Source organism: Bradyrhizobium sp. LB8.2 (genome assembly GCF_040548035.1).
Lineage (GTDB): Bacteria > Pseudomonadota > Alphaproteobacteria > Rhizobiales > Xanthobacteraceae > Bradyrhizobium.
Map to the genome: position 1 here is coordinate 111600 of NZ_JBEPQV010000001.1, position 57091 is coordinate 168690.

Consider the following 57091-nt stretch of genomic DNA (forward strand, 5'->3'; position numbering starts at 1 on the left):
CTCCCCGGGGAGAGCACGGCATAAGCCGTCAAACCACTGCGCAGGGAAGGCCGGACGTTTTGGCTTCACCTGTATGCCGCTGTGCAGATCTTTGACTGCAACCTTCGCACAGTGGACCGCGGGTGCCAGCCGGCGCCCGGTCTTCCCTGCGCCCTTTTCAATCGAGGGCAAGGCGACGAAGCAAAGCTCGGGCGAAATGCGCCGCGAGAGGGCGAAGGTGTGTCTACTGAAGAGAGGTCTCGTGCCCCGGACGCTGCGCAGCACGAAGTGATGCGCTGCAGAGCCGGGGCCCATGCATCAGCGGTTTGCGTGGCCTTCTGGGTCCCGGCTCCGCGCAGCAGCGTAAGGACGCTGCAGCGCGTCCGGGACATGAGAGATGAATTCAGTCACTCGACGGAGGTACCCCAGACATGAGAAAGCGCCCGTGGGGGGCGGGCGCTTTCTGTAGTCGACTTGGGGTTGGGGTCGTCTACATATCCACGTGGCGACTTTGGGGGGCTGATAAAGAGCCGCGTGAATTCCTGAAACTCAAATCTCCTTAGCGAACGAGCGAAACGTTCGAACTGGTGATAGCGACCGGCTTGCCGGCCTTCATGACGCGAGCGGTCTGGGTCAGGCCTTCGTCTGAACTCGTACGCGCCGTGATGCCGAGACCCGCCACCACGATGCCGGCAACGAGCGCGACGACCACGATCTTGAGGTGGGTCGACCGATCTGCGCTGTAAATCGAGTGGTTCATGGAAGGCTCCTGCCGCCATCTACCGGAAGTGGTCGCCTGCTTGTTTGGACAGGTTCATACTCCCGGTGCCGAACAACCTAGTATTGGGCGGATTCGTTCCCAAGAGGCGATCACAAGAGCGTGACAAGACGTGAAGAACCGCGATCAAAAACGGCCCTTGTTCGTGCGATTTCGCAATTATTTCAAAGCGGTAATGTATCTGTCCGGTGCCTTGCCAGCCGTTCGTCGACAAGGCCCCCGAAACTGAAAAACCATTTGCCTGTGGCCAAAAAACACACGGCTTCTTAAGGCAAATCAGATGCTTCCGACTGTTTTCAACCTCGCCCGGGGGTGGATTTCGGCCTGCGACAGCACCGTCGTCTGGGCACGGAACCGCTCGACCAGGGAGCGCACGAAGGGACGAATTGCCGCAGAGGTAACCAGCACCGGGGCCTCGCCTTCGCGCGCGGCCCGCTCGAAGGCCTCGCGCACGCCGGTCATGAACTCCGACAGCTTTGAGGGCTGCATCGCGAGGCTGCGCTCTTCGCCTTGGCCGATAATGGATTCGGCAAAGGCTTGCTCCCAACGGGCCGACAGCGCAATCAGCGGCAGGTAGCCGTTGTAGGAGGTGTTCTGCGCACAGATCTGCCGCGCCAGGCGGGCGCGGACGTGTTCGACCATCGTGGCGGGATTGCGCGAGAAGGCGAGCGAGTCGGCGATGCCTTCGAGGATGGTCGAGAGGTCGCGGATCGAGATGCGCTCGGCGAGCAGCAGCTGCAGCACGCGCTGGATGCCGGAGACCGTGACCTGCCCCGGCACGATATCCTTGACCAGCTCGCCTTGCTCCTTCGGCAGCTCCTTGAGCAGCTTCTGCACCTCGCCATAAGAGAGCAGGTCCGACATGTTGGCTTTGAGCAACTCGGTGAGATGGGTCGAGAGCACGGTCGCGGCGTCGACGACGGTGTAGCCCTTGAGCGAGGCCTCCTCCTTGAGACTGGCATCGACCCAGGTCGCGGGCAGGCCGAAGGTCGGCTCGGTGGTGTGGATGCCGGGCACCTGCACCTGGCTGCCGCCGGGGTCCATGACCATGAACTGGTTCGGCCAGATCTTGCCGGTGCCCGCGTCGACCTCCTTGATCTTGATGATGTAGGTGTTGGCTTCGAGCTGGACGTTGTCGAGGATGCGCACGGCCGGCATCACAAAGCCCATCTCGATCGCGAGCGAGCGGCGCAGCGCCTTGATCTGCTCGGTGAGGCGGTCGGTGCCGTCGGGGCCATTGACCAGCGGCAGCAGGGCGTAGCCGAGCTCGATCTTGAGGTCGTCGATCTTCAACGCCGAGGAGATCGGCTCCTCCGCCGCCGCGGAGCCCGATGCGCCCGGCGTTCCCGGCGCGGGCGCAGTCTTGGCGGCTTCGTCGGCCTTGGCGGTCGCCCGCTTGCGGTTGCGCGCGTTCCAGGCAAGGGCGCCGGCGCCGGCGCCGAGCGCCAGGAAGGGGATGGTCGGAATGCCCGGCAGCGCGGCCAGCACCAGCATGACCGCCGAGGACATCGCGAGCGCCTGCGGATAGCCGGAGAACTGCTTCATCAGCGCCTTGTCGGCGGCGCCGGAAACGCCGGCCTTGGAGACGAGCAGGCCCGCAGCGGTCGAAACGATCAGCGCCGGCACCTGGGTGACGAGGCCGTCACCGACGGTCAGCAGCGTGTAGCTGCGGCCGGCGTCGGCAAAGGAGAGGCCCTGCTGCGCCACGCCGATGATCATGCCGCCGACGACGTTGATGAAGACGATCAAGAGGCCGGCGATGGCATCGCCGCGGACGAACTTGGAGGCGCCATCCATAGCACCGAAGAAGCCGCTCTCGTCCTCCAGTTCCTTGCGCCGCTCCTTGGCGACCTTCTCGTCGATCAGGCCGGCGGAGAGATCGGCGTCGATCGCCATCTGCTTGCCGGGCATGGCGTCAAGGTGGAAGCGGGCCGCGACTTCGGCGATACGGCCCGAACCCTTGGTGATGACGACGAAGTTGACGATGATCAGGATGGCGAACACGATGATGCCGATGACGAAATTGCCGCCCATCACGAAGCTGCCGAAGGCCTCGATGACGTGACCGGCCGCGTCCGTGCCCTCATGCCCGTGCGACAGGATCAGGCGGGTCGAGGCCATGTTGAGCGACAGCCGCAACATGGTCGAGATCAGCAGGACAGTCGGGAAGGCGGAGAATTCCAGCGGCGTCTGGATGAACAGCGACGTCATCAGGATCAGGATCGAAAGCGTGATCGAGATCGCCAGGAACAGGTCCAGCACGATCGCGGGCAGCGGCAGGATCAGCACCACCAGGATGGTGAGGACGCCGAGCGCCAGCGCGATGTCGCCGCGCCTGAGGATGTTGCCGATCTCGGCAAGGGTGGGGAAGCCGGCATTCGTGCTGCCTGCGCCCTGTCCCGCGGTGACATCGACCATGGTAGCTGCCTCTCCGCGCGACTGCCGTCCGCGCGCCCCAAACGTCTGCGCGGCGGCCGAAGGGCCGCCGTTCCGAAAGTGAGGCACCGCACTGGCGTCCACAGGGAACTCCCCGTTCTACGCGGCTGACGACACTCGACTCCACTCGGCAATTCTTGCCGGGTGTATGGTTAGCAAAGTGTTAACAGAGGGTGCGGCAGGAGGCCGGACCGGGGTGTTTCGGCCCTCTCAGGGTGTCATTTCGCTGCAGTGCGGAGCGTCGAGCCCAGAATCTTGACGTCCTGGGGCGGAACTGGCGTCAACGACTATTTGCAGTGCACAGCGCATGCCTAATATCGCGCCATCGTGCTTGACCAAAGGACCGGCAGCGCAGAGTTTGCCTCCGTGCACGCGCCAAATCATCCAGGACAGATACCGGCCTCGTTCACGCCTGATTCGCGTCAGGCTTGGGTGCGCCTCGTCATTGCGTTGCTGATCGGCTCGATCGGCGGCGTCGGCATGTGGGCCATCGTGGTCATGATTCCCGCGGTGCAGACCGAATTCGCCGCCACGCGCGGCGCGGTGTCGCTGGCGTTCACCCTCATGATGTTCGGCTTCGGGCTTGGGGGCGTGATCGCCGGCAAGATCACGGATCGCTTCGGCATCGTGTGGGCGATGGCGATCAGCATCGCTTTCCTCGGCGTCGCCAATGTGCTCGCGGGTCTGTCGACCCAGCTCTGGCAGTTCGTGGCGGCGTATTTCCTGATCGGACTCGGCACCTCCGCAACCTTCGCGCCGCTGATGGCTGAGGCCTCGCACTGGTTCGAGCGCTATCGCGGCCTTGCCGTGACCATCGTTGCGAGCGGCAATTACGTCGCCGGCACGATGTGGCCGCCGATGGTGAATTGGGGCATGCAGACGATCGGCTGGCGCTACACGCATATCGGCATCGGCCTCATCTGCGTGAGCTTGATGACCATCCTGGTGCTGGTCCTGCGCACGCAGATGGGCGACGACAAGGTGCGCAATCATGCCAATGCTCCGCCGCCGCGGGTCGATCTCAAGCTTTCGACCAACACGCTGACGGTGCTGCTCTCGATCGCCAGCATCTCCTGCTGCGTGGCGATGGCGATGCCGCAGGTGCATATCGTCGCCTATTGCGGCGATCTCGGCTACGGCGTGGCACGCGGCGCCGAGATGCTGTCGTTGATGATGGCCTGCGGCATCGTCAGCCGGATCGGCTCGGGCTTCCTTGCCGACAAGATCGGCGGCATCCCCACGTTGCTGATCGGGGCATTGGCGCAAGGCTTTGCGCTGGTGTTCTATTTGTTCTTCGACAGCCTCGCCTCTCTCTACCTGATCTCCGCGATGTTCGGCCTGTTCCAGGGCGGCATCGTACCGAGCTACGCCATCATCGTGCGCGAGGCGATGCCGGCGAGCCAGGCCGCAACGCGCGTCGGCATCGTGATCTTCGCCTCGGTGTTCGGCATGTCCTTCGGCGGCTGGGTGTCCGGGATGATCTTCGATGCCACCGGCTCCTACGCCGCAGCGTTCGCGAACGGCGTGGCGTGGAACGCGCTCAATATCGGCATCGTTCTGACGCTCCTGATCCGGTCGCGAATGAACGCGGTCAGGGCGAGACCGGGTTTCGCAACCTAAACCTCTCGCCCTGCCTTCAGCAGCGAGCAGCCGGTGATCTTGTAGCTGCCGTCGCCCTGCTGTTCGAGCGTGTAGAGCGCCTCCCAGGCTTCCCCATCGGCATCGACGATGTGAACGCGCTGGGAAATCGAATTGCCTTCGCTCTTGCTGTCACCGAATTCAAAACTCTTGTGCCGGTAAACCGGCGCGTAGCCGTTTTGCACCATGGACATGAAGATATCGGGCGCGGGGAATAACTCCCTGACCGCCGGTGCGGCGTAGGAATAGGCGGCTGCCGCATCGCCGCGGCCGAACGCCTGCTCCTGGGCGCGAATCACCCCCTGCGCCGTTGCGACATCGTCGGCGCGTGCCGAGACAGAGCTGAAGACGACAATGAGACAGACGAGCAAGGCGGCGATGCGCATGACAGGCTCCGCGTTGATATCCGGCGGCGCCGATCCTAGCACATCTGCGCAGCTATCGCTTCCGTTTCGCGACCGGCTTCGCCGCTTTGGCGGCGGGCGCCTTGGCTATCGCGACCGGCTGCACGCGCAAGCCGTCGACGAACACGTCGAGCATCCGCAGCACCGAGGATTGCCAGCCGGGCTGGTCGTGCATGTAGCACATGCCGACGAGGGCCCGCAGCAGGTCCTCCGGACTGACGTCGCTGCGCATCTGGCCCGCCGCGACCGCGCGGTCGAGCAGCGAGCCGATTGCCTTGGTCAGACGGTCCATCGAGAAGGCAGCCAGATCCGACGAACTCTGGAACGTCAGCGCCAGCGCGGCCGACATGCCCTTTTTCGTGGCAACGAATTCGACGTTGGAGCGCAGCCAGCGCCGCAGCGCATCGACCGGGTCCTTCGCATTCTTCAACTGCTCGGCAAGCTCGCTGAGGTGTTCGACCTCGCGCCGGTACACCGCCTCGAACAAATCCTCGCGCGTCGGGAAATGGCGATAGAGCGTGCCGATGCCGACGCCGGCGCGTTTTGCGATGGCCTCCAGGCTCGCCTCGGGGCCGCCCGCATTGAACACGGCTTTCGCCGCCTCGAGCACGCGCTCGCGATTGCGCAGGGCATCGGCGCGGGGCTTCCGGGTCTGGGCGGTGTGCTCGTCCATCCACGCAATGTAGATCACGAATTGGTTAGATTGAACCCTTGGCTAGCTGCATCGCGTTGATGCGCACGGGCTTTTGACGAATTCCAAATATTTCCTGCCGGCCCTTGTTAAGCGGAGGCTTCCTCCGTATCTTCGCGGAAGACGTTGGCTCGGATAATGTTCGGGCGGCGCGTATCGACGGCGGCCACGGCGGTGGCGCGCCGCGCGATCACTCATGTCCATCTCTGATCGGAGCCTTGTATGAACCACTCCATCAGCCTCACCGTGAACGGTGCGCGGCGCGAATTCGTCCTGGACGATCCGCGCGTCACGCTGCTCGATCTTCTGCGTGAGCGCCTGCATCTGACCGGAACCAAGAAGGGATGCGACCGCGGCCAATGCGGCGCCTGCACCATTCTCGTCGACGGCAAGCGCATCAACTCCTGCCTCGCGCTCGCCATCAGCCATGACGGCGCCGACATCCTCACCATCGAAGGCGTCGCGCGCGGCGACCAGCTTCATCCCGTGCAGACTGCCTTCATCGCCCATGACGGTTTTCAGTGCGGATTCTGCACGCCCGGCCAGATCATGAGCGCCATCGGCATGATGAGCGAGGCGCAGGCCGGCAACGATCCCGAGCGCATCCGTGAATGCATGAGCGGCAATCTGTGCCGCTGCGGCGCCTATGCCGGCATCGTCGATGCCGTGCTCGACGCCCAGGCCGGCATGGATGAATCCAATCAGAGGCGCTCCGCATGAAGCAATTTGATTATGTCAGGCCTGTCACGGTCGCCGAGGCCGTCGCTGCCGCTGCGCAGCCGGGTGCGACCTACCTCGCTGCCGGCACCAATCTGCTCGATCTGATGAAGGGCGGCGTCAGCCGTCCGGATCGTCTGGTCGACGTTACGCATCTTGAAGGGCTCGATCAGATCGAGCGCCTCGCCGACGGTGGTGTGCGTATCGGCGCATTGGTGGGCAATGCGGATCTTGCGCATGACGCGGACTTTGCAAGGTCCTATCCGGCCGTCGCCGAAGCGCTGCTCTCCGGCGCGTCAGCGCAACTGCGCAATGCGGCGACCGTCGGCGGCAATCTCCTGCAACGGACGCGCTGCGCTTATTTTTACGACACGGCCAGCCGTTGCAATAAGCGCGAGGCCGGCAGCGGCTGCGACGCGCGCGATGGCGAGAATCGCACCCACGCCGTGCTTGGCTGGAGCGAAAACTGCATCGCCACGCATCCGTCCGACTTTTGCGTACCGCTGGTCGCGCTTGATGCCGTCGTCGAGATCGAGGGCAGGAACAGGCGGCGCGAGATCGCGCTCGACGAACTGCACCGCCTGCCGGGTGATACGCCCCAGCGTGAATCCGCACTCGAGCCCGGCGACCTCATCATCGCGGTGCGTTTGCCGCCCGCGGCACGCGGCTTTGCCGCGCATGCACGCTATCTCAAGGTTCGCGATAGAACCTCCTACGCCTTCGCCGTCGTCTCCGCTGCGGCTGCGTTGCAGATCGAGAACGGCAAGATCGTGGAAGCGCGGCTTGCGCTCGGCGGCGTCGCCGCAAAGCCCTGGCGCGCCCGAGCCGCGGAGGACGTGCTCAGGAACGTCGCGCCAACAGCCGACGCTTTCCAGGAGGCCGCATGGCGCGCGCTCGCCGACGCAAAGCCGTCGGGCGACAACGCCTTCAAGATCGAGCTCGCGCGCCGCATCGTCGTGCGCGCGCTGACCCTCGCCGCCGCCGGTACGCCCGCGCGTATCCCCGCGCTGCCGGCCTCTCCTTTTGCGTCGACGTCCGGAGCCATTCATGCCTGAGCTAAATCTCACCAGCGCGCCTGCTCATCTGCGCCACGGCTCGAATATCGGCCGGCCTCTGACCCGCCGCGAAGGGATCCTCAAGGTCGAGGGGCAAGCCACCTACGCCGCAGACAATCATCCGTCCGGCATGCTGTTTGCGGTGATGGCCGTCGCCAGCATCTCGCGCGGCCGTGTGACCTCGCTCGATGTCGCCGCTGCCAAGCGCCATCCCGGCGTCGTCGATGTCATGACATCAGACCACAAGCCTGAGCTCGCGATCGACCCTGAGATCAAGACCAATCCATTCGTATTCCGGATGGAGGTGTTGCAGAGCAATGAGGTCCGCTACGCCAACCAGCCCATCGCCGTCGTGATCGCCGAGACGCTGGAAGCGGCCACGGAAGGCGCGGCGTTGCTGGCGCCGCGCTATGAGACGCTGCCCGCGCTCGTCGGTCTCGATGCAGGCGACAGCTTCGTGCCGCCGGTCGTCGGCGTCGGCAATCCGACCGAAAATCACCGCGGCGATGTCGAGGCCGGCCTTGCCGCGGCCGAGAAGCAGATCGACGCGATTTACGAGACGCCGCCGCAATATCACAACGCGATGGAGCCGCATGCGATCGTGGCAAGCTGGAATGGCGACAGTCTGCAGATCGACATGCCGACCCAGGGTCTCATGCTGTCCCTTGCGCGTGTTGCCGAGTTGTTCGGCATCGCGCACGACAAGATCCACATCCGCAGCCCGTTCCTCGGCGGCGGCTTCGGCTCGAAGGGGCTCATGGCTGGTCCTCCGGTCCTCGGCATCATGGCGGCAAAGCTCGTCGGCAAACCGGTCAAGCTGGTGCTGCGCCGCGAGCAGATGTACGGCCCGGTCGGTCATCGCGCGCCGACGCGGCAGCGGCTGCGCATCGGCGCCGACGGCGAGGGGCGCCTGACCGCGCTCGATCACCATGCGAGGACCGTGTCGAGCACGTTCGACGACTTTTACGAGCCCGCAGCGGATGCCTCGCACACGCTCTATGCCGCGCCTGCAATCCGCACCTCGCACGACGCCGTGCGCGTCAACACCGGCACGCCGCTATTCATGCGCGCGCCCGGCGAGGCGACCGGATCGATCGCGCTGGAGAGCGCGATCGACGAGATGGCTTGGGCCTGCGGCATCGATCCGCTCGCCTTCCGCCTGAAGAATTATGCCGAGGTCGAGCCGATCACCGGCAAGCCGTTCTCGTCCAAGGCGCTGCGCGCCTGTTACGAGCAGGGCGCGGCGCGGTTCGGCTGGGCGAAGCGACCGCTTCAGCCGCGGCAGATGCGCGACGACGATGGCCTTCTGGTCGGCTGGGGCATGGGCACCGCGACGTTCCCGGCGCTGATGTTCCAGGCCGAGGCACGTGCGCTGCTTCGCCGCGACGGCTCCGGTGCCATGGAAATCGGCGCGCATGATATGGGGCAGGGGGCCTGGACGGCGCTTGCGCAAATCGCGGCCGACGAACTCGGGCTTGATATCGACCGCGTCGAGTTCAAGGCGGGTTCATCCGATCTGCCCGATGCCGGCATTGCCGGTGGCTCCGCGCATACGGCGACCGCAGGTGCCGCAATCCATAGCGCGGGCGCGGCCGTGATCGCAAAGCTCGCCGATCTCGCCACCAACGATGAGCGCTCGCCGCTGTTCGGTGCCGGCAATGCCGGCGTGATCGCGCGCGATGGCAGGCTGATCCGACGCGACGACGAAAGCCGCGGCGAGGGCTATTCCGAGATTCTCGCGCGCGCCGGCGTTGCCGAGGTCGAGGCGCGCGGCACCGGCGCGCCGAATCCGGCGGCGATGGAGGAGTATGCGATGCACGCCCATGGCGCCGTGTTCGCGGAGGTAAAGGTCGATCCCGAACTCGGCCAGGTCCGCGTCACCCGCATGGTCGGCGCCTTCGCCGCGGGGCGTATCGTCAATCCGCGCATGGTACAGAGCCAGCTGTTCGGCGGCATGATCTGGGGCATGTCGTTCGCGCTGCACGAGGAGGCCATCACCGACCGCCGCAGCGGCCGGATCATGAATGCCAATCTCGGCGAGTACCACATCCCGGTGAATGCCGACGTGCCGCCGCTCGACGTGGTCATGGTCGAGGAGCACGATCCGCATGTGAACGCGCTCGGCATCAAGGGCGTCGGCGAAATCGGCATCACGGGCAGCGCAGGCGCGGTCGCCAACGCGGTCTGGCATGCGACCGGCGTGCGTGTGCGTCGTTTCCCGATCCGGATCGAGGATCTGTTGACGCAGCTTTGAAGGCCTTCGGCCTGCCGCCGCCTCAAAACGTCGGCGGTGTGCAGGCCGAGATCACTTCGCACGGTTTGCCGCCGACGCAGCGAAAACGATGCGGACGACGGCTCTCGAAATAATAGGCATCGCCGGGGTTGAGGATGCGCCGCTCGTCCTCGACGGTGACTTCGAGCTTTCCGGAGATCACGATGCCGCCTTCCTCGCCGTCATGGACGAGATGGACGCGCCCGGTGTCGCCGCCAGGCTCGTAGCGCTCCTTCAGGATCTGAAGGCTGCGGCCGAACAGATTGTCGCCGATCTGGCGATAAGAGATCGGCTTCTTGCCGACCTCGGTCAGCTCTTCCGAGCGATAGAAAATCTTGCGCCGGCTCTCCGGCTCCAGCGCAAAGAATTCGGCGAGCCCCATCGGAATGCCGTCGAGGATGCGCTTGAGCGCGCCGACCGACGGGTTCATCTGGTTGGACTCGATCAGCGAGATCGTCGAATTGGTGACGCCCGCACGCTTGGCGAGCTCGCGCTGCGACAGCTTCTGGCGCGCCCGGATAAATCGCAGCCGTCCACCGATATCGACGCTCATGTCCTGGTCCTTGCCCTGGTCCCGTGTTGCAGGTGTTGCGGATCGCGCAAATATGGACCAGTAGCCCTAGTAAAATCAATGGGTTGCAAGCCCACAGAAAAGGACTTGTTGCGCATTCAAAGCCGTGGCTCTGGTAGCATGTCAGCAAAGGAGCGTGGCCCCGTGACCCTTCATCAGATTCCGAACACCATCAAGACCGACTCGTTCTGGATGCCGTTCACGGCCAACCGGCAGTTCAAGAAGGCGCCGCGCCTGTTTTCCTCGGCCGAGGGCATGCACTACACCACCGTCGACGGCCGCAAGGTGATCGACGCTTCCGCCGGCCTCTGGTGCGTCAATGCCGGCCATGGCCGCAAGCAGATCGCCGCCGCGGTCGAGCGGCAGCTGATGACGCTGGACTTCGCGCCGTCGTTCCAGATGGGCCACCCGCTGGCGTTCGATTTCGCCGAACGCCTCGCCGAGATCGCGCCCAAGGGCCTCGACCGCATCTTCTTCACCAATTCCGGCTCCGAGTCGGTCGACACCGCGCTGAAGATCGCGCTCGCCTATCACCGGGCTAACGGTCAGGCGAGCCGCACCCGCCTGATCGGACGTGAGCGTGGCTATCACGGCGTCGGCTTCGGCGGCACCTCGGTCGGCGGCATGGTCGCCAACCGCCGCGCCTTCGCCACTCTGCTGCCGGGCGTCGACCACATCCGCCACACCCACGATCTCACCCGCAACGCTTTCGCCAAGGACCAGCCGGAGCACGGCGCCGAGCTCGCCGACGATCTCGAGCGTCTGGTGGCCTTGCACGGCGCCGAGACCATCGCCGCCGTCATCGTCGAGCCGGTGCCGGGTTCGACCGCGGTGCTGCCGCCGCCGAAGGGCTATCTCCAGCGCCTGCGCGAGATCTGCGACAAGCACGGCATCCTCCTGATCTTCGACGAGGTCATCACTGGGTTCGGTCGCCTCGGCACACCGTTCGCAGCCAACTTCTTCGGCGTCACGCCTGATATGATGACGACGGCCAAGGGCATCACCAACGGCACCGTTCCCTGCGGCGCGGTGTTCGCAAGCCGCAAGGTGCATGACGGCCTGATGGTCGGCCCGGAGAACGCGATGGAGCTGTTCCACGGCTACACCTATTCGGCCCATCCGGTTGCCTGCGCCGCGGGCATCGCCACGCTCGACATCTACAAGGACGAAGGCCTGCTCACGCGCGGCGCGTCGATCGCCGAATACTGGCGCGATGCGCTGCATTCGCTGAAGGGCCTGCCCAACGTCGTCGACATCCGCAATTGCGGCCTGATGGGCGCGGTCGAGCTGTCGTCGCGTGACGGCACCGTCGGTGCGCGTGGCTACGATGTCATGGTCGACTGCTTCAATCGCGGGCTGTACTTCCGCATGAGCGGCGACTCCTTTGCGCTGTCGCCGCCGCTGATCGTCGAGAAGAGCCACATCGACGATATCGTCTCGATCCTTGGCGACGCCATCAAGCGGGTGGCCTGATAATTGCTCTCGCCGTTGCGGAGTGTCCTCTTGCAGCGGCGAGCGTAATGCCGCGGGAGTTTGACGAAGCGTGAAAGTTTTGATCCTCGGCAGCGGTGTCATCGGTGTCACCTCTGCCTACTACCTCGCGCGTGCCGGTCATGAGGTGACGGTCGTCGACCGTCAGCCCGAGCCGGCGCTCGAGACCTCCTTTGCCAACGCCGGCGAAGTGTCGCCCGGCTATTCGTCGCCCTGGGCCGGCCCCGGCGTACCGGTGAAGGCAGTCAAATGGCTGCTGATGAAGCACGGCCCGCTGGTGATCCGGCCGAAGCTCGATCCCGTGATGTGGGTCTGGCTGCTCAAAATGCTGCGCAACTGCACCAGCGAGCGCTACGCGATCAACAAGAGCCGGATGATCCCGATCGCGGAGTACAGCCGCGATTGCCTGCGCGACCTGCGCCGCGACATCGGCATCCAGTATGACGAGCGCTCGCAGGGCACGCTGCAGCTGTTCCGCTATCAGGCTCAGCTCGACGGCACTGGCGAGGACATCGCCGTGCTCAAGCAATATGGCGTGCCTTACGAGGTGCTGAGCCGCGAGGGCTGCGTCGCGGTCGAGCCGGCTCTGGCGAGCGTGAAGGAGAAGTTCGCCGGTGGCCTTCGCTTGCCGCAGGACGAGACCGGCGACTGCCACATGTTCGCGCAGGCGCTGGCCAAGCATGCCGAAGCGCTCGGCGTGCGCTTCATGTTCAACACCGGCATCGATCGTATCGTCACCGACGGCGTGCGCGTCAGCGGTGTCGCGACCAGCGCCGGAATGTTGCAGGCAGATAGCTACGTCCTCGCGCTCGGAAGCTGGTCGTCGCGGCTGGTCGCGCCGCTCGGCATTTCGCTGCCGGTCTATCCGGTGAAGGGCTATTCGATCACGGTGCCGATCAAGGACGCCTCCGGCGCACCGGAATCCACCGTGATGGACGAGAGCTACAAAGTGGCCATCACCCGTTTGGGAAATCGCATCCGCGTCGGTGGCACCGCCGAAATCTCCGGCTTCTCGAGCCAGCTCTATGATGCGCGGCGCGCCACGCTCGATCACTCGCTGACCGATCTGTTCCCGCGCGCCGGCGATCTCTCCAAGGCGACGTTCTGGAGCGGTCTGCGGCCGATGACACCGGACGGCCCGCCTGTGATCGGGGCAACGCAATACGCCAACCTCCATCTCAACACGGGCCACGGCACGCTCGGCTGGACCATGTCCTGCGGCTCCGGCCGCGTGCTCGCGGACATGCTGTCGGGCAAGAAGCCGGACGTCGATGTCAGTGCGCTGGCGGTGGACCGATACAAGTATCGGTTCGGCTAGAGCTCTTTCCTCTCGTCATTGCGAGGAGCGAAGCGACGAAGCAATCCAGAGTGTCTCCGCGGTGAGAGTCTGGATTTGCTTCGCTTCGCTCGCAATGACGGCTTGGAGGCTCCGCGTATTCCATCCATCACCGTCACCCTGAGGTGGCCGCTTCTTCAGCGGCCCTCGAAAGGCGACGGCCCGGCTCTATCGGGGCCGTGCATCCTTCGAGGCTCGCTTTGCTCGCACCTCAGGATGACGGGACTGAGATCGTGCTCGCGGAGCGAAAAGAAACTACCCCGCCCCCGTCACGCAATTCACCCACAGCACTACGGCCTTCGCATCTTCAGCCGGATTTGAAAACCGGTGTGGCCGGCGGCTGGCGAATCTAAAACTGTCGCCCGTCTTCAGCGACCACGTCTCGCTGTCCACCGTCAGCATCATCTCGCCTTCGAGCACGAGACCGGCTTCCTCGCCGTCATGGGCGTAGAGCTCATCACCAGTGGAGCCGCCGGGCTCCAGATGCACCAGGAACAGATTGAGCTGGTTGTCGGCACTGGCCGGACTCAGCAATTGCTTCGACACGCCGGTGCGCCAGAGTTTCAGTTCGGGCCGCTGAAGCCCGCGCGTCACGATTCGGTCGGATGCACCGTCGGCGTTCGGGCTCGCGCCGAACAGCGCGGCGATGCCGACGCCGAGCACGTCGGAAAGCGTCGCCAGCACGCGCAGCGACGGCGACGACAAGCCGCGCTCGATCTGGCTGAGGAAGCCGATCGACAGGTCCGTGCGCGAAGCGATCGTCTCGAGCGAGAATTGCCGGATGCGCCTGAGATCGCGAATACGACGCCCGACCGCGACGTCCATCGCCGGCTCGGCCGCTTTGGCGATAGCCTTGGTGTTGGCTTTGGCCTTCACCTTCTTTGCCGGCTTTGCGGCGGCCGGTCTGCGCATTCTTTTGCCACCGCTCACGTCAAACCGCTTCCTTCATGTGCATGAAAACCGCTTGCATCGCTCGTAAAAGTGTGAACAAATTTTCATATTGGTGAAAATAGGCCGAAACGGCTTGGCCCGCAACGTCTGAGATTATGACACGCGCGAGCGCCGCCATCGGCCGGACCCAAAGGGGAATGCGATGAAGCGTTTTGGTCTGGCCGCGGTCGCGGCACTCGCGATTGCAGCAATGTTGCCGGCTTCGGCGCAGCAAGTGCTGAAGGTCGGCTCGACGCCGACTGGAATTCCTTTCACCTTCCTCGACACCAAGACCAATACCATCCAGGGCATCATGGTCGATCTCGTCACTGAAGTGGGCAAGGATGCCGGCTTCAACGTGCAGATCGAGCCGATGCAATTCTCGACGCTGATCCCGTCGCTGACTTCGAGCAAGATCGACATCATTGCTGCCGCGATGTTCATCACGGCGCCGCGCAAGGAAGTCGTGGACTTCTCCGACCCGATCTACACTTATGGCGAAGGCCTCGTGGTGCCGAAGAGCGACACCAAGACCTACGCCACGCAGGATGATCTGAAGGGCGAGACGGTCGGAGCCCAGGTCGGCACCGCCTTCGTCGACGCGCTGAAGAAGTCCGGCCTGTTCGCCGACGTCAAGGCCTACGATACTATCCCCGACATCCTGCGCGACGTGAACACCGGCCGCCTCAAGGCCGGCTACGCCGACTATCCGATCCTCGCCTACAATCTCAAGCAGGGCGGTTTCCCCGAGGTGCGTCTCGTCGACGGCTACAAGCCCGTCACTGTCGGTTCGGTCGGCATCGGTGTGCGCAAGGGCGAGACCGCATTGCTCGGCAAGATCAACGCCTCGCTCGCGAAGCTGAAGGCCAACGGCACCATCGACAAGATCCTCGATAAATGGGGCCTGAAGGCGCAGGGCTGATCGACAGAGCCAATCGATGAAAGCTGATCGATGAAAGGCTTCTGGCACGACGCCGCCGAATTCTTCCCCATTCTGATGAGCGGCGTCGTGCTGACGATCGTCGTCACCATCGGCTCGCTGCTGCTCTCGACGGTGCTTGGCCTCGTTTGGGCGATGATGCGGGTCTCCGGCATCCGCGTCCTGTCGATGCTCAGCGCCAGCCTGATCAATGTGATCCGCGGCATTCCGATCATCGTGCTCTTGTTCTATCTTTACTTCGTGATGCCCGATCTCGGGGTCACGCTATCCGCATTGCAGGCCGCGATTCTCGGGCTCGGCATCGCATACTCGGCCTACCAGGCCGAGAATTTCCGCGCCGGCATCGAGGCCATCGACAAAGGGCAGATCGAGGCGGCGCAGTCGATCGGCATGGGCTGGTGGCTCACCATGCGCCGCGTGGTGCTGCCGCAGGCGGTGCGCATCGTGCTGCCGCCTTACGGCAACGTCATGATCATGATGCTGAAGGATTCGTCGCAGGCCTCGACCATCACGGTCGCCGAGCTCGCGCTGCAAGGCAAGCTGATTGCGTCCTCGACCTTCAAGAACACCAACGTGTTCACCCTTGTTGCGTTGATGTATCTCACCATGAGTATTCCGCTGATCCTGCTGGTCCGTCACTTCGAGAAACGGGCCGGCAAGAAATGATCGAGCTTACCGACGTCCACAAGAGTTTTGGCGAGAACGAGGTGCTCAAGGGCATCACGGCGTCGGTGCAGAAGGGCGAGGTGGTCTGCATCGTCGGTCCGTCCGGCTCCGGCAAGTCCACCATCTTGCGCTGTATCAACGGGCTCGAAAGCTACGACCGCGGCGAGATCAGCGTCGAGGGATTGAAGGTCGACCGCGACGCGCCGTCGATCGTGAAAATCCGCACCCAGGTCTCGATGGTGTTCCAGCGCTTCAATTTGTTTCCGCACCGGACGGTGCTGGAGAACGTCATCGAAGGTCCGCTCTATGTGAAGAAGGAGCCGCGTGCGCAGGCACTCGAGCGCGGCCGTGCCCTGCTGGTGCAAGTGGGCCTTGCCGAGAAAGCCAACGAACATCCCCCGCAGCTCTCCGGCGGCCAGCAGCAACGCGTCGCGATTGCGCGGGCGCTGGCGATGCAGCCCAAGGCCATCCTGTTCGACGAGCCGACCTCGGCGCTCGATCCTGAATTGGTCGGCGACGTTCTCGGCGTGATGCGCAAGCTCGCCGACGACGGCATGACCATGGTCGTCGTCACCCATGAGATGGGCTTTGCCCGCGACGTCGCCGACCGCGTGCTGTTCATCGACGGCGGCGTCATCGTCGAGCAGGGGCCGGCCAAGGTGCTGCTCAATCAACCCCAGCATCCGCGCACGCAGGACTTTTTGCGCCGCGTGCTGCATCCGCTCTGACCGGTCTTCGCCATGAATGCGCGCCTGCCTCTGCCGCCCTCGCTCTATGCCGACACTGCCGTCGCGCCGGTTGCCACGCCGCCGCTCGACGTCGACAAGACGGTCTCGGTCGCCATCATTGGCGGTGGCTACACCGGTCTGTCCACCGCGTTGCATCTGGCGGAGCAGGGTCTCGAGGCACTGGTGCTGGAGGCGCAGGAGCCGGGCTGGGGCGCCTCCGGCAATAACGGTGGCCACACCAATCCCGGTCTGAAGCACGACCCCGATCAGATCGAGGCCGATTTCGGCGTTGAGCTTGGCCGCCGCATGATCGATTTCTCCTACGGCACGACGAATTTCACCCACGATTTGATCCGCCGTTACCAGATCCCGTGCGAGGCGCGGCAGAACGGCACGCTGCGCGCGGCCTATAACGAGGCCAGCGCCGCTGCAATCGAGACAACCGCGCAGCAGTGCATCAGCCGGGGCATGCCGGTGTCGTACCTGAATCGCGAGCAGTTGCGCGAGATGACCGGTACCGATCGCTACATTGGCGCCATGCTGGACACCCGCGGCGGCGATCTGCATCCGCTCAGCTATGCCCGCGGGCTTGCGCGCGCCGCGATCTCGGCTGGCGCGAAGGTCCATGGTGAGACACCGGCGCTGTCGCTGCGCCGTGAGGGCAGCCGCTGGCGTATCGAAACGCCGCATGCGGTGGCGCATGCCGACAAGGTGCTGCTCGCGACCAACGGTTTCACCGACGATCTCTGGCCGGCGCTCCGCCGCACCATCGTGCCGGTGTTTTCCTCGATCGCCGCCACCGCTCCGCTTTCGGATGAGGTCGCGCGTTCGATCATGCCGACGCGTCCCGTCCTCTACGAGAGCGGCCACATCACCGTCTATTACCGCATCGATCAGCAGAATCGGCTGTTGATGGGCGGCCGTGGCCCGATGCGCTGGATCAGCTCGCCCACCGACGTCGCCTATCTCATGCGCTACGCCGAGCGGTTATGGCCGCAGCTCAAGGGCGTGGCCTGGACCCACGGCTGGAACAGCCGGCTCGCCATCACCGGGGATCATTACCCGCATGTGCACGAGCCGGCGGCCAACGTCCTGATCTCGCTCGGCTGCAATGGTCGCGGCGTCGCGCTCTCGACCGCGATGGGCGCGCAGCTCGCGCGCCGCCTGATCGGCGGCGCCAAGGCCGAGATCGACATGCCCGTCACCGGCATCAAGCCGATTCCGATGCACGCGTTCTGGCCTGTGGGCGTGACGACCGCGGTAATCGCGGGCCGGGTGCGCGACCGGCTGGGGATCTAAGCTCAGCCTTCCGCCACTGCATCGGCCCAGGGCTGGAAAATCTCGACCGCGCCAAAATTCGTGTCGCCGTCGCGCATTACCACGCTCGGGCAGGCGAATTTTTGCGGCAATGACTGCAGCCGCGCTTCTTCGTAGTCGAAGCGCGCCGCGAGCGTCTCGCGTATGTCCGCCGGCAGTCTGATATCGCCGATCACGATCGCGCCTTCGCTGGCGTCGATGCGCGGCTGATGGATGGCGGTATCGAGGTCCATGCCAAAATCCATCGCAAAGGACACGAGCTGCATCACCGAGGGCAGAATGCGGCGACCGCCGGAAGCGCCGACCGCGAGCCGCTTGCCGTCTTTGGTCTCGGCGATGACGGGCGTGTAGTTGGTGAGGCAGCGCTTGCCTGATACGAGCGAGTTGGTGGTGCCCGGCGTCGGGTCGAACCACATGATGCCGTTGTTCATGGCGATGCCACTGTGCGGCGTCACGTATTTCGAGCCGAAGGATGACAGCAGCGTCTGCGTCACCGCCGCCATGTTGCCGTGGCGGTCGACCACGGAGAAATGAGTGGTGCAGGCGGGTGCCAGATATTCCGCGCCGAGCGAGCGCTTGCCGTCGGCATCGCCCATGTCCTTGAGCCGCTCGCGATAGGCCGATTGCAGGGCCACGGCATATTCGGCATAGGCGGCCGCATCCGGCGCGCTCGCCGGCTCCAAATTCTGTTGCAACAGGCGCAGCGCATGAGCCATCGTCGGTCCGGCCGTGAGCTCGGGCGTCGCAAACACCTTGCCGCCGCGATAGGGAATCGCCAGCGGCTCGCGCAGATGGGCCCGGAACGCGGCGAGGTCCTCTACCGACAGTGAGCCACCGTCGGCCTTGATGTCGGAAGCGATGCTTTTGGCCAGGCCGCCCTCGTAGAAATCGCGCGGACCGGCGGCTGCGAGATGCGATAACGTCGCCTTCAGCGTGTCCAGCGGCAGTCGCGTCTCGGACTTGATGCCCCACGGCGCGCTCGGTGGCAGGCCGTCCTTCAGAAATGTTGCCGCGCTCGCGGGATAGCGTCGAAGGTCCGCCGCCGATGCCGTGATCATCAGCGTGGTCCACCAATCGACCAGCAGGCCTTCGCCGGCGAGGGCCGCTGCCGGCGCGACCAGATCTTTCCACGGCAGGGTGGCGTGGCGGCGATGCGCCTCCTCCATGCCGGCGACGACGCCGGGCACGGCAATCGCGCCGGGACCATGGATGTTGCGGTCGTCCTTCACCCGCTGCCAAGGGAACAGATCGGAGGCCGCGCCTTCGCCGCTGAGCGGATAGTCGGCGGTGCGCAGGCTTTGCGGCGCGCACATGCCGTAGTCGATCACCTCATAGCGATTTTCCGCGGCGCGGTAGAGCACCATCGCGCCGCCGCCGCCCATGCCGCTGTTCCAGGGCTCCAGCACGTTGAGCGCGAAGGTGGTCGCGACGATCGCGTCCACGCAATCTCCGCCGGCAGCCAGCACTTGTGCCCCCACTTCGGCCGCCCGCCGGGATTGCGAGGCGACGATGCCGCCTTTGGATGTGACGGCGGGCTTGCGGACGGTTTGGGCGCGGCTGAACTGGTGCGGCATGATGATGTCTGTGTGTCTTGGCTTGAATTGTCTGGGCTTCGTTGCGCTGAGCTCCGCAACTGGCGGAGTGCGTGGACAATGACACATCACCCCCAACGAGAACATCGAAAGGGAGGCGCGACATGGCTGGTGTGAAGCAGGCGGGGGAGACGCCAAGACGCGAATGGCCGGGGCATAGGCGAGCGGAAGCGACGCCGTCCTTCGGACGGCTATGCCCGGGCATGACCAATTGAGAGACCGGTCAGTGGGGAGCAGAAGCCGCAGCGCTCAGCGGGCGCGATCCAGCCGGCTGGCCTGATACTTGGCGTGCCATTTCGGGCCGGGCCCGCGCATGTAGTGAAGCTCGGGGCGGTAGGGATTGCCCGCGACCCGGATCAACGTCTGCCATTTGGCGGCGACGAAGTTCAGGGGCTGGCGGAGCAGGCTCAATGACGGGAGCAACATGGCATCACCTCAGTGCGGCTTGCCGAGCATGGCAGTGAAGGGGAGGTCGAAGATCTCCTCGCCGTCGTCGCCGCTGATATGGATCACCCAGTCACGCCAGTCCTCAGTGCCGGGCGTCAGGATCATCGAGCGCATGATCTGAGCGGCACGGTCGCGGGCCTCGTTCAGATTGGCGACGGGGGTGCCGTACCGATCGACCAGCGTGCCTTCGGCATTGGAACAATGGAAATACATCTGAACCATACACGCCTCCTCGGAAAGCGATTGGGACGGCAAAGCAATACCACCCGAAGCATTCGCGAAACATTCGGGCCGAGCCCGGTAAGGGAAACTACGGAGATTGGTCGGGACGAAAACCCCTGCGGGTTTGATCACAAGGGGGTGTTGATCAACTGGACGGCGTTGCCGCGGCATGGAACAACTTTGGACGGAAAGTCCGGGAGGCGCCGTGAACTACCTCACATTCTGGCGTCAACGCCGAAGCCTGCGCGCATGCGCGGCCGCCTTGGTGGTCCTCCTGACCCTCGCCTCGGTAGGCTCATCAGAACCGGTCCGCATGAGCGGCTATGCGATCGGTCCGGAGACCTGCGGCAGCGCCGATCTCGCTTTTCCAAAAATCCAGATCGACATGAAGGCGGGATTTTGCGCCGGTCTCGTCGCCAGCGAGGAGGATCGGCTGAAATTCCCGCGCTCGATTATCCAGGTACCGGGCCGTGACCTGTTCGTGGTCGCCGACATGGCGGGCTGGGGCCACACCGATGGCCGGCTGCTGCTGCTCGACCCGCATGCACCCCAAGGCCAGCGGTTCAGGGAATTGCTGACCGGTGTTGAGTATCCGTTCGGCCTCGTGATCGGCCCGGACAAGAAGCTCTATGCCTCGACCGCCGAGACGATCTTCCGGTTCGATCCGCTCGCGGACAATCCGCGCGACACGGTCGAGACCGTCATCCGTCACATGCCGGGTCGCCGGATCACATTGCCCGACGGCACCAGGCTCGACGAGAGCGCGCATCCGTTCAAGCAGTTTGTGTTCGACAGGAACGGCCGGTTGTTCGTCAATGTCGGCTCGCACAGCGACGACTGCATCACGCTGGCGCCGATCACAAAGCCTTGCGCAGCGGCCGAGGGTGCTTCCGCGATGGCATCGATCTGGCTGTTCACGCCGCCCCCGGGCGGCGTCTTCCCGGCGTTGAAGCCTGGCGATACCGACCCGCCGCACAGCGTCTATGCGCGTGGCCTGCGCAACTCGATGGCGCTGGCACTGCACCCGAACTTTCCCGATGCCGGCTATGCCTTCCTGCAAGCCGAGAACGGCCGCGACCTGCCTGACGTCTTCAAGCCGAACGAGGAGATCAACGCGATCGAGCAGGGCCGGCACTATGGCTGGCCCTATTGCTACGATTTGTCGACGCCGAGCCCCGAGTTCAGGATCGTATTGCAGTCGGGGGTCTACAGATCGCTGTGCACCGCCAACGCTCTCTACAAGGCGCCGTTCTCGCTGCTGCCGCCGCACGGCGCGCCGCTCGCGATGCTCTATTATCACGGCGCGAAATTTCCGGAGCTCGAGGGCAAGCTGCTGGTCGGCCTGCATGGCTATCGTCCGACCGGCAGCCGTGTCCTCGTCTACGATGTTGACGACCACGGCTTCCCGAAGCCCGCCCCGGCGCCGGTGCGTTACCACGTCAGCTGTGCGGCCGATCCGACCCACAGCTTTCAGACCGAGGCCGGCGACGTCGCCGCCGCGCCGTTCGAGGAACTGATCGCCGGCTGGCACCGCGTCAATGGCGCGCGGCCGCAGGGCGCCCCGGTCGGCATGACGGTCGCTGAAGACGGCGCAATCTGGCTGGTCGAGAACACGAACCAGACCGTGATCCGGATCGACCGTGCCGCGGGTGATGCGACGCCGCCGCTGCCCTGCGATATGCGCAGCCAGGCGCTGATCGATCAACTCGCGAACTTCGTTGCCGGGGACGCGCAGAACGGTGTCCGCCTCACGACGTTGCGCAAGGGCCTCGTCGAGAAGCACTGCGTTGGCTGTCACTCGGATTTCGGGCTGAAGCCCGGCCAATCGGACGCACAGAAGGACGCGACGGTGCTTCGCTTCATGCTGTCGCAGGACGGCTGGATCTATCCGGGTGATCCCGATTCCGGCAAGCTGCGCACGCGGCTTCGTGGGTTAGGCGCGGAGAAGCTGATGCCCCCGGGCGGGGAAAAATTGCCGAAGACCGAGCCCGGCTATGCGGGCCTGCGCGACACGGCGGATCTGCTGGTGGCGAAAATGGTTCCGGGCACCCGGATGCGGATCAAGTCCGGCCCGCCGCAGCGCAAGTTCTTTGGGAAAACGAACAAGGAATGCGGCGAAATACCGGCCGCCAAGGTCGTCGTCGTGACACAAAGGAACGTTGTAGACAAACCCGGCTTCAGCCGCTTCTTTCGGCCGGCCGATCCCTATCTGAATGGCGAGTGCAGCGACGACGATGGCTATTACATCCGGCAGGAATTTCTGGTGCCTGTGCAGTAGCGTTGTTCTCGTCCTTGCGACGGCACCGGCCCGGGCGGAAACAAAGCTGTTCGAAAGCGTGCAAGTGACGCCACCGGGCGAATACACCTTCGGCATCGAAGGGCCGGCCGCCGACCTCGACGGCAATCTCTTCGTCGTCAATTTTGGCAAGCCCGGCACCATCGGCAAGCTGCCCGCGGGCGGGGCGACGTCGGAGCCGTTCACGGTGCTGCCCGAGGGCAGCGTCGGCAACGCCATCCGCTTCGCGCGCGACGGCACCATGTTCATCGCCGACTACAAGAAGCACAACATCTTCGCGATCCCGAAGGGATCAACCAACCCCGCGATCTGGTTTCATTCCGACGAGATGAACCAGCCCAACGACATCACGATCGCCCGCGACGGCACGATCTATGCGAGCGATCCGAACTGGAAGGGCAGGGAAGGTCACATCTGGCGTATTGCGAAAGCTGCCGACGGAACGGTGCAGGGACAGGTCATGTCGGCGCCGCGCGCGATGGGCACCACCAACGGCATCGATCTCAGCCCTGATGGCAAGACGCTCTATGTCGGCGAATCCAGCAACGGCCAAATCTGGTCCTACACCATCAGCGGCAACGAGCTGACAGGCGCAAAACTCGTCAAGGCGTTTCAGCCCGACACCGTCGATGGTTTGCGCACCGACATGGCCGGCCGCCTCTATGTCGCGCGTATTCTCAAGGGCACGATCACGTTGATGAAGGCCAACGGCGCGGTCGAGCGGGAGATCGCGTTGAGGGCCAAGGAGCCGACCAACCTCGCCTTCGGCGGCAGCGACGGGAAGACCGTCTTCGTCACCCAGCGTCAGGGCGGCTTCGTCGAGTCCTTCCGCACCGACCAGCAGGGCCGCGAGCACTGTCTTCAGCGCGGGCGCTGCTGAGCATCAGAGGCGATCTGCTTCCGGCGCAGGGCGGTGCGACGGGGGCGGCATTCTTCTTGCTTGCGTCTGGCCGCCGCAGGGATTTAGACCACTGTGGCACCATCAAAGCGACCACGGAGTGTCTGAGTGAAAGCCGTCCATACCGAACTGCATCGCAGCCACGATCCGCAATTCTTCCTGGTCCGCGGTGTCGTCAAGCGCACCACCGAGCAGCCTGAACGTGCCGACCGCCTGCTCAAGGGGCTGAAGGACGGCAAGCACCAGCTGGTCGAACCGACCACATTCGGGCAGGGGCCCCGCGCGCGCATTCACAGCCCGGAATATCTGTCGTTCCTGAGCGAAGCCTGGGAGGCCTGGACCGCGCTCGGCGATTCCGGTCCGGAGATGATCGGCAACATCCATCCGGTGCGCCATGCCGCGACTTATCCCACTCACATCATAGGCCGGCTCGGCTGGCACACCGCCGACACCGCGGCGCCAATCGGGGCGGGCACATGGGCTGCGGCCTGCGCAGCCACCGACGTCGCGGTCACCGCGGCACAGATGGTGCTGGACGGCGAGGATGCGACCTATGCTCTCTGCCGTCCGCCCGGCCATCACGCCTATCGCGACATGGCCGGCGGCTTCTGCTTCCTCAACAACAGCGCGGTCGCGGCGGCGCATCTGCGGCAGAGGCACGAGCGTGTCGTGATCCTCGACGTCGACGTCCATCACGGCAACGGCACGCAAGGCATCTTCTACGCGCGGCCCGATGTCTACACGGTCTCGATCCATGCCGATCCCGTCGCGTATTATCCTTACGTGTGGGGCTACGCCCATGAGCGCGGTGAAGGTCCCGGCCTCGGTACCAACCTCAATATCCCCCTGGCGATCGGCACCGGCGACGACGGTTACATCCAGGCCATGGACGTCGCGCGCAAGGCGATCGAATCCTTTGCGCCCGGCGCCCTCGTCATCGCGCTTGGCCTCGACGCCTCCGAGCACGATCCACTGAAGGGATTGGCCGTCACCACGCCCGGCTTCCGCCGCATCGGCCAGGCCATCGCGAAGATGGGCCTGCCGACCGTGTTCGTGCAGGAGGGCGGCTATCTCTCGGATATTCTGGGCGCCAATCTGACTTCGGTATTGGCGGGATTCGAAGAGGCGCGGTGAGGGGGCAGCCCTCTAATCCCTGAACAAAATCTGCTCCAGCAGATCGATCCGCTTGATCCGGATGCTGCTGCCGTCGATGGCGATGATGCGGCGGTTCTGGAAGCGCTTCAGCATCATCGTGACCCATTGCCGGGTCGAGCCGACCATGGCCGCGATCTGGTCATGGGTGATCTTGCGGTTGATGACGATGCTGTCGCCATCGGCAACGCCATGAAGCTCCGACAAAGTGAGCAGGAACTGCGCCAGCCGTTCGATCACCGAGCGCGTGCCGAGGATCTGCGCCATCGAGGAGTAGCACTTGCCCTTGGCAATCAGGCCGTCGATCAGCGCCAGCGCGAAGCTCGGCATGTCGGTCAACAACTTCTCGAGCGCAGGGCCGGAGAGTGCCGTGATCTCACAGGCCTCGATCGCAATGCCGGACCACATGTGAATGCCGCCGCCAGAAATCTCCGGACCGCCGATGAAATGTCCAGGCGTCCAGTAGGCGAGTGTGATTTCGCGCCCCGACGGCGCTGTATAGTAGACCCGCACCTGACCGCCGCGGATGATGAAGATGCCGTCGTGGCCGTCGCCCTGGCTGAATACCATCCCGCCCTGGGGCACCGTGATCGTGCGGCCGGCCGCGTGAACGCGCGATTGCTCGAGCGGCGACAAACGGCCGAGGAAATGCGCACCAGCATTCAATCCGTCGATTGTCTCGCTCATGAACAGCGCCGAACTCGCCGTCTTCGCACGTGTGCCGCGGACGGCATGCGTCTTCTCGCGGTCGGTCCAGTCGAACTGAACGCCTGGGTGAGGCTGGTCGGTGAAAGCGGCAGGCTCGATCGCGGCAGCTTCCTTGAGTATGGTCATCGCAATCCGTTTAGGTCTCAGAGGTCTTGCGAACAGGTAAGAGCGGCGGTGGTGCGATGTCCATCTCTTTGCGATCGTTCCAAATCACTTAGCAAAGCTTGATACGCGCGACGATCGACCGCGAAACGTTTCCTCTGCCGATGGCTTTGTCTTGAGAAAATCCTTTGCGCCGCTGCATGACGAAATCACGACGTGAGCGGTCTGCGACAGCGATGCAAGTAATTGCTTCAACCCTGGCGCCACGCCTTCGATAGTCCCAGCTCGCGTCGCCGCCGGCATGGGCCGGCCTCCGAGGACAGTTTGATGATCGATTTGAGCTCTGTGAGAATGAGTGCAGCCGTCATGGCCATCACCGTCGCCATGTTGGGTCCGTCGCAGGCCGAGACGATCCGGGTGGCGGTCGGCACGCAGGATACGACCATCAACTGCGCGACCGGCGGGCTGCTCATTCGCGAGCTGAAGCTGCTGGAGAAATTCCTACCCCGTGACGGCAAGTACAAGGATGTGGCCTACGACATCCAGTGGAAGAACTTTACCAGCGGCGCGCCGCTCACCAACGAGATGGTCGCAGGCAAGCTTGATTTCGGCGCGATGGCGGATTTTCCAGGATCGCTGAACGGCGTTGCGTTCCAGAAGGCGGGGCGCCGCAGCCTCTTCATCAGCGTGCTGTCCGGCAGCACCAAGGGCAGCGGCAACGGAATCGTGGTGCCGTTAAATTCGCCGGTGCAGTCGCTCGACGAGCTCAAAGGCAAGACCATCTCCGTACCCTTTGCCTCGACCTCGCACGGCATGTTGCTCCGCGCCATCGAGGCCAAGGGCTGGAATCCCGAGACCGATGTCAACATCATCACGCAGGCGCCCGAAGTTGCAGGGCCGGCCTTGCAGACCGGCAAGATCGAGGCGCATGCCGATTTCGTCCCGTTCGCCGAACTGTTTCCGTGGCGCGGTTTTGCGCGCAAGATTTTTGACGGCGCGCAGGCAAACGCGCCGACGTTCCACGGCGGACTGGTCGACGCCGACTATGCCGAAAAATACCCGGAGATCGTCGTCGCCTATTTACGCGCTGCGCTCGAGGCGGATCGCCTGATCGCGGAGGAACCAGAAAAGTACAGTGAGCTGATCGCGAAGGTGACCGGCATTGACGCCGAGGTCGACTATCTCTTCCACGGCCCGCTCGGTCTTCAGACCCGCGACGTGACCTGGAAGCCGGAATACCGCCAGGCAGTCGCAACCTCGATCAAGACGCTGAAGCTGCTCAAGCGGGCGGATAGCGATCTCGATATTGACCAGTTCGTCACGGACAAGTTCATCCGCGTGGCGGCCGCTCAAGCGGGGCGGGATTACGACTCCGAGCTGAAGAACTATGCGCAGCTTCCGCTTCGGGCCAAGGACGCGGCGACGGGCGCCGAGATCGGCGACATCACCCGCGCTGCGCAGATCTGGGTCAGGGATGAGGCTCATGTGCGCCATTACGCGTCGCCCGAGAACGCACTCAAGGCGCTCGCCGGCCTTGAGAAGGACGGCAAGACCGTCCGCGTCGTCTACGCTCAGGATCGTGAGAGCGGCATCAAGCTGTTCGCACACCAGGCCTGGTTCGTGCGATCGTCCAGCGGCGAGCTGAGCGCGTTCCTGCTCAAGGACGCGGCCGAACGCTGGTCGAAGCAGCATGGCGGCGCGGTGCTCGACTTCACGGCGGCGCGTGAGTCGCTCATTGCGAGCCGGTGAAGCGATGGCCATCGTAATCCAGGCGCGGCCTGCTGGCATCCGATGGGTGATCCGCGGCCTGTCGATCCTTGCCTGCATCGCCCTGTGGCAGGTCGCTTCGACGACCCACCTCAATCTGGGGATCGTCACCTTCCGCAACGTGCCGCCGCCGGTCGAGGTCGTTCAATCCGCCGTCGCCTTGTTTCGGTCGCCAAAACTGACAGCGCATATCTCCAATAGTCTCTGGCGCGTGTTAGCGGGCTACGGTGCGGCGGTGGTGATCGGCGTGATCCTGGGTTTTGCGATTGGCCGGTCGCGCGCCGCGAGCGACCTGTTGCTGCCGCCGCTCGAATTGCTGCGGCCGATACCGGCGGTGGCGTGGATACCGCTCTCGATCCTGATGTTCCCGTCGTCCGAACTGTCGATGATCTACATTACCTTCATCGGTGCCCTGTTTCCGATCGTGCTGAACACGGTCCATGGTGTTGCGAATGTCGACCGCCGGCTGGTCGCCTCCGCCCGGAGCCTCGGTGCAGGCGGTTTTGCGATTCTCACGGAAGTGGTGTTGCCGGACGCCGCGCCGAGCATCGTCACCGGGCTTGCGATCGGTATGGGGACGTCGTGGTTCTGTCTCGTCACCGCGGAGATGATCTCCGGTCAGTTCGGGATCGGCTATTACACCTGGGAGGCTTACACGCTGCAGAATTATGCCGACATCATCGTCGGCATGCTGATCATTGGCCTGCTCGGCATGGGCTCCAGCTGGCTGCTGACGACCGCCGGGCGGCTTCTGATGCCCTGGCGCAGCTCAAGAGTTAGACGATGAAAGGCGCGGCGCGATGAACATTCGGGTCGCGGATGTCGACGCGAAGAGCGTCGGTCGCATCGACATTGCTGATGTCTCGATCTCGCTCGGCGAAGGCAGCGATGCGTTCGAGGCGGTGAGTGGTCTCGACTTTGCCATCGCGCCGGGCGAGCTCGTCTGCATCCTCGGTCCCTCCGGCTGCGGCAAGTCCACGCTGCTCGGCGCACTGGCCGGACATCTGCCGATTACGGCCGGCCGACTCGCGATCGATGGGCAGAAGGTCCAGGGACCGAGTCCGGACCGTGGCATGGTGTTTCAACAGCACACGCTGTTTCCCTGGAAGCGGGTGCGCGACAATGTCGCCTTCGGCCCGAAGATGCGGGGCCTGGCGAGAAGAGAGCGCGACCGCGCCGCCGACACCATCCTGAAGCTGGTCGGCCTTTCCGGCTTCGAGGCGTTCTATCCGGCGCAACTGTCGGGCGGCATGCAGCAGCGCGTCGAAATCGCGCGGGTCCTGATCAACCAGCCGCGGGTGCTGCTGATGGACGAACCTTTCAGTGCGCTGGACGCGCAGACGCGCGCCATGATGCAGGAGGTCCTGCTCGACATCTGGGGCAAGATCCCGACCACCACGGTCTTCGTCACCCATGATATCGACGAGGCATTGTTCCTCGCCGATCGCATCGTTGTGATGAGTGCGAGGCCCGGCCGGGTGATTGAGGATGTCGTGCTGCCTTTCGCGCGGCCACGCAGCCACGATCTTGTGACCGAGCCCGAGTTCGTGCGCCTGAAGCGGCATGTCATGCAGCTTCTACGGCGGCCGGAAGGCAGCGAGCCGTTGGCACGGCTCAGTCCGCTCGGCGTCTGACCTCAAAACATCCCGCTCGCCGCGAGCGCCTTGCAGACGTGCTGCATCTCGGTCTCGTCTGCGACCATGTCGAGCATGATCGTGGTCAGCCCCTTCGCCGCAAACTCCTTCAGCTTCGCGCCGATCTCGGCGTAGCTGCCGACGAGATAGGGGCAATCGGCCTGGAAGGTCAGGAACGGCAGCAGCCAGTAGCCATTGTCCGCGAGCTCGCCGCTCTGGCCCTCGAACAGGCGCCGCTTCCACACGGAATCGCTGTTCGCCACGGTGAGCGCGAGCAACTCACGATCGTCGGGGTTGTCGCGGAAACGCACCTTCGCCGCTTGCCGGGCTTCGTCGCGTCCCTCGCGCGCAAAAATTCCAAAATTCATGCCTGATACATCGAGGCCGCCTTCGAGATCGGGCGGCAGCATCTGCATCTTGATGCAGCCGGTCTCCTTCGCCACGCGCTGTGCCGGCCCGGACTGGCCGGCGACCAGAAATTCCGGCATCAGCTCCGGCGGCAGGCGCGGCCGCAGTTGCAGATTGCTTGCGCGGTAGAACCGGCCCTCGAAAGTCGCTGGCCGCGGGCTTGCCAGCAATTGGCGCATCAGCGCGACGAATTCGCCGAGCCGGACATAGCGGTCGGCATGCGACTGCTCGTCGCCCAGCCCCTGCAGATCGCTGACCGCGGTGCCCGTGATCATGTTGAGATAGACCTTGCGGCCATGGAGTTGCGCAAAGGACGAGACGAATTTCGCCGCCGTGAACGGGTGCATGTAGACCGGATTGACCGCGATCAGCGGCGAAGACCGCGTCGTTTCTGCCATGATGTGCTGGGCCATCGCCCAGGGCTCGACGAACACGTCGTTGCCTTCGAACAGAAGGATGCCTTCAAAGCCGTTGCGGTCGGCAAACTGGGCCACGCGCATCAGCTCGCCGACATATTTCTCGGGATCGCGGTTGCGCGAAATCGCGGGAAAGACGCGCAGCCGCGGCGGCGTCATTCAGCCGCTTCCTGGATCGGCCAGGCATTGCGGGTGATGGGCAGGCCGCCGGTGGCGCGGGAGCCGTCGGCGATCGCGAGGCGATGCGAGGGCGACGGCGAGAATAGCTGGAATCGCCACCCCTGCGGATCGTCGGCGATATCGGGCTTGAAGCTGATCTCGATCGCCTCTCGCGACACCTGCATCGCGAAAGCGTCGAGCGGCAAATTGAGGCCGAAACCCCTGGCCTTCAAATAAGCCTCCTTGAGCGTCCAGTAGTCGAAGAAGCGCTCGATCGCGGCGGGCTCCGGAAGTCCACGCAGGGTTTCGACTTCTTCCGGCGCGAAGAACCGAAGCGCGGTGGACAGCGGCGCGACGCGCCGTGACACGGTCTCGACGTCGACGCCGACGGTCTCATGCCCTGACACGACGCAGGCAACGCAGCCATCGGCATGGGACAGGCTGAAATGCAGCGCGCTCGAGATCTTGGGCGATGCGACAAACGGCCTTCCGTAACGCCCGGCCGCAAATGACCAGTCGGTGGGCGCGACATTCGGCGCGACGTGCGAGAGCGCAAGCCGCAACATCGCGTGCGCGAAAACATACTGCCGCCGGTGCCGTTCGAACTTGAAGCGGTCGGCTCGTACCCGTTCGTCGACCGAGAGCAAACGCCGGCACGTATCGACCGCACCCGGCGCGTCAAAAGTCTCGATCAGTTCGACAAACAGTTCAATCCTGTCGTCTGCCATCAATTGGGCCCATGGCGTCAGGCCGGGGCCAAATCCCCTGCCATGACGGAAGAATCAACTGAGCAAGAATCAACTGAGCGGACCGCTTCTAGCGGTCCACTCGGGCGAATCCTTGTCGATTGCTGGTCGGTTTACGGGCGCAAGCTTGTGCGAGACCCCAACTCGGCAAGCGAGCGGCCCATTTCCGAAACTGAAGCCTGAAGATTTCGAGCGGCGTCCGGGCCGCCGAGCCTTACTTCTTCTTCTTCTTGGCCTTCTTGGAGCTGCCGAGCATCGAAATGCTGGCGTCGACGTCCTTCAGCGCGGACTGCAGCTTCTTCTTCTCGGCGCCGAGCAGCTTCTGCAGGGCCTTGCGGTCCTTGTCGCTCAACGAGGCGCCCTTGGTAAATTTGATGAAACCCATAACTAACGCTCCCGGTTGAAAATAATCGTCCAAATCAAAACGCGAGAATAATCTTGCGCGGTGGCGCCAAATAATCAAGATGCAACTTGGTCATTCACAGCTATGGCGAGTGAACCCGTATTCGCCCGTGCTTTGCGGCCGGTCATGCCGCCCTGCGATTGAGCAATCGGCCGAGCGGCGCGGTGGGTTGAGCGACGGCGGCCCCGAGCAGTGCCACGAGATCCTCCATCCACAGGCCGACCGTAGCGCCATCGAGCAGCTCGCTCTTGTAATTGCATGAACCGGTGATTCCGGTCGGCCGCTCCTTGAGCATCAGCGACAGCCAGGTCTGGTCGATCGGCAGCACCGGCTGGCCTTCGCGCGCGATGTTGCCGATCGACCCCGCCGTGAGATCGGGCAGATCGAGCGGCTGGCGCAGCGGATTTTGCAGCGTGAAATAGACCTGGAGCAGCGAGGCCGGATTGACCCCCTCCTGCTCCAGATGATCGGCCAGGATGTTGAACGGCAGCTCCTGGCGCGCATACGCATCGAGCACACTCTGACGGACCCGGGCCAGGGCCTGCACGAACGACAGCTCCGGCGTGATTTTGGTGCGAACGATCACCGTGTTCTCGAACGGACCGACGATCCGGTCGGTGTCCGGCTGGGCGCGATTGGCCATGGCGGTGGCGATCGAGATGTCGTTGTGGCCGGTCCGCGCCAGCAGCAGGGCTTTCAGGCCGGTCAGCAGGCACATGAACAGTGTGCAATTGTGCTGGCCGGCGAACGCGGTGAGCCGGCCGATCAGCTCACGTTCGAGACTGACCGGACGGTGTCCCGTGGACGCGCCCGGGCTTGATCCCCCGTCGAAAACGGGTGTCGCCCCGCGCAAATTCTCCGTCCATTCGGCCGCCTGACGGCGGGCGGCATCGGTGCCGCACCACCAGTGCTGCCAGCGCACGACGTTCGAAAAGGCCGGCGGCAGTTTCGGCAGCGGCACCGACGGATAGCCGGCCAGCGCCGCATAGCGGTGGGACAATTCCTCGAACAGCACGCCGATCGACCAGCCGTCGACGATTGCGTGGTGCAGCGTCAGCAGCAACACATGATCGCCGTCGTGGAGCCGCAACAGCCGGGCGCGCAGCAGCGGCGCGCGCGTGGTGTCGATCGGGGCATAGGTCTCCTGTTCGATCAGGAGATCGATCTTGCGGAGCTCCAGCGCCTTGCGCCGCTTGTTGTTGTGGGGCTGACCATCGCCGATCGTCTCGACAGTCAGAACGCGGCCGAAGGTGCCGGGCGCGGCGATGCGGCTGACGGGCTCCCCGCCGCTCCAGCCGAAACTGGTTCGCAGCGATTCGTGCCGGTGCACGACATCGTCGATCGCCTGCACCAGGCCGGCCAGATTGAGCGGCCCCTGGAGACGAAAGGCGAAAGGCAGGTTGAACAGCGGCAGTCTGGGAAGATTCTGCTCGATCCGGAGCATCTGGTCCTGCGCGATCGAGAGCGCGGGAGGGCCGCTTTCGGCCAGGCTCGCTCTCGCCAATCTTGCTGCGCTTGCAGCCGGCTTGCGCGGCTTTGCCGCCGCGGCCTCGTCGATCCGCCGGGCAAGCTCTTCGATCGTCGGTGCCTCGAAGATGGTCTTGATCGGCAGCGACACGCCGAGGGCACGGGCGACGCGCGCCATCGCCTGGCCCGCCAGCAGCGAATGGCCGCCGAGGTCGAAGAAATTGTCGGTGACGCCGAGGCTCTCGACCTTCAGCAGGTCGATCCAGATGTCGGACAGCACCTTTTCGGTGAAGCCCCGCGCCGGCACGGCCGCATCAGGTTCGGGCGCTTCCTGCTGCGCCGGCGCCAGCAGCGCGGTCCGGTCGATTTTGCCATGGGCGTTGAGCGGTACCCGATCCAGGAACAGGAAGGCGGACGGGATGGCATGGCCCTGCAGCCGGCTCTTCAGGAATTCGCGCAGCTCGCCGGCGCTGCTCCGGCTGCCGGACCTTGCGACGACATGGGCGATAAGCCTGACATCGCCGCTTGTTTCGCGACGCGGCTCGACGATGCCGGCGCGCACACTCGGATGGTCGGCAAGCGCGTTCTCGATCTCCTTGAGCTCGATACGGTAGCCGCGAACCTTGACCTGATGGTCGGCGCGGCCGAGGCATTCGATCGTGCCGTCGGCGCGGCGGCGGGCTAGGTCGCCGGTCCGGTACAGCCGGCTGCTTGCTTTGCGCGAGAACGGATCGGGCAGGAAGCGCTGCCGGTTCTGTGCGGGGTCGTTGACATAGCCGCGGCCGACACCGGCGCCGCCGATGCAGAGCTCGCCGGTCACGCCGACCGGTTGCGGCTGCAGGCCTGCGTCGAGCACGTAGAGCTGGGTGTTCGGCAGCGGCGCGCCGACCGGGACATTGCCCGTCGTGGTCGCCGGCGGCTTGGTCAGGCGATGCAGCGAGACGTCGTCGGAACATTCCGACGCGCCATAGGCATTGATCAGCGGCACTTTCGGACAGCGCGCGAACCAGGCCTTGCAGAGATCGACCGGCAGCGGCTCGCCGGTCGAGATCAGGAGGCGCAGCCTCGCAAAGGCGCGTCGGATCGGTGCCTCGTCCATGCGATCGAGGATCACGCGCAGCAGCGATGGGACGATCTCGAGCACCGTGATGCCCTCGCGCTCGATCTCCCGCGCGAGCAAAATCGGGTCCCGCACGGTCGCGCTGCCGCAGACATGAACGCGCGCGCCGACCATGGGCCCCGCGAGGAACTGCCACACCGAGATGACAAAGCTCTGCGGCGCGGTCTGCGCGATCACGTCCCGGAACGAGAGGCCGAGCTCGGAGATGAGCGAGGCCAGATGGTTCGAAAGCCCGCGCTGCTCGATCATGATGCCCTTCGGCGCGCCGGAGGATCCGGAAGTATAGATGAGATAGGCGAGGCTGGAAGCCGTGCGCCGCGCCGCGCGGGCTGGCTTGGTCACCCCTGGCGTGATCGCGTCTTCGAGCGCGGCAACCTGGATGCGCTCGACCAGCGGTTCGAGCAGCGCCTCGACCATGGATGACTGCGCGCGTCCGGTCAGCAGCATGCGGGCACAGCTCGATCCGAGGATGGTCGCGAGCCGTGCCGGCGACTGGTCGGGATCAAGATTGAGGAAGGCCGCGCCCACCCGCCGCACGGCGATCATCGCGGCGAGCAGGTCGGGCCCGCGATCCGCAAGCAAGGCGACCACGGCCTCGGCACCGACGCCCTCCCGGGCCAGCCAGCGCGCGGCCGCCTGGCTGCGGCGCGCCAACTCGCGATAACTCAGGGATGTGCTGCCGTCCGACACCGCGATCGCGTTCGGCGTTTTCCTGGCCTGACGGTCGAAGCGTTCGCTTAGGTTGTCGCGCGTGGTGACATTGGCCGGCACGCCGCGGCCTTGCGCCAGCAGCTGCCGGCGTTCCGCCGCGGTCAGGAGTGGCAGGTGCGAGATGCGCTGCTCCGGATTGGCGATGACGGATTTGAGCAGAGTCTTGAACTGAGCGGCCATGCCCTCGATCGTCGCTGCGTCGAACAGATCGGTGGCGTATTCGAAGAATCCGGTGAAACGGCCGGCGGCCTCGACCAGTTCGAGCGTGATGTCGAATCGTGCCACCTTTGGATCGATCTCGATCCGCCGCGTCGACAGGCCGGAGAAACGTGCCGCCTCGATCGATGCGTTCTGGAGGATGAACATGATCCGGAACAGCGGATTGCCGTCGCTCCGGCGCGCGATCTGAAGCGCGCGCAGGACTTCCTCGATCGCAAGGTCCTGGTTGCGGTAGGCATCGAGCGTGACCTGCCGCACCCGTCGCAACATGTCGCCGAAGCTCGGATCGCCGCCAAAATCGTTGCGCAGGATCAGGGTGTTTGCCAACAGCCCGATCAGCCGCTCGCTCTCGATCTGGTTACGGTTGGCGATCAGCGATCCCGTCGCGACATCCTCGTGTCCGGTGTGGCGGAACAGTAGGCACTGGAACACCGCGAGCAGGGTCATGAAGGGCGTGACGCCCTGGTTCTGGCTCAGCGCACGCAGGTCGGCCGACAGAGTCCTGGAGAACTCGAGATAGCGACGGGCACCGTGTCCGCTCCAGACCTCCGGCCTTGGCCGGTCGGTCCGCAGTGGCAGCGTGGTGACGCCGTCGAGCTGCGCCCGCCAGTAATCGAGTTGCTCCTTGGCGGCAGGCGTCTGCGCCCAGCTCTGCTGCCAGAGCGCAAAGTCGCGATACTGGAAGGCGGGCGAAGGCAGTGCCGCCACGTCGTTCTTGCGCGCGGCCGTATAATGGGCGGCGAGTTCTTCCCAGAACAGCCGCTGCGACCAGCCGTCGGTGACGAGGTGATGGACGTTGACCACCAGCGCGTGGCTGCTTTTGTCGAACGACAGCAGCGTGACCTTCAGCGGCGGCTCGCGCGCAAGGTCGAACGGATATTGCGCGAGCTTGAGGGCCTCGCGCCTGATCACAGCGGCTCGCTTGTCGGCGGGGCAGGGCTTGAGCTTGATCCGCTCGAACCGCGGCGCCGATTGCAGCACCAGCTGCGCCGGCTCACCCTCGCGTTCGACGAAGACCGACCGCAGTGCCTCATTGCGCGCAGCGACCGCAGTGAGGGCAGCAGAAAGCGCGGCGACGTCGACCTGGCCCTTGAGGAGCGCGACTTCGACGACGTTATAATTGTAGCGCGTTGGGTCGAGCCGCGAGAGCACGTACATCCGCTGCTGCTGGAACGACAGCGGCGCGTCTGTTTCCGCGGCTTTGCGCCAGGCCGACAGCATCGTCTCGCGATGGGTTGTGGCGGTCTCGACCCGGGCCGCCAGGGCTGAGACCGTGGCGCAATCAAAGATGTCCTCGAACGAGAAATCGACGTTGAAACGTTCGCGCAGGCGCGAGCGCATCTGTGTGGCCGCGAGCGAGTCCGCGCCGAGCGCAAACACGTCCTGATCGACGCCGATCTGCGGCAGCTCCAGCAGCCCGGCCCAAATCCCCGCGAGCTGGGTCTCCAGTTCGGTTCGTGGCAGCCGCGTCTCGTCGCCGCCGTCCACTGTCACGACCAGCTGGGCGAGCGCATTGCGCTTGACCTTGCCACTGGCGCCTTTCGGCAGCGTGGCGACGCTGCGGATCAGGCTCGGCACCTTGTAGGCCGCGAGTCGTTTCCGCGCGAACTGGCGCAACTGATCCGAGGTCGCCTCGGAATTCGGCCGAAGCACCACGACCGCGGCGACATTCTCGCCGAGCTTCTGGTGCGGGACGGCAAACACGCCGGCCTCCAGCACCGCGGGATGACTGAGCAGGACCTCTTCCACCTCCAGCGGCGAGATCTTCTGCCCGCCGCGGTTGATGACGTCCTTGATACGGCCAACGATGAAGAGATAGCCGTCGGCGTCGAGATAGCCGAGATCGCCGGTCCGGAACCAGCCGTTGCGGAAGGCCGCCTGTGTTGCCGCCTCGTCATTATAGTAGCCGCGGCTCATATTCGGTCCGCGAAGCATGATTTCGCCGTGCTCGCCGCTCGCGAGCGTACGGCCAGTCTCATCCATGATCGCGATCTCGGGGCCCGCGGTGCGGCCGACCGATCCGGCCTTGCGCAGTTCGAACGGATTGGCCGCGATCTGCGAGGCCGCCTCCGTCATGCCGTAGGTTTCGAGCACGGGAACGCCGAACGTCGCCTCCAGCCCGTCGAGGATCGCAGGCGCAAGCGAGGCGGAGGCCGAGCGGATCACGCGCAACGACGACGATCGGGCAAGGTCCGGGTTCGCTTCCGCCGCCGTCAGCAGCGCGCGATGGATGGTCGGCACCGCCGTGTACCAGGTGGGTTGCAGCTGCCGCATCGAGCCGAAGAAGGAGGATGCGTCGAAACCGTCGGTGCAGATCACGCTGGAGCCCGCGGCCAACGCCGTCAGCAGACCGGAAATCAGACCATGGGCGTGAAACAGAGGTAGCGCGTTGAGCAGGCGATCGTGCGACGTCAGCGACAGCACGCGGCCGGCGTTGTAAGCGGAGAGGCACACATTGCGGTGCGTCAGCGGCACCATCTTCGGCCGCGCTGCCGTGCCCGATGTCAGCAGGATGAACGCGTCGTCGTCGCCGCGCGAGGTGCCGCTGTTGTTTGCCGGCCCAACCTCCGGTCCGACGAACGTGCAGCCGCCGAGATCGTCTTGCGGCCCCGGCATGAAATCGATCACAGCGATATCGAGCGCTTTCGCGACGTCACGGCTCGCCGAGTTCGTATCAGCCCGTGTGATCAGCGCCGTCAACTTCAATTCGCTGAAATAGCGTTGCAGCTCGTCCGCCGTCAGGTCGGGATTGACAGGAATGCAGGCGCAGCTCGAGGCGACCGCGATCAGGGCCAGTGCGCTGTCGGCGCCACGCGGCAGCGCAACCGCGACCCGGTCGGAAGGGACTATGCCGAGCCCGCGCAGCGTACGGACGAGATCCTGCGTCCGGTCGCGAATCGCGCCGTAGTTGAGGACCGGCCGCCCAGGGGCAAGGAGGGCCGGCGCCGCCGGCGTCTTGCGGGCATGGAAATCGAGAAGGCCGCCGATATCCGCGAATATCTTCGTTTCGGCCGTTGTGCTGGCTGACCCCTGCGGCGCTGGGAGCGTGACGTCCGACAATTCCGTTCCCTTTTGATCCGATTGGGCTATTCTTCCAAGAAGTAAGGGAACGCGTCCAGTCTGAGGTGAAGTTTTGGCCCCAAAATCTGTGGTTGAGGGGCCCTAAGCGCTTCGACGGAGTGATGGTCGGGCAGAAATCACCATGCTGGAGAATGAGCCGGTCACGGGAACGGAAGGCGGGCTGAAGCGCTGGCTCGAAGGCGTCGGTCTCGGCCACTATACCGATCTCTTCGCAGAGCACCGTCTCGATCTCGACGTCATGGAAGATCTGACCGAATCCGATCTGGTCGAGCTCGGATTGCCGCTCGGTGATCGGAAGCGGCTCCAGCGGGCCATGACCGCGTTGTTCCGGGCCGAAACAGCGGAGAAGTCCGACGCGGCGGCTCGCCCTCAACCCCGCACGGAAGTCGGGGCCGAGCGGCGTCAGCTCACCACGATGTTCTGCGACATGGTGGATTCCACTTCGCTGTCGGTGCAGTTCGATCCCGAAGACGTGCGCGACATGATCGCGAGCTTCCGCGAAACCTGTGTCCGCGTGGTGAAGCATTACGAAGGTTTTGCCGCTCGCTTCGTCGGCGACGGTATTTTGGTCTATTTCGGCTATCCGACCGCACATGAGGATGACGCCGAGCGCGCGGTGCGCGCGGGGCTCGAGATCGTGCGGGTGCTATCGACAGCGCGCGCGGTCGAGCCGCGTGGTGCGCTCAGCCACTCACCCGCCGTCCGCATCGGCATCGCGACCGGTCTCGTCGTGGTTGGCGACCTCGTCGGGCAGGGCACCGAAGAGCGCGACTCCGCGGTCGGAGAAACCGTCAATCTCGCCGCGCGCCTCCAAGGTCTGGCGCCGCCCAACGGTGTGGTGATTTCCGCCTCGACCCAGTCGCTGCTGAAGGGGAAGTTCGACTACCGCGATCTCGGCGTCCACGCGCTGAAGGGTATCTCGGACAAGGCGCAGGCTTGGCACGTGATGCGGGCGTCGCGGGTGGAGACCCGCTTCGCCGCTGCCATGGGCACGCGGCTGACCCCGCTCGTCAACCGCGAGGAAGAGATTGCGCTACTGATGGGCCGCTGGCAGCAGGTCAAGGAGGGCGACGGCCAGGTCGTGGTCAAGTTCGGCGAGCCCGGCATCGGCAAGTCGCGCATCATCCAGGAAATCTTCGAGCGGATCGCCGGCGACCGCCATGGACAGGTCTCGTTCCAGTGCTCGCCCTATTACACCTCCACCGCGTTCTATCCGTTCGCCGAGCAGCTCAAATTCTCTCTCGGTCTCGATCGCGAGGATGCGTCCGCGCAGTCGCTCGCGAACCTGGAGATCGCGATCTCCGCCGCTCATGGCGACATCGAGCAGGTTGCGCCGCTGTTGGCCGCGCTGTTGTCCATTCCGATCGGTGACCGCTATCCGCCGCTCGAGCTGTCGCCGCAGCAGCAAAAGGATGCGACCGTCGCCGCGCTGGTCAATCATTTCCTCGGCCTTGCGCGCGAGCAGCCGCTGGTGATCGCATTCGAGGATTTGCACTGGATCGACCCGACTTCCCGTGAGGTGATCGATCTCCTGGTCGACCGGGCACAGAACCGGCCGATCCTGGTGATCATGACCGCGCGCACCGAATTCCAGCCGAGCTGGAGCGCCCATTCGCACATTACGACGCTGGTGCTGAACCGGTTGAGCCGGCAGTTGCGCGCGACGCTGGTCGAGCGCGTGGCGGGACGCGAGCTTCCCAAGGAGGTCGTCGAGGAGATCATCGTCAAGACCGACGGCGTGCCGCTGTTTCTGGAAGAGCTGACCAAGACGGTTCTGGAATCCAACCTCCTGACCGAGCGGCACGGGCGCTACGTGCTGTCGGGCCCGTGGCGGCAGCTCGCGATCCCCGCGACGCTGACGGACTCGCTGATGGCGCGACTGGACCGGATGGGGCCGTTCAAGCGGATCGCGCAGATCGGCGCCACCATCGGCCGCGAATTCTCCTACGAGACGCTGCACGCGGTCGCCAATACGCCCGCCGAACAGATCGAGGCCGCGCTCAATCATCTGGAGGAGGCCGGGCTGATCATGCGCCGCGGCCATCCGCCGGACGCGCTCTACTCCTTCAAGCACGTGATGATCCAGAACGCCGCGCATGCGAGCCTGTTGCACAGCGAGCGGCGCAAGCTGCATTCCCGGATCGCCCAGGTGCTCGCCGAGATGTATCCGGAGAAGACCGAGCGCGAACCGGAGCTGCTCGCCCATCATTTGACCGAATCCGGCCAGAGCGAGGGGGCCGCCAGCTTCTGGCTCAAGGCCGGCAAGCAAGCGGCCAAGAGCGGCGCCAATCTGGAGGCGATCGGCCATCTGCGCCGGGGCTTAAGCGTCGTCCAAGCCAATGCGCGCATGCAGGGCGCCGACGAGATGGAGCTCGAGCTGCGCATCGCGCTCGGCAACGCACTGATCGCCGCCAAGGGCTATGCCGTGCAGGAGGTCGAGGAGAACTACATCCGCGCCCTCGAACTCGGCCAGCAGCTCGACGACGACGAAAAGGCCTTCGCCGCCACGCGCGGGCTCTGGGTCTGTCATTTCATCCGCGCCGATCTCACCCGCGCGCACGATCTCAGTGTCGAGCTGTTGAAATTCGCCAAGCGCGAGCGGCTGAACGAGCGGACGCAGCCGGCGCAGCAGACCGGCTATCTGATCGAGGCGCACCGCTCGATCGCGATGACCATGCTCTATCGCGGGCGCTTTGCCGCGTCCCAGCATCATTTGCACCGTTGCATCAACCTCTACAGCCCCGATCTGCACTCCGACCTGATGGAGCGGCACGGCACTGATCCCGGCGTCGTCTCGCTGTCCTATCTCGGCTATCTCCTGTGGTTCCTCGGCCGGCCCGACGCGGCGCGCCAGCACAGCGAGCAGGCGATCGCAAACGCCGAGAAGATCCGCCACCCCTTCACGCTCGCCTTCGCGCTCGTGTTCGGCGCCTATCTTTGCCAGCACTTGCGCGATGTCGAGGGCACGCGCGACCACGCCAACCGCGCCATGATCATCGCCACCGAGCACAATTTCCTGCACTGGAAGCAGCAGGCGACGATCCTGCGCGGCTGGGCGCTGGCGCAGCTCGGCGAGGCCGACGAAGGCCTCAGCCAGATGCGGTTTGGCCTCGACGAATACGAGGCGATGGATTCCTGGCTCGCCGGCTGCTGGTTCCGCTGCCTGCTCGCGGAGGCCTACGCCAAGGTCGGCATGCGCGATGCCGCCTTACGCGCGCTGGACGGCGCGCTCGCGACCGCAAGACGGACCGGCGATCACTCCTACCTCGCCGAAGTCTACCGCCTGCAAGGCGAGATCACCCTGTCGGACGGCGATCCGGCTTCGGTACAGGAGGCCGAAGAACTGTTCGGCCTGTCGCTGGAGATCGCCCGCAAGCAGGGCGCGCTGTCCTGGGAGCTTCGCACCGCCGTCAGCCTCGCGCGCCTGTCGCACGAAGCCGGCAAGCGCGAGCACGCAAGTCTCCTGCTCGCACCGATCGTCGGCAAGTTCAGCGAGGGCTTTTACACGCCGGACCTGAAACAGGCGATGCAACTGATCAACGAGCTCGGCGCGGACGCGCCTGTTCGTGAACAGGCCGATCCCGTGAGATGAGCGATCTTGCCGCCGCGCGTGCGCGTTACGTGGAGCTGATCGCAAAGCGCGAACGGATCTCCTCACCGCGTCTGCTCGAAGCCCTCGCCGCCGTTCCGCGCGAGGAGTTTTTGGCGAAGGGACCCTGGCGCATCAAGAGCGAGGCGGCGCGCAGCTATCGGCTGACGCCGGATGCCGATCCCGTTCATCTCCAGGACAATGTGCTGGTCGCGATCGATGCGCGCCGCAAGCTCGATACCGGATTGCCGAGCCTGTGGGCGCATTTCATCGATTTGCTCGACGTCGGGGAAAAAGACCGCGTGGTCCAGATCGGCTGCGGGCTCGGCTATTTCTCGGCCGTGCTGTCGAAGATCGTGGGTCCAAAGGGCAGGGTGCAGGCAATCGAATGCGACGAGCGGCTTGCGGCGCGCGCCGCGACCTATCTTCGCGCCTATCGCAACGTCGCGGTCGTCCGTGCTGACGGATGCGAGGACATCGGCGAACCCGCCGACGTGATCATCGTGCATGCCGGTTTCTCGTCTCCGCATCCGCTCTGGCTCCGCTCGCTTCGCCCCCGCGGCCGCCTTCTGGTGCCGCTGACCCAGCGGGACCGCGAAGGCGCGGCCCTCAAGATCACGCGCAAGGGCAAGGGGTTCGAAGCCGAGGCGGTGCAGCAGATCCGGATCTTCCCCGGCCAGGGTCGAGGTGTGACCGCGCTCGACGACCGCGTCGCCGATTGGTGGCAGCGGGCCTCGGCGCTGGCGCCGCTGCGCTTTCGCGGCATCGAGCAGGGGTTGCCGTTGGATGGCTAATGCTTTGTTTCATTTTACCTTGATTGCGAATGTAAGTATCCAATGCGTCTCGACGCCGCTATGACTACGGCCTGATCGCCATACGAGCGCGCGCCATGCATTCCGTTGCCCTGCTGACCGCCAGCTACGCCAAGGATATCGAACGCTTTTCGCTGCTCAGCGAGAGCATCGACACCTGGTTGACGGGCTACACGCGGCATTATGTTCTCGTTAACGATGAGGATTTGCCGCTGTTCGCGCGGTTCGCTTCTGAGAAGCGTGTCATCGTTCCGGCCTCGCGCTATTTGCCGAAATGGCTCTGGGCGCTGCCGCCGGCTCTCCAGTTCATCAGCAAACGGCGCGTCTGGCTCTCGCTGCTGTCGTCACCCGTCCATGGCTGGCACATCCAGCAGATCCTCAAGATCGCCGGCGTCCTCAATGCGCCGGAGCAGCGCGTCTGCATCCTGGATTCGGACAATCTGTTCTTCCGCGAATTCGACGTCGACCAGTACGCCGGCGCTGAGAAGACGCCGCTGTTCGTCACGCCGAAGGCCATCAGCGCCGATGCGCCCCTGCACGGCCTGTGGCTGCGCACGGTCGACCAGCTCCTCGGCGTGAAGGACAGGTCCTTCCCCGCCGACGACTATGTCGGCAACGCGCTGGTCTGGGACAAGGACACCGCGCGCGCGATGACCGACGCGATCAAGTCGGCAACGGGATTGAACTGGGTTCTGGCACTATGCCGGAAGAAGAAGTTCTCGGAATATCTCATGTACGGCCATTTCGTCGCGAACTCGCCCGCGCATCTGGCCGCCCATCGGGTCACCGAAGACAGCATCGCGGTCTCGCATTGGGACGACACGCGCCTCGACCGCCCTGCGATCGAAGCGATGATGCGCGCCGCTTTGCCCGAGCAGGTCGCGCTCTGCATCCAGTCCTATTCGTCGACCTCGATCGACGACATCCGCGATGTGTTCCGGCTGAACTCGCGCGACCGTCGCGGTCCGAGCCTGTCGCCCGATCACATGGGCGATGCGGTTGAATTTGAAGTACCGACCAAGACGCGCTGAAGAACAGCGCGCTTAAGCGTCTCTCGTAAATTTGCTGATCACGTCCATGAATGGCTTCGGCTTGAACTCGCCGTCGAGCGGCAGGGGACGGTTCGGCTGCTTGTCGGCACGGGCGAAGGTGCCGTTGATCCAGCTATAGCGATCCGAGAGTCCCCAGGTCAGGATCGAGCGTACCGGACCGCTGGTCGAGATCGCGGTCAGGAGGTCATTGACGCGCTTGGCGACGACGGCGTCGCGCTCTGCCGGCGTTCCCGTCAGCTTCTGGTCGTCGACATCGAGTTCGGTGACGAGCACCTCAAGGCCCCAGGAGCGCAGCTCGGTGACGAATTCTGCGAGCCCATGGGTGTCGATCTCGAGCTCGGCGTGCAGATGCGATTGCAGCCCCACGGCGTGCAACGGCACGCCTTGGTCGAGCAGGTCCATGATGAGATTGCGGTAGGCCGCGCGCTTCGCAATGAACGAGTCCTTCGCGGACTCGATGTCGTATTCGTTGATCGCGAGCTTGACGAAAGGATCTGCAGCGGCCGCCGTGCGGAACGCCAGCGGAATCCAGCCGTTGCCCAGGTGCTGGGTCCAGAACGTGTCGCGCCGGTCTTTTGGACTGCGGGGATTGTCCGGGATCGGCTCGTTGACGACGTCCCACGACGTCAGCTTGTCTTTATAATAGGAGACGACGGTGCCGATGTGATCGACATAGGCGCGCTCGACGCCTTTGGAATCCTTGATCTGCTTGGTCCAGTCCGGAATGTCGTAATACCAGGCGAGCGCGTGGCCGCGCATCGTCAGATCGTTCTGCCGGGCGAAGTCCAGGATCGCGTCGGCGCGTTCGAAGGCGAAGGTGTGCGCGTCCGGGCGCAGCATCGGCCATTTCAGCTCGAGCACCGGAACCACCTGCGTGCAATAGGTGCTGATGGCTTCGCCGAGCCTCGGATCGGCTTGCAGGTCCCAGAGCGTGGCCGCGGCGCCAAATCCCGGACGACGCTGGGCGAGTTTCGATGCCGGTGCTGCGGACGCCGATGTGCCCGCGGCGAGTGCTGCGGCGCTGCCGAGGAGAAATTCGCGTCTGTCGAGCCTGGTCACGGCATTCCTTATCGAGCCCACGCGCCATCGTACCAAGCGGTGCCTTGCAACGCCGGGGTTTTCCCTCGTTGGGTTAACTTTGCCATCTACGAAACATGGTTCCTTTTGAGGATCGCGCGCTCCCGTTCCGGGAAGGGCAAATTTAACGCTACCGCGCGAAAGCGGCCTCAAAGCCTCATTGGCCGCCCGATCTCCAGACTTATGTGACACTCTTGAGAGATGCTGCGGCGCAGTTCGTTCGCCCCGCCAAGGTCCGATTGATTAACGGCCGTCACACTATCAACATCGTTGCCGGTCCCGTGCTCGCATGCTGAATCGCCATTTCTCGATTTATCTGGTCGCCTACATCCTGCCTGCGGCCGTGGGCTTCTTCGCCGTCACGGCCTACACACGGCTGCTGACGCCGGCGGAGTACGGCGTCTATGTCGTCGGCATCAGCCTGGCCGGCATTCTGGGCGCGATCTTCTTCGCCTGGATCAAGCTCTCGGTGTCGCGCTATCAGGCGATGTCGGCCGAGATCGATTTCCGCGGCACGGCGATGGTTGCGTTCGGGCTCACCGTGGCTGTGCTCTGTGCCACGACCCCGCTGGTCTTCCTGTTCCGCAGCGATCTCAGCGTCGGGCTGCTGCTTGCCAGCATGTTCGTCGCGATCATGGCCAACGCAGTCGATGTCGGCCAGGAGTTCGAGCGCGCCAAATTGCGTCCCTACAGGTTTGCGGCGATCTCGATCGTGCGCAGCGTGTCGAGCGTCGGCTTTGGCCTGCTCGGCGTCTGGCTCGGCTGGGGTGGATTGGGGCTGCTCGCCGCATTCGGCCTGGGTTCGCTCACCGGGATCATCCTCAACCTCGTCGGCGACCGCAGCAGGATCGCGCGGTTCCAGCGCAGCCAGTTCATGCAGCTTGCGCGCTACGGTCTGCCGTTGACGCTGGCCGGATTGTCCGTTGCGGTCTATTCGGCCTGCGACCGGCTCATTGTCGCTTATTTGCTCGGCAAGGACGCCGCCGGCATCTTTGGCGTCGCCGCCGATCTGCCGCGCCAGTTCATGGTCATGATTGCCTCCAGCGTCGCCGCGGCGACCGTGCCACTGGTGTTCCGGTCATTGTCGGAGAAAAACAACGACACGACGCGGGAGCGGCTGAGCGAGAGCCTCGAACTGCTGCTCGTCGTGGTCGCGCCCGTCGCCGTCTGGCTCGCGCTTGCAGCCGATCAGGTCGCCGGCACGCTCGTCGGCGTCGACTTTCGCGCCGGCGTGTCGGCGCTGCTGCCGACCCTGGTGCTCGCGCGCTTTTTCGGCATCGCCAATCAATTCTACGTGCAGATCAGCTTCCAGCTTGCCGAACGGCCGTTCATGCTGGCGGCGCAGTCTTTCCTCACGCTGGTCGTCAGCGTGGCATTGATGTTCGCGCTGGTGGCCGGCTACGGCCTCTACGGCGCGGCGTTGGCGACGCTCGCGACCGAGGCGATCGGCCTCCTTGTTGCCGTCGTCCTGATGCATCGCGCCCACCCGCTCCCGTTCGATCTCCACCGCCTCGCCGGTGTTGCCGCCTCCGCTGCGGCGATGGCGGTTGCCATTCTCGTTGCACGACCGCAGGTCGATGGCTCCGGCTTCGTCCCGCTCGTCGTCGTGAGCCTCGCCGGCGGGCTCGCTTATGCGGCTGGCGCCTGGTTGCTGAATGTCGCAAATGTCCGGACGCTGTCGCTGCGTTTCCTGCGAACGTTCAACCGTAAGGCGCTGGGCGTTTAGCATGCGTCCGTCGGGGCCTCGGCGCCCGGCCTGGGCGCCAGCTGCGTCACCGAACCCCGGACATTCTGCCGCCGCGTTAGACCGCCAGCTTCGGGCCAGCCACGGCTGCACGCCGCCCTTCCGCCTGCGCGAGCCGTCCTATATGAGAGATTTTGTCGCCGGAACGTGCCGAATCTCGCCACAGACGGAACGTAAGGCGGCTGCGATTTCTTAATGTAAAGATCGCAATCTGACACGTGACGGCACAACGGACTGGCATTTCGACCGAGGATGGCATGAAAAACCGACTGACAACGACGCAATCCACCATGACGATGCGGCGTTGGGGGCCTCCCGGAATTGCGACCTTGGCGGCGATTGTCGCATTGGCGTCGGCGTCCCCGGCCATCGCGGCTAAGCAGGCGCGCCAGCCGGCCGAGGCGGTGGCGCCGCGCGCGGCCGGCGAGCCGATCATGGCAATCGTGTCGATCAAGAGCCAGCAGGTCACCTTCTACGACGCCGACGGCTGGATTTTTCGCGCGCCGGTGTCCACGGGCACCACGGGTCGCGAGACGCCCGCCGGCGTGTTCGCCATCGTCGAGAAGGACAAGGACCACCATTCGACGATGTATGACGATGCCTGGATGCCGAACATGCAGCGCATCACCTGGAACGGCATCGCGCTGCATGGCGGGCCGCTGCCCGGCTATGCCGCTTCGCACGGCTGCGTGCGCATGCCCTTTGGCTTCGCGGAAGGCCTGTTCGAAAGGACGAACATCGGGATGCGGGTGATCATCTCGCCGAACGACGCCGCCCCGGTCGATTTCTCCCACCCCTCGCTGTTCGTACCGAAGCGGGAGGCCATCACGGCCGCGCCCGGCCGGATCGACAAGCTCTCCGGCGAGGCCGAGGAGGCCACCCGCGCCGCCGATGATGCCAAGAAGGCCGCCTCGGCCGCCGCGAAAGACGCCGCCTCGCTCCCGGCATCGCTGCGCAAGCTGGAACAGCAGAAGACCCGCGCCGACGCCGAACTCGCCTTCGCCGACAAGAAGCTCGCGACTGCCAAGACCGATCAGGCGCGGGCGCAGGCCGAGGAGCTGAAGCAGAAGGTTGCCACCAAGGCTGCCGACGCTGCGTCGGCGCTTGATGCTGCCAAGGCGGCCGCGCAGCCGAAGCGCGACGCCGTCGCCGCCACCAAGGAAGCCGCGAAGGTCGCGGCGACGAAGAAGGCGGATGCCGTGAAGGCTGCGACCGACGCAAAACTCGCGCTCGAGCCGGTCTCGGTCTACATCAGCCGTGCGACGCAGAAACTCTACGTGCGGCGGAACACGCACAAGCCGGCGCCGGATGGCGGCGGCGAGGTGTTCGACACCAGCATCGAGGTTCCCGTCACCATCCGCAATCCGGACCAGCCGCTCGGCACGCATATTTTCACGGCGATGGCGAAGAACGACACGGGCCTGCGCTGGAGCGTGGTCACGATCGAAAGCGGCGACGACGCCAAGGACGCGCTCGACCGCATCACCATCCCGCAGGAGGTGTGGGATCGCATCGCGCCGACGGCATTGCCGCGCTCGTCGATCGTTATCTCGGACGAGCCGCTGAGCGCCGAGACCAACTACCGAACCGAGTTCGTTGCCGTGCTGAGCAACCATCCGCAGGGCGGCTTCATCACGCGCAAGCCGACGGCGGCGCCGCCGATGGAAATGGCAAGCGACGACGGCTGGGACAATGGCGGCAACGGTTTTGGTTTCTTTTTCCAGCAGCCGGCCCCGCAACCGGTCAATCCGCGCCGCCAGCGCGGCGGGCAGTATCAGTATTATCAGCCCGCACAGCCGATGCAGCGGAGTTTTTGGTAAGGCGCGCCAGACCGAAGCCCGCCGCTACCGGCGCGCTTCGATCACGATAGCCTGGATCTTGCCCTCGACCGCTCCGGACCCATGGCGCGTCCGGATCGCCTCGGCAACGATGTCCGTTGCAGCCTGAAGCTTGCTGGCATCCCTTGCCTCGATCTCGCTGCGCAGCGGCGTGCCCTGGCAGAGGGCGATTGCGACGTACTCGGGCGACGGCGCGCGGCTTATCTCGGATCGCGTTTCGATCGCAATGTCATGGAAGCCTGCGCGTTCGAGGTCGGTTCTGATCACGGCCTTGTCGTAATAGCCGTGCGGCGTCCGGACCATGAAACGGGGCGGGTCATCGGGAAACAGCTTTTCGAGCGCGACCGTTGCCTCATGCGTCAGCACATTGTCCTCGATGCGATCCCAGACGTTGAACACGAACGTGCCATCGCCCTTCAGGACGCGCTTCACTTCGCCGTAAGCCTTGATGCGGTCCGGAAAGAACATGGCGCCGAACTGGCAGCAGACCACGTCGAAGGCGGCGTCGCCGAAGGGCAGGGCCGACCCGTCCGCCTGGCGCCATGAGATGCGATCGTCATCTGCCTGACGTTGCGCCGCGACCGCCAGCATCGGCTCGTTGAGGTCGGTCGCGACATAACGGACGCCGCGCGGCAACGCCGCCGCCACGGCGCGCGTCACTGCGCCCGTGCCCGCCGCGATCTCGAGCAGCACGGAGGGAGAGCGGGCCGCGACACGTCTTGCGATGTCCTCCGCGTAGACGGCGAAGATCATCGGTACCAGATATTCGTCGTAGAGTTTTGGGATCGAGCCGGCGAAAACCTTGTCAGTGTTGGACATGCTTGCCTCGCTGAAGGTTCGGACACGAGGCTCATGTTACCATGGATTGCCGTCTACCGCGCCAGCAGCGAGGTGGACCCGGTCGGTGACCTGCCCTACGATTTCGTCCCGCCGACCTCGCGGATCGGCCGCGTGCCGTCCCAGTTCATCGCCGCCTGCCTGACACGCTCGAAGAACGGCCCCTTGGTGCCGCTGATGTCGGAGATCTCGATCACGGTGCCCGGGTGGGCCTGAGTGTCGAAATAGGCAAAGCGCCCCTTGTCGCCGCCGATCTGGCCCTCATGGCCGATCCTGTAGCCGAGCCCGAGCGCTCTGTCGTAGAGCGCCTGGTAGTAGTGACTCCAGTAGGACATGTGCTGGAGGCCTTCATGGCCGGAATCGAGAAACTCCCTGTACAGCGAGGGCGCGTCGTTGCGCTGCTGGATCAATTCGATCTGGAGATCGCCGGAATTGGCCAGCGCAATGCTCATCTCGACGGCGGAATTTTCGCCGCGATGCCGGAACCAGTCGGTCTTGACGCGGTCCATGTAGTACCAGGGACCGACGCCCATCACCTCGATCCAGTGCTTCATCGCGGCGTGGATGTCCCGCACCACATATCCGTTCTGGCGCACGGCGCCGAAGATGCGGCTCATGCCAGCGCTCCCCTTGTCAGTCCAATCACGTCAGCACTATCGCACATGACAGCGGGACGCTGTCGGGCGAGTTCGGCCTGCATGGTTCGAGACGCCCGCTTTGCGGGCTCCTCACCATGAGGGTCTGATACCTTGCCGCGAAACGGGACCTCATCCTGAGGGCCCGCCGCAGGCGGGCGTCTCGAAGGATGGCCGCACGCAAGCTTTCCGCTACGTTCCTTGCTCACTTGACCTCGATGCCCGCATCCTTGGCAACCTGCTTCCAGGCCGCGATATCGCGGGCGTTGATGTCGCGCTGCTCGTCGCCGGGCACGAATTGCGGCGTGATACCGAGGCCGAGAAGCTTCTGCTTCACCTCGGCATCGCCGAGTGCGTCCTTCAACGCCGCGGACAATTTTTGTGCGATCGGCGGAGCAAGGCCCGCGGGGGCATACATCGCCCAGGACAGGCTGCGGTCGAACGGCACGCCCTGTTCCTTGTAGCTTGCGACATCCGGCAGGCTTGGCGAGCGCTCGCCGCAGGCAGCCAGCGCCTTGATCGAGCCGTCCTTCACCAGCGGCGTCGCGGTCGCCATGTCGAGCGTCGCCAGCGAAATGTGGCCGCCGAGCAAATCGCCGGCCAGTTTAGCGATGCCGTTGAACGGCACGTGATCCATCTTGATTCCGGTCTGCTGCATCAGGATTTCCGCGCAGAATTGTCCGGTCGAGCCCACGCCCCAGCTTCCGTACTGGATCGGCTCGCCCTTCTTGGCGAGCGCGATCAGGCCCTTGATGTCGTTGGCGGCAAAGTCCTTGGTCGCCACCAGCATGATCGAGGACGTCCCGATGCGCCCGATCGTCGTGAAATCCTTGATCGAATCGTAGGGCAGTTTTGGATAGATCGCCGGCGCCAGCACGTGCGTGGTCATGCCGCCGACAGTGATGGTGTAGCCGTCATTCGCCGACGCCGCGACCATCTGCGTGCCGAGCGTGCCGGCAGCTCCGGTGTGGTTCTCGATATAGACGCTCTGTCCAAGCGTCTTGCCCATCTTATCGCCGAGCAGCCGCCCGATCACGTCGCCGCCGCCACCGGCCGCATAAGGCAGCAGCATCCTGATCTTGTGCGTGGGATAGGCGGCTGGATCCTCGGCGCGCGCAGGCAGCGCCGCCGAGAGCAATGCGAGCAATGAGAGCGTGATCGTGCGCAGCTTCATGGTGTCTTTCCCCTAATCCTCGAACCGAAACCGGAATGCCTCGCCATGCCGGATCACGCGCCCGGCGGTCGGCGCCGGAAAATGGCCGGTGAGCAGATAGCTCGGCGTATCCGCGAGCTCTTCGAGCAACGCGAGCCGCGTTGCGATCGCAGCGGCCGGATCGACATCGGCGGCGTTCGACAGCCACGGCGCAGCACACTGGATCGGATGATGGATGACATCGCCCGACATCACTGCGTGATCGTGGCCGCCATTGAGATGGATCTGCATGTTGCCGGCGGTGTGGCCCGGCGCCGGCGCGAAGCGCAAGGCGGCATCGCGATCGCTAAACAAGCGATGATCGGTCTCGACGAACTCGGCAAGGCCCGCCGCGACTACCGGCAGCACCGAATCCTCGAACGAGCCGTGGTTCACCGGGTTGTTCGGCGCGGCATTGTGCGCGGCTTCGAAATGCCGGTACTCGTCTCGGCCCATCAGATAGCGCGCGCTGGGGAAGGTCGGCACCCAGCGGCCGTCGAGGAGGCGCGTGTTCCAGCCGACGTGGTCGACATGCAAATGCGTGCACATCACGAAGTCGACTTGTTCGGGCTTGACGCCGAGCGCCTGCATGTTTTCGAGATAGGGCTGGTTGAGGTTGTTCCAAGCCGGGACGCGCGGCCGCTGCTTGTGATTGCCGCAGCAGGTGTCGACGATGGCAGTCCAGCGCGGCGTGCGCACGAGATACGAATGGTGGCTGAGGATGAAGCGGCCGGTCTCCGGCTCGATATAGCGATGATCGAGCCAGCTCCGGTTCGCCGCGATCACCTCGTCGGTGACGTTGGCGAACAGCCAGGTCTTGTCGAACGCGAGCGCGGGGATCTCGCTGACGAGGTCGATCCGCATGCTGCCGATCCGGACCTGCCGCATTTGCTCAGTTCTTCAGGAGATCGCCGAACGGCACCCAGCGCGTGCCGTCGAAACGGATCAGCTGGAGACTCGTCATCGGCGTGTAATGCTCGGGCGAATTGTTGACCGCGGTGCCGTTGATCAGCATCGGCAGGCGCACGTCCTTCATGGTCGTTGCCTGTTTCATCACATTGGCGCGGGTGAGGTCGTTGCCGGCACTTTTCAGCACGGTGACCAGCGTCTGCGCGATGGTGTAGCCATAGACGTTGAGCCAGTCGCTCTTGTTGGCCTCGGGCAGGTACTTGTCCATGAAGGCGAGCCATTCCTTGTAGCCGGCATCGTCCTTCGACGCCGGGTCGGTCGCATCCTTCAGATATTGGCTGGAGATGACGCCGGTGGAATTGTCCTTGCCCGCCGGCGCCAGCACGCCGCTGATCGAGGCCGAGACGTTGGAGATGATGGTGACAGGCTTCCAGCCAATCTCGCCGATCTTGCGGATCGCCTGCGCGGCAAATTTCGGCGTTGCCGCCACCAGCACCACGTCTGCGCCGGCGGTCTTCAGTTGCAGGATCTGGGTGTCCACGGTCGGCGCCGAGGTCTCGTAGGCCGCGCGCGCCACGATCGCCTCGCCACTGCCGAGGCCTTCTTCCAGCGCCTTCAGATAATCCTTGCCGAGATCGTCGTTCTGATAGAGCACGCCGATCTTCGCGCTGGAATGGCTGGCCTTGATGTATCTGGCGTAGGCGATCGCCTCGTCGCGATAGGTCGGCTGCCAGCCGACGGTCCACGGAAAATTCTTTGGATCGTCCCACTTCGCCGCGCCCGAGCCCAGGAAGAGCTGCGGCACCTTGCGGTCGTTGAGATATTTGTGCACGGCGCTGTTGGTCGGTGTGCCGACGCCGCCGAAGATCAGCAGCACTTCCTCGCTCTCGACCAGCCGCCGCGTCTGCTCCACCGTCTTCGGCGGGCTGTAGGCATCATCCGCGATGATCATCTGGATGCGGCGTCCGTTGACGCCACCGTCGTCGTTCACCTTGCGGAAATACGCCTCCGCCGATTTCGCGATCTGGGCGAAGGCCGACACCGGGCCGCTCAGCGGCGCGGTGGTGCCGATCTTGATGGTCTTGTCGTCGGCGCCGGGATCGTATTTGCTTTGGGCCTGAGCGGTGCTTGTTGCGAGCATCGGCAACAGGATGCAGGCCGCGCGAAGGCGGGCGAAGCGCGCCATGACGTCGTCTCCCCAAATTTGCTCTCCGCTTCTCAAGGCGCGGAGTTGAAACGAACGATCGTTCGTACGGTTGACTAGCGAACGATCGTTCGTTAGTCAAGCCACCATGGCTGTCCACACCACCAGCGCGGCAGAGGCGGCTGCGCCCACCACCCGCGAGCGCATCCTCGCCGAAGCGCTCGATCTGTTTGCGCACAGCGGATATGGCGGCGCCTCGATGCGCGAGCTCGCGCGTCGCGTCGGCATCCGCGAGAGCAGTCTCTACAACCATTTCGCCGGCAAGGCCGCGATCCTGGAGGCGATCGTCAGCGAACATGGGCCGGCAAGCTCGGCGAGCCGGCTGGAGGAGCCGCGCTACAAGCAACTTGCGCGCCAGCCCGCCGCGTTCTGCCGGCAGTTTGCATTGGACCTCGTCGAGCAATGGTCCGATCCGCGCGAGCACCAGTTCCAGAAGGTCATCACCGCCGAGCGCAACCGCGTGCCCGGCATCCGCGCCAAATTCGCCGATCATTTTTACGCGCGCGAGCAAAGCATGATGACGGATTATTTTCGCGGCTTTGCGCTCGCCGGCCTGGTCTCGACGCCGGATCCGCGTGAGACCGCGCGGCTGTTCGCGGCCGGGCTCATCTACATCCGTCTCGAACATTACGTGATGGGCGCGGCACCGTCGCCGCGGCCGAAGGTGATCGAGGCGATCGACCGCTATCTCGCCTTCTTCCTGTCGCTGATCGCGGCGGATGGCGGGGCGCAGGACAACAAGAAACGAAAAGCCAAGGGAGAGAAACGTGGCAAGGCTGCCCCTGATTGATCCGGAGACGACGAGCGGCGACATCCGCGCTTCGTTCGACCGCATGCCGGTCAAGCTGAATATTTTCCGCATGATGGCCCACGCCGAGGCCAACATGATCCCGGCGATGCGGCTCGGCAATTCGATCTTGCACAAGCAGAAGCTCGGCGCCGTCAACCGCGAGCTCCTGATCCTGCAGGCCGCGCAGCTCGAAGGCGGCGCCTATGAATGGCGCCAGCACGTGCCGATCGCGGTTGGCGTCGGCTGCACGCAAGCACAGATCGATGCGGTCGAGCGCGCCGACTACGATGCCGCCGCCTTAAGCGATGCCGAGCGCGCGCTGCTGAAGCTCGGCCGCGAGGTGGTCGAGAACGTCCGCGTTCCCGAAGCCACGTTCGCTGCCGCGCGAAAACACTTCAGCGACCAGGAGATCGTCGAATCCATCGTCGCCCTCGGCTTCTACATGATGATGGCGCGTCTCACCGAGGCGACCGAGACCGATCTCGATCCCGCCGCCGGCATGAAAGTCTACGACGGCGGCAAGAAGCCGGGCGCCTGAGATGACGGATACCGATAGCAAGCCGGACCGTTACGTCCGCCCGCCAAGCGCCGAGTCATTGGGCGAAGCGCCTGGCAGGGGACGTCTCAAAGGGCGCCGCATCCTGATCGTCGGCGGTGGACAACGGGTGTTCGACGCCGCCACCGATCCGATCGGCAATGGCCGCGCTATGAGCATTCTTTGCGCCCGCGAAGGCGCGAAGGTCGCGGTCGCCGACCTCAACCACACCTCGGCCGGGCAGACGGTGAAGCGCATCACCGACGACGGCGGCGAAGCCTTTACGATTACTTCCGACGTCACGTCGGAGGCCGACGTCATGCGCATGATCGACGAGGCGCATCGCGCCATGGGCGGCCTCGACGGCATGGTGCTCAATATCGGCACCTTCGGCAAGGTCGGCCTCGATGCCGTCAGCCCCGAGGAGTGGAACAGGATCTACGACGTCAACGTCCGCGGCCCGATGCTGTGCTGCCGCGCCGCGATGCCGAAGTTCGACGATGGCGGCGCCGTCGTGTTCATCTCCTCGATCGCCGCACTGAAGGCCGGCTCGCAGATGGCGGTGTATGATTCATCGAAAGCCGCGCTCGGCGGCCTGATGCGCAACATCGCCCATCTCGGATCGCGCCGCGGCATCCGCGCCAATCTTGTCTATCCCGGCCTCGTCGACACGCCGAACGGCCGCGAGGCCGGCGCCGGCCGACCCCACCGCGGCAAGGGCCACGTTCCCTTCGGCCGCCAGGCGACAGCCTGGGAAATCGCCTACGCCGTGCTGTTCTTCCTCTCGGACGAGAGCGTCTACGTCACCGCGCAAACGCTCGCGGTGGATAGTGGTTTGAGCGGAATGTAAGACGCAAGCGCAATCCTGCACCGCGGAATTGGACACACCCGCCGAAGCAGAGGCCTCTCTTCATTGCGGCGGGGCCGCAATCGTCCGGGTTTGCAATGCGTTCATCTGCTCAAGTGCTTTCAGGAGAGCCTCGCACGCCTTCTCGGCTTCAGCGAAGGTATTGAAGGGGGAGCCGCCAAGTTTGATTGCGGACTTGTTCACCTGGACGGGTCGCCATGAGGCAACCAGGCCCGGCTTTCCGTGAAGGCCAGGACCGGTGCGGTTTTCGTTACTGATCACAAACGAAAATCCGCCGCTGCATGCCATCCAGATTTCAAGCTCATTCACCGGAGTATCGATGCGAGCAAAGTGCAGGGCCATATGACTCTCCAGAGTTTGCTCCGCGGAATTGGCCACGGGCGCAAGTCGTCAGTGCTCACCTGTGCGAATCCCGGGCGGCCGCAATGCCCGAGGTCTCTGATCCCTCGGCTCTCCATGCCGTTAAGTCGCCCGGGAGCAGAATGGGATCGGTCTCAACTTGCTTGTTGCGGTTAACCCCTAAGCCAATGAGCCCGCCCAATACCAACGCGGAGCCTGCAATCATCAACCAGTGCGGCAAGTCCAACACGGGCATTGCAATTCTCCCACTGAAAGGAGCGCGTTACGCAATTGCCTAGCCGAAGCGCGAAACGGATAACCCAATGTATGGATTATTACGGTACTCCGAACTTCGTGCAAGGCACCAAAAAGGGGTGTATTTCTGACCTAAATTCCGCCGGACAAGGGCAAGAGGAGGCGGCTCCTCAGTTGGCCGACGCCAGTTTCCATCCGTACCGCCATCCCGAGATTCAGATTGCGCGCGATAGCCATTCCCTCTAATGGTTTTGTACAATTGACCAAATTAAATGGTCGCGCGCCGAAGGGCGCGGTTTGGGTGGAAGCGCGCATGCCGCAGGCGGATGGGTTTGGTTTGGCGGGCGTGATCGGCATGCCGGTCGCGCATTCGCGCTCGCCCGTCATTCACAATTACTGGCTGAAGGCCCACGGCATCCGCGGCGCCTATGTCCCGCTCGCCGTGGGGCCGGAGCGGCTGGAGGATGCGCTCCGCGGACTTGTCGCGCTCGGCTTCCGCGGATGCAACGTCACCATGCCGCACAAGCAGACGGCGATGCCGCTGCTCGACCGCGTCAACGAGACCGCGAAGCGCATCGGTGCCGTCAACACCATCGTCGTCGAGGAAGACGGCACGCTCTCCGGCTTCAACAATGACGGCAACGGTTTTGTCCAGAACCTGCGCGATGCCAGGCCCGACTGGCGCGGCGACGCCGGGCCGATCCTTTTGTTGGGCGCCGGCGGCGCATCGCGTGCCGTGGTCGTGGCGCTGCTCGAAAACGGCGCGCGCGAGATACGCATCGCCAACCGCACGGCGGAGAAGGCGCAGGCCCTTGCAAACGACTTCGGTTCCGCCATCCGCCCGGTTGCCTGGGACGATCGCGGCGCGGCGCTCGGCGATGTCGCCCTCCTCGTCAACTGCACCGATCGTGGCATGGTCGGCAAGAGCGCGCTGGAGATCGACCTGTCGCGCTTGAGGCCCGAAACGCTCACCGCCGATCTCATCTACACGCCGCTGGAGACGCCGTTCCTGGCTGACGCGCGTGCGCGCGGCTGCGTGACCGTGAACGGGCTCGGCCTCCTGCTCAACCAGGCCCGGCTCGCCTTCAAGGCCTGGTTCGGCGTGATGCCCGACGTGACGCCCGCGCTGATCAAGGCGATCGAAGCGACGTTCTGACACGCACAATGGGGAGTTCTGCGCCATGACACTGCCGGCGTCCCCCAGGATCGATTGCCACGTCCACGCCATCGATCCCGCCCGCTTTCCCTATTCGGACGACACGCCATACCGTCCAAGCGGGCAGGAGATCGCGCCCGCGTCACAGCTCATCCGCGTGTTCGACGCCTTCGACATCAAGCACGCGCTGATCGTCGCCACCAACACCGGTTACGGCAGCGACAGCCGCATCCTGCTCGACACCCTGAGTCAGGGCGGCGGCCGCTTCAAGGGTGTCGCGGTGGTCGAGAACGACGTCGGTATCAGCGAGCTCGAACGTTTGAAGGCGGCCGGCGTGATCGGCGTCGCCTTCAACGTGCCGTTCCACGGCGCCGATTATTATCGCGACACCGCGCCGCTGCTGGAGAAGCTGACCAGCCTCGGCCTGTTCCTCCAGATCCAGGTCGAGCAGGACCAGCTGCTCGACCTTCTGCCGCTGATCGAAAAATCAAATGTGAGCCTGGTGTTCGACCATTGCGGTCGTCCCTCGGTCGTGCAGGACGTGAGGGGCAAAGCATTCCAGGCGCTGCTGGCGATCGGTCGCGAGCGCGACGCGCATGTCAAACTGTCCGGCTATTACAAGTTCGCGCAGCAGCCGCATCCTTACGAGGACGCCTGGCCATTCATCGCCGCACTGGTCGAAGCCTTCACGCTCGATCGCTGCGTCTGGGGCTCGGACTATCCGTTCCTGCGCGCAGCCGAACGGCTTGACTACGGGCCGCT

At 64.6% G+C, this 57091-nt stretch carries 47 protein-coding genes (1 of these 47 running past the window's edge); 26 read left to right on the plus strand and 21 right to left on the minus strand.

The features are described 5' to 3' along the window. Positions 1 to 538 precede the first annotated feature (538 nt). The gene (locus ABIB06_RS00535; protein WP_247348961.1) at positions 539 to 739 is read right to left on the minus strand and encodes a hypothetical protein; all 201 of its coding nucleotides are present in this window, start codon (positions 737 to 739) and stop codon (positions 539 to 541) included. A gap of 294 nt (positions 740 to 1033) precedes the next feature. Beyond that, positions 1034 to 3175 (minus strand): flagellar biosynthesis protein FlhA, encoded by a 2142-nt coding sequence (gene flhA / locus ABIB06_RS00540; RefSeq protein WP_354047542.1) that lies wholly within the window; start codon positions 3173 to 3175, stop codon positions 1034 to 1036. A 411-nt stretch (positions 3176 to 3586) separates the two neighbouring features. Here flhA and ABIB06_RS00545 point away from each other — a divergent pair, with 411 nt between their 5' ends. Beyond that, positions 3587 to 4813: an MFS transporter gene (locus ABIB06_RS00545; protein WP_354047710.1), complete on the plus strand. Its 1227-nt coding sequence runs from the start codon at positions 3587 to 3589 to the stop codon at positions 4811 to 4813. Here the strand turns inward: ABIB06_RS00545 and ABIB06_RS00550 are convergent. Both ABIB06_RS00550 and ABIB06_RS00555 read right to left on the minus strand, forming a co-directional pair. Next, positions 4810 to 5217: a DUF4864 domain-containing protein gene (locus ABIB06_RS00550; protein ID WP_354047540.1), complete on the minus strand. Its 408-nt coding sequence runs from the start codon at positions 5215 to 5217 to the stop codon at positions 4810 to 4812. The two genes, ABIB06_RS00545 and ABIB06_RS00550, sit on opposite strands and share 4 nt — an antisense overlap. A 52-nt stretch (positions 5218 to 5269) precedes the next feature. Then, positions 5270 to 5908 carry a TetR/AcrR family transcriptional regulator gene (locus ABIB06_RS00555; protein WP_354047708.1) on the minus strand — a complete coding sequence of 213 codons (639 nt, stop codon included), beginning with the start codon at positions 5906 to 5908 and terminating at the stop codon, positions 5270 to 5272. A 240-nt stretch (positions 5909 to 6148) separates the two neighbouring features. Between ABIB06_RS00555 and ABIB06_RS00560 the strand changes: the two genes are divergently transcribed. From ABIB06_RS00560 to ABIB06_RS00570, 3 genes are read left to right on the plus strand one after another with little or no spacing between them, the layout of a single operon-like run. Continuing rightward, on the plus strand, positions 6149 to 6646 hold the full coding sequence (locus ABIB06_RS00560; RefSeq protein WP_354047538.1) for a (2Fe-2S)-binding protein: 498 nt from the start codon (positions 6149 to 6151) through the stop codon (positions 6644 to 6646). Further along, the gene (locus ABIB06_RS00565) at positions 6643 to 7698 is read left to right on the plus strand and encodes an FAD binding domain-containing protein (protein WP_354047536.1); all 1056 of its coding nucleotides are present in this window, start codon (positions 6643 to 6645) and stop codon (positions 7696 to 7698) included. Before ABIB06_RS00560 ends, ABIB06_RS00565 begins: the two co-directional genes overlap by 4 nt. Then, a complete protein-coding gene (locus ABIB06_RS00570; RefSeq protein ID WP_354047534.1) occupies positions 7691 to 9952 on the plus strand; it encodes a xanthine dehydrogenase family protein molybdopterin-binding subunit in 2262 nt (753 codons plus the stop codon). Before ABIB06_RS00565 ends, ABIB06_RS00570 begins: the two co-directional genes overlap by 8 nt. A 22-nt stretch (positions 9953 to 9974) precedes the next feature. On the opposite strand, the gene ABIB06_RS00575 is transcribed toward ABIB06_RS00570, so the two are convergent. Next, positions 9975 to 10523, minus strand: coding sequence for a cupin domain-containing protein (locus ABIB06_RS00575; protein ID WP_247348952.1), 549 nt, complete (start codon positions 10521 to 10523; stop codon positions 9975 to 9977). A gap of 138 nt (positions 10524 to 10661) precedes the next feature. On the opposite strand from ABIB06_RS00575, the gene aptA reads away from it, so the two are divergent. Together aptA and ABIB06_RS00585 are read left to right on the plus strand one after the other, a co-directional pair. Continuing rightward, positions 10662 to 12014: an omega-aminotransferase AptA gene (gene aptA / locus ABIB06_RS00580; RefSeq protein ID WP_354125550.1), complete on the plus strand. Its 1353-nt coding sequence runs from the start codon at positions 10662 to 10664 to the stop codon at positions 12012 to 12014. A 70-nt stretch (positions 12015 to 12084) separates the two neighbouring features. Further along, entirely contained in the window at positions 12085 to 13350 is a 1266-nt protein-coding gene (locus tag ABIB06_RS00585) for a D-amino acid dehydrogenase (RefSeq protein WP_354047531.1), read from the plus strand. 273 nt (positions 13351 to 13623) lie between these two features. On the opposite strand, the gene ABIB06_RS00590 is transcribed toward ABIB06_RS00585, so the two are convergent. Further along, positions 13624 to 14280 carry a helix-turn-helix domain-containing protein gene (locus ABIB06_RS00590; protein WP_354047529.1) on the minus strand — a complete coding sequence of 219 codons (657 nt, stop codon included), beginning with the start codon at positions 14278 to 14280 and terminating at the stop codon, positions 13624 to 13626. 181 nt (positions 14281 to 14461) lie between these two features. Between ABIB06_RS00590 and ABIB06_RS00595 the strand changes: the two genes are divergently transcribed. The 4 genes from ABIB06_RS00595 to ABIB06_RS00610 are packed head-to-tail and all read left to right on the plus strand — an operon-like array spanning position 14462 to position 17931. Continuing rightward, the gene (locus tag ABIB06_RS00595; protein ID WP_247441150.1) at positions 14462 to 15220 is read left to right on the plus strand and encodes an ABC transporter substrate-binding protein; all 759 of its coding nucleotides are present in this window, start codon (positions 14462 to 14464) and stop codon (positions 15218 to 15220) included. A gap of 30 nt (positions 15221 to 15250) precedes the next feature. After that, positions 15251 to 15904 carry an amino acid ABC transporter permease gene (locus tag ABIB06_RS00600; RefSeq protein ID WP_247348947.1) on the plus strand — a complete coding sequence of 218 codons (654 nt, stop codon included), beginning with the start codon at positions 15251 to 15253 and terminating at the stop codon, positions 15902 to 15904. After that, complete coding sequence (locus ABIB06_RS00605; protein ID WP_354047527.1) at positions 15901 to 16632, plus strand: amino acid ABC transporter ATP-binding protein; 732 nt, start codon at positions 15901 to 15903, stop codon at positions 16630 to 16632. Before ABIB06_RS00600 ends, ABIB06_RS00605 begins: the two co-directional genes overlap by 4 nt. A 12-nt stretch (positions 16633 to 16644) precedes the next feature. Further along, positions 16645 to 17931, plus strand: coding sequence for an NAD(P)/FAD-dependent oxidoreductase (locus ABIB06_RS00610; RefSeq protein WP_354047525.1), 1287 nt, complete (start codon positions 16645 to 16647; stop codon positions 17929 to 17931). Positions 17932 to 17933: 2 nt separating this feature from the next. On the opposite strand, the gene ABIB06_RS00615 is transcribed toward ABIB06_RS00610, so the two are convergent. The 3 genes from ABIB06_RS00615 to ABIB06_RS00625 all read right to left on the minus strand — a co-directional run bounded on the left by ABIB06_RS00615 (position 17934) and on the right by ABIB06_RS00625 (position 20210). Beyond that, positions 17934 to 19523 carry a gamma-glutamyltransferase gene (locus ABIB06_RS00615; protein WP_354047523.1) on the minus strand — a complete coding sequence of 530 codons (1590 nt, stop codon included), beginning with the start codon at positions 19521 to 19523 and terminating at the stop codon, positions 17934 to 17936. Positions 19524 to 19790: 267 nt separating this feature from the next. Next, positions 19791 to 19967, minus strand: coding sequence for a hypothetical protein (locus tag ABIB06_RS00620; RefSeq protein ID WP_354047521.1), 177 nt, complete (start codon positions 19965 to 19967; stop codon positions 19791 to 19793). Positions 19968 to 19976: 9 nt separating this feature from the next. Beyond that, the gene (locus ABIB06_RS00625; protein WP_247348940.1) at positions 19977 to 20210 is read right to left on the minus strand and encodes a DUF6894 family protein; all 234 of its coding nucleotides are present in this window, start codon (positions 20208 to 20210) and stop codon (positions 19977 to 19979) included. Positions 20211 to 20415: 205 nt separating this feature from the next. On the opposite strand from ABIB06_RS00625, the gene ABIB06_RS00630 reads away from it, so the two are divergent. The 3 genes from ABIB06_RS00630 (at position 20416) to ABIB06_RS00640 (ending at position 24538) form a co-directional block, all read left to right on the plus strand. Then, positions 20416 to 22488: a PQQ-dependent sugar dehydrogenase gene (locus tag ABIB06_RS00630; protein ID WP_354068818.1), complete on the plus strand. Its 2073-nt coding sequence runs from the start codon at positions 20416 to 20418 to the stop codon at positions 22486 to 22488. Further along, positions 22445 to 23386 carry an SMP-30/gluconolactonase/LRE family protein gene (locus tag ABIB06_RS00635; RefSeq protein ID WP_354068816.1) on the plus strand — a complete coding sequence of 314 codons (942 nt, stop codon included), beginning with the start codon at positions 22445 to 22447 and terminating at the stop codon, positions 23384 to 23386. The genes ABIB06_RS00630 and ABIB06_RS00635 overlap by 44 nt, the downstream gene beginning before the upstream one ends. Positions 23387 to 23512: 126 nt before the next feature. Continuing rightward, complete coding sequence (locus ABIB06_RS00640) at positions 23513 to 24538, plus strand: histone deacetylase family protein (RefSeq protein ID WP_354047520.1); 1026 nt, start codon at positions 23513 to 23515, stop codon at positions 24536 to 24538. Positions 24539 to 24550: 12 nt separating this feature from the next. Here the strand turns inward: ABIB06_RS00640 and ABIB06_RS00645 are convergent, their stop codons facing one another. Then, a complete protein-coding gene (locus ABIB06_RS00645) occupies positions 24551 to 25390 on the minus strand; it encodes a Crp/Fnr family transcriptional regulator (protein WP_354047519.1) in 840 nt (279 codons plus the stop codon). Positions 25391 to 25717: 327 nt separating this feature from the next. Between ABIB06_RS00645 and ABIB06_RS00650 the strand changes: the two genes are divergently transcribed. From ABIB06_RS00650 to ABIB06_RS00660, 3 genes are read left to right on the plus strand one after another with little or no spacing between them, the layout of a single operon-like run. Continuing rightward, positions 25718 to 27115 carry an ABC transporter substrate-binding protein gene (locus ABIB06_RS00650; protein WP_354047517.1) on the plus strand — a complete coding sequence of 466 codons (1398 nt, stop codon included), beginning with the start codon at positions 25718 to 25720 and terminating at the stop codon, positions 27113 to 27115. Between the two features lie 4 nt (positions 27116 to 27119). Continuing rightward, on the plus strand, positions 27120 to 27920 hold the full coding sequence (locus ABIB06_RS00655; RefSeq protein ID WP_354047516.1) for an ABC transporter permease: 801 nt from the start codon (positions 27120 to 27122) through the stop codon (positions 27918 to 27920). 13 nt (positions 27921 to 27933) lie between these two features. Further along, positions 27934 to 28767 carry an ABC transporter ATP-binding protein gene (locus tag ABIB06_RS00660; protein ID WP_354047514.1) on the plus strand — a complete coding sequence of 278 codons (834 nt, stop codon included), beginning with the start codon at positions 27934 to 27936 and terminating at the stop codon, positions 28765 to 28767. Between the two features lie 2 nt (positions 28768 to 28769). Here ABIB06_RS00660 and ABIB06_RS00665 read toward each other — a convergent pair whose 3' ends face one another. The 4 genes from ABIB06_RS00665 to ABIB06_RS00680 all read right to left on the minus strand — a co-directional run bounded on the left by ABIB06_RS00665 (position 28770) and on the right by ABIB06_RS00680 (position 37476). Then, positions 28770 to 29750 carry an LLM class flavin-dependent oxidoreductase gene (locus ABIB06_RS00665; protein WP_354047512.1) on the minus strand — a complete coding sequence of 327 codons (981 nt, stop codon included), beginning with the start codon at positions 29748 to 29750 and terminating at the stop codon, positions 28770 to 28772. Further along, on the minus strand, positions 29747 to 30478 hold the full coding sequence (locus ABIB06_RS00670; protein ID WP_354047511.1) for a 4'-phosphopantetheinyl transferase family protein: 732 nt from the start codon (positions 30476 to 30478) through the stop codon (positions 29747 to 29749). The genes ABIB06_RS00665 and ABIB06_RS00670 overlap by 4 nt, the downstream gene beginning before the upstream one ends. A 232-nt stretch (positions 30479 to 30710) precedes the next feature. Continuing rightward, complete coding sequence (locus tag ABIB06_RS00675) at positions 30711 to 30881, minus strand: hypothetical protein (protein ID WP_247348931.1); 171 nt, start codon at positions 30879 to 30881, stop codon at positions 30711 to 30713. A gap of 142 nt (positions 30882 to 31023) precedes the next feature. Then, a complete protein-coding gene (locus ABIB06_RS00680) occupies positions 31024 to 37476 on the minus strand; it encodes a non-ribosomal peptide synthetase (RefSeq protein WP_354068814.1) in 6453 nt (2150 codons plus the stop codon). A 142-nt stretch (positions 37477 to 37618) separates the two neighbouring features. On the opposite strand from ABIB06_RS00680, the gene ABIB06_RS00685 reads away from it, so the two are divergent. The 3 genes from ABIB06_RS00685 to ABIB06_RS00695 all read left to right on the plus strand — a co-directional run bounded on the left by ABIB06_RS00685 (position 37619) and on the right by ABIB06_RS00695 (position 42929). Continuing rightward, positions 37619 to 41089, plus strand: a complete 3471-nt coding sequence (locus ABIB06_RS00685) for an ATP-binding protein (RefSeq protein WP_354047508.1) — start codon at positions 37619 to 37621, stop codon at positions 41087 to 41089. Next, positions 41086 to 41880, plus strand: coding sequence for a protein-L-isoaspartate O-methyltransferase family protein (locus ABIB06_RS00690; protein WP_354068812.1), 795 nt, complete (start codon positions 41086 to 41088; stop codon positions 41878 to 41880). Before ABIB06_RS00685 ends, ABIB06_RS00690 begins: the two co-directional genes overlap by 4 nt. Before the next feature lie 95 nt (positions 41881 to 41975). Then, positions 41976 to 42929, plus strand: a complete 954-nt coding sequence (locus tag ABIB06_RS00695; RefSeq protein ID WP_354047504.1) for a DUF6492 family protein — start codon at positions 41976 to 41978, stop codon at positions 42927 to 42929. A gap of 12 nt (positions 42930 to 42941) precedes the next feature. Here the strand turns inward: ABIB06_RS00695 and ABIB06_RS00700 are convergent, their stop codons facing one another. Continuing rightward, positions 42942 to 44009, minus strand: a complete 1068-nt coding sequence (locus ABIB06_RS00700; protein ID WP_354047502.1) for an endo-1,4-beta-xylanase — start codon at positions 44007 to 44009, stop codon at positions 42942 to 42944. A 307-nt stretch (positions 44010 to 44316) separates the two neighbouring features. On the opposite strand from ABIB06_RS00700, the gene ABIB06_RS00705 reads away from it, so the two are divergent. Both ABIB06_RS00705 and ABIB06_RS00710 read left to right on the plus strand, forming a co-directional pair. Beyond that, positions 44317 to 45753, plus strand: a complete 1437-nt coding sequence (locus ABIB06_RS00705; RefSeq protein WP_354047500.1) for a lipopolysaccharide biosynthesis protein — start codon at positions 44317 to 44319, stop codon at positions 45751 to 45753. Positions 45754 to 46028: 275 nt separating this feature from the next. After that, positions 46029 to 47591, plus strand: coding sequence for a L,D-transpeptidase (locus ABIB06_RS00710; RefSeq protein ID WP_354125551.1), 1563 nt, complete (start codon positions 46029 to 46031; stop codon positions 47589 to 47591). Positions 47592 to 47615: 24 nt separating this feature from the next. On the opposite strand, the gene ABIB06_RS00715 is transcribed toward ABIB06_RS00710, so the two are convergent. From ABIB06_RS00715 to ABIB06_RS00735, 5 genes are all read right to left on the minus strand, one after another. Beyond that, positions 47616 to 48428, minus strand: a complete 813-nt coding sequence (locus ABIB06_RS00715) for a class I SAM-dependent methyltransferase (RefSeq protein ID WP_354047499.1) — start codon at positions 48426 to 48428, stop codon at positions 47616 to 47618. 95 nt (positions 48429 to 48523) lie between these two features. Then, entirely contained in the window at positions 48524 to 49063 is a 540-nt protein-coding gene (locus tag ABIB06_RS00720; protein WP_354047497.1) for a VOC family protein, read from the minus strand. Between the two features lie 223 nt (positions 49064 to 49286). Continuing rightward, complete coding sequence (locus tag ABIB06_RS00725; protein WP_354047495.1) at positions 49287 to 50255, minus strand: Bug family tripartite tricarboxylate transporter substrate binding protein; 969 nt, start codon at positions 50253 to 50255, stop codon at positions 49287 to 49289. 12 nt (positions 50256 to 50267) lie between these two features. Further along, a complete protein-coding gene (locus ABIB06_RS00730; protein WP_354047494.1) occupies positions 50268 to 51161 on the minus strand; it encodes an MBL fold metallo-hydrolase in 894 nt (297 codons plus the stop codon). 4 nt (positions 51162 to 51165) lie between these two features. Next, entirely contained in the window at positions 51166 to 52368 is a 1203-nt protein-coding gene (locus ABIB06_RS00735; protein WP_354047492.1) for an ABC transporter substrate-binding protein, read from the minus strand. 106 nt (positions 52369 to 52474) lie between these two features. Here ABIB06_RS00735 and ABIB06_RS00740 point away from each other — a divergent pair, with 106 nt between their 5' ends. From ABIB06_RS00740 to ABIB06_RS00750, 3 genes are read left to right on the plus strand one after another with little or no spacing between them, the layout of a single operon-like run. After that, entirely contained in the window at positions 52475 to 53176 is a 702-nt protein-coding gene (locus tag ABIB06_RS00740) for a TetR/AcrR family transcriptional regulator (protein ID WP_354047490.1), read from the plus strand. Further along, positions 53154 to 53714: a carboxymuconolactone decarboxylase family protein gene (locus tag ABIB06_RS00745; RefSeq protein ID WP_354047488.1), complete on the plus strand. Its 561-nt coding sequence runs from the start codon at positions 53154 to 53156 to the stop codon at positions 53712 to 53714. The genes ABIB06_RS00740 and ABIB06_RS00745 overlap by 23 nt, the downstream gene beginning before the upstream one ends. Position 53715: 1 nt before the next feature. Beyond that, positions 53716 to 54561, plus strand: coding sequence for an SDR family NAD(P)-dependent oxidoreductase (locus ABIB06_RS00750; protein ID WP_354047486.1), 846 nt, complete (start codon positions 53716 to 53718; stop codon positions 54559 to 54561). A gap of 60 nt (positions 54562 to 54621) precedes the next feature. On the opposite strand, the gene ABIB06_RS00755 is transcribed toward ABIB06_RS00750, so the two are convergent. Then, positions 54622 to 54921, minus strand: a complete 300-nt coding sequence (locus tag ABIB06_RS00755; protein WP_354047485.1) for a hypothetical protein — start codon at positions 54919 to 54921, stop codon at positions 54622 to 54624. A gap of 565 nt (positions 54922 to 55486) precedes the next feature. Here ABIB06_RS00755 and ABIB06_RS00760 point away from each other — a divergent pair. Next, complete coding sequence (locus tag ABIB06_RS00760; protein WP_354047483.1) at positions 55487 to 56329, plus strand: shikimate dehydrogenase; 843 nt, start codon at positions 55487 to 55489, stop codon at positions 56327 to 56329. Between the two features lie 25 nt (positions 56330 to 56354). Continuing rightward, a protein-coding gene (locus ABIB06_RS00765) for an amidohydrolase family protein (RefSeq protein ID WP_354047481.1) crosses the window boundary here: on the plus strand, positions 56355 to 57091 show its 5' portion. The gene runs 109 nt beyond the window's last position; the window shows 737 of its 846 coding nt (coding positions 1–737); the start codon lies at positions 56355 to 56357; the stop codon falls past the right edge of the window.

What these genes read in the sequence shown, in the direction of transcription:
- ABIB06_RS00535 (WP_247348961.1), bottom strand. Translation starts at nt 739, where the DNA reads ATGAACCACTCGATTTACAGCGCAGATCGGTCGACCCACCTCAAGATC.
- flhA (WP_354047542.1), bottom strand. Translation starts at nt 3,175, where the DNA reads ATGGTCGATGTCACCGCGGGACAGGGCGCAGGCAGCACGAATGCCGGC.
- ABIB06_RS00550 (WP_354047540.1), bottom strand. Translation starts at nt 5,217, where the DNA reads ATGCGCATCGCCGCCTTGCTCGTCTGTCTCATTGTCGTCTTCAGCTCT.
- ABIB06_RS00555 (WP_354047708.1), bottom strand. Translation starts at nt 5,908, where the DNA reads ATGGACGAGCACACCGCCCAGACCCGGAAGCCCCGCGCCGATGCCCTG.
- ABIB06_RS00560 (WP_354047538.1), top strand. Translation starts at nt 6,149, where the DNA reads ATGAACCACTCCATCAGCCTCACCGTGAACGGTGCGCGGCGCGAATTC.
- ABIB06_RS00565 (WP_354047536.1), top strand. Translation starts at nt 6,643, where the DNA reads ATGAAGCAATTTGATTATGTCAGGCCTGTCACGGTCGCCGAGGCCGTC.
- ABIB06_RS00570 (WP_354047534.1), top strand. Translation starts at nt 7,691, where the DNA reads ATGCCTGAGCTAAATCTCACCAGCGCGCCTGCTCATCTGCGCCACGGC.
- ABIB06_RS00575 (WP_247348952.1), bottom strand. Translation starts at nt 10,523, where the DNA reads ATGAGCGTCGATATCGGTGGACGGCTGCGATTTATCCGGGCGCGCCAG.
- aptA (WP_354125550.1), top strand. Translation starts at nt 10,662, where the DNA reads ATGTCAGCAAAGGAGCGTGGCCCCGTGACCCTTCATCAGATTCCGAAC.
- ABIB06_RS00590 (WP_354047529.1), bottom strand. Translation starts at nt 14,280, where the DNA reads ATGCGCAGACCGGCCGCCGCAAAGCCGGCAAAGAAGGTGAAGGCCAAA.
- ABIB06_RS00595 (WP_247441150.1), top strand. Translation starts at nt 14,462, where the DNA reads ATGAAGCGTTTTGGTCTGGCCGCGGTCGCGGCACTCGCGATTGCAGCA.
- ABIB06_RS00600 (WP_247348947.1), top strand. Translation starts at nt 15,251, where the DNA reads ATGAAAGGCTTCTGGCACGACGCCGCCGAATTCTTCCCCATTCTGATG.
- ABIB06_RS00605 (WP_354047527.1), top strand. Translation starts at nt 15,901, where the DNA reads ATGATCGAGCTTACCGACGTCCACAAGAGTTTTGGCGAGAACGAGGTG.
- ABIB06_RS00610 (WP_354047525.1), top strand. Translation starts at nt 16,645, where the DNA reads ATGAATGCGCGCCTGCCTCTGCCGCCCTCGCTCTATGCCGACACTGCC.
- ABIB06_RS00615 (WP_354047523.1), bottom strand. Translation starts at nt 19,523, where the DNA reads ATGCCGCACCAGTTCAGCCGCGCCCAAACCGTCCGCAAGCCCGCCGTC.
- ABIB06_RS00620 (WP_354047521.1), bottom strand. Translation starts at nt 19,967, where the DNA reads ATGTTGCTCCCGTCATTGAGCCTGCTCCGCCAGCCCCTGAACTTCGTC.
- ABIB06_RS00625 (WP_247348940.1), bottom strand. Translation starts at nt 20,210, where the DNA reads ATGGTTCAGATGTATTTCCATTGTTCCAATGCCGAAGGCACGCTGGTC.
- ABIB06_RS00635 (WP_354068816.1), top strand. Translation starts at nt 22,445, where the DNA reads ATGGCTATTACATCCGGCAGGAATTTCTGGTGCCTGTGCAGTAGCGTT.
- ABIB06_RS00645 (WP_354047519.1), bottom strand. Translation starts at nt 25,390, where the DNA reads ATGACCATACTCAAGGAAGCTGCCGCGATCGAGCCTGCCGCTTTCACC.
- ABIB06_RS00650 (WP_354047517.1), top strand. Translation starts at nt 25,718, where the DNA reads ATGAGTGCAGCCGTCATGGCCATCACCGTCGCCATGTTGGGTCCGTCG.
- ABIB06_RS00655 (WP_354047516.1), top strand. Translation starts at nt 27,120, where the DNA reads ATGGCCATCGTAATCCAGGCGCGGCCTGCTGGCATCCGATGGGTGATC.
- ABIB06_RS00660 (WP_354047514.1), top strand. Translation starts at nt 27,934, where the DNA reads ATGAACATTCGGGTCGCGGATGTCGACGCGAAGAGCGTCGGTCGCATC.
- ABIB06_RS00665 (WP_354047512.1), bottom strand. Translation starts at nt 29,750, where the DNA reads ATGACGCCGCCGCGGCTGCGCGTCTTTCCCGCGATTTCGCGCAACCGC.
- ABIB06_RS00670 (WP_354047511.1), bottom strand. Translation starts at nt 30,478, where the DNA reads ATGGCAGACGACAGGATTGAACTGTTTGTCGAACTGATCGAGACTTTT.
- ABIB06_RS00675 (WP_247348931.1), bottom strand. Translation starts at nt 30,881, where the DNA reads ATGGGTTTCATCAAATTTACCAAGGGCGCCTCGTTGAGCGACAAGGAC.
- ABIB06_RS00685 (WP_354047508.1), top strand. Translation starts at nt 37,619, where the DNA reads ATGCTGGAGAATGAGCCGGTCACGGGAACGGAAGGCGGGCTGAAGCGC.
- ABIB06_RS00690 (WP_354068812.1), top strand. Translation starts at nt 41,086, where the DNA reads ATGAGCGATCTTGCCGCCGCGCGTGCGCGTTACGTGGAGCTGATCGCA.
- ABIB06_RS00695 (WP_354047504.1), top strand. Translation starts at nt 41,976, where the DNA reads ATGCATTCCGTTGCCCTGCTGACCGCCAGCTACGCCAAGGATATCGAA.
- ABIB06_RS00705 (WP_354047500.1), top strand. Translation starts at nt 44,317, where the DNA reads ATGCTGAATCGCCATTTCTCGATTTATCTGGTCGCCTACATCCTGCCT.
- ABIB06_RS00710 (WP_354125551.1), top strand. Translation starts at nt 46,029, where the DNA reads ATGAAAAACCGACTGACAACGACGCAATCCACCATGACGATGCGGCGT.
- ABIB06_RS00715 (WP_354047499.1), bottom strand. Translation starts at nt 48,428, where the DNA reads ATGTCCAACACTGACAAGGTTTTCGCCGGCTCGATCCCAAAACTCTAC.
- ABIB06_RS00720 (WP_354047497.1), bottom strand. Translation starts at nt 49,063, where the DNA reads ATGAGCCGCATCTTCGGCGCCGTGCGCCAGAACGGATATGTGGTGCGG.
- ABIB06_RS00725 (WP_354047495.1), bottom strand. Translation starts at nt 50,255, where the DNA reads ATGAAGCTGCGCACGATCACGCTCTCATTGCTCGCATTGCTCTCGGCG.
- ABIB06_RS00730 (WP_354047494.1), bottom strand. Translation starts at nt 51,161, where the DNA reads ATGCGGCAGGTCCGGATCGGCAGCATGCGGATCGACCTCGTCAGCGAG.
- ABIB06_RS00735 (WP_354047492.1), bottom strand. Translation starts at nt 52,368, where the DNA reads ATGGCGCGCTTCGCCCGCCTTCGCGCGGCCTGCATCCTGTTGCCGATG.
- ABIB06_RS00740 (WP_354047490.1), top strand. Translation starts at nt 52,475, where the DNA reads ATGGCTGTCCACACCACCAGCGCGGCAGAGGCGGCTGCGCCCACCACC.
- ABIB06_RS00750 (WP_354047486.1), top strand. Translation starts at nt 53,716, where the DNA reads ATGACGGATACCGATAGCAAGCCGGACCGTTACGTCCGCCCGCCAAGC.
- ABIB06_RS00755 (WP_354047485.1), bottom strand. Translation starts at nt 54,921, where the DNA reads ATGGCCCTGCACTTTGCTCGCATCGATACTCCGGTGAATGAGCTTGAA.
- ABIB06_RS00760 (WP_354047483.1), top strand. Translation starts at nt 55,487, where the DNA reads ATGCCGCAGGCGGATGGGTTTGGTTTGGCGGGCGTGATCGGCATGCCG.